The organism is Micromonospora haikouensis (assembly GCF_000876225.1).
In the GTDB taxonomy this organism is placed as follows: domain Bacteria; phylum Actinomycetota; class Actinomycetes; order Mycobacteriales; family Micromonosporaceae; genus Micromonospora; species Micromonospora haikouensis.
Genome location: NZ_JXSX01000001.1, coordinates 3,275,471 through 3,333,141, shown reverse-complemented (window position 1 = coordinate 3,333,141; position 57,671 = coordinate 3,275,471). Strand labels below are relative to the sequence as shown.

Below are 57,671 nucleotides of genomic sequence, written 5' to 3'. Positions count from 1 at the left end.
TCGGCCGCGCCGGAGGAGCCCGACCCGTCGACCGCGCCGCCGAGGTCGTTGACGACGACCGCCGCGCCCCGCTCGGCGAGGCTGAGGGCGTGGGCCCGGCCGATGCCGTTGCCGGCCCCGGTGACGACGACGACCCGGCCGTCGAGGGTGACCCGGGCGCTCATCGCTCGTTCCCGAGGACCGCCACGAACGCGACGGAGGAGCCGGGCTGCCCGCCGAGGTTCTGCGCGACCGCCAGCCGGGCGTCGGGCACCTGCCGGCTGCCGGCCTCGCCGCGCAGCTGCGTGAAGCACTCGAACATCATCCGCAGGCCGGTCGCGCCGATCGGGTGGCCGAACGACTTGAGGCCGCCGTCGGTGTTGACCGGCAGCGCCCCGTCGAGGTCGTAGCGGCCGTCGAGGATGTCGCGCCAGGCCTTGCCGCGTTCCGAGAACCCGAGGTCCTCCATGAGCACCACCTCCGTCGGTGTGAAACAGTCGTGCACCTCGGCCAGGGAGATCTGCGTGGCCGGGTCCGTGACGCCAGCCTGCTCGTAGGCCTGCCGGGCCGCCGCGACCACCTCCGGGAAGGTGGTGAAGTCGTACCCGTCGGTGGCCAGCCCGGCCCCAGACCCGGCGACGAAGCCCATCCCCCGCAGGTAGACGGGCCGGTCGGTGTAGCGGTGGGCGTCCTCGGCGCGCACGAGGATCGCGGCGGCGGCCCCGTCGGAGACGCCCGAGCAGTCCATGACGCCCAGCGGGCCGGCCACGCGCGGGGAGTTCTCCACCGTCTCGGCGGTCACCGCCTTGCGGAACTGGGCGCGCTCGTTGCGCGCGCCGTTGGCGTGGTTCTTCACGGCGACCCGGGTCAGGGCGTCGCGCATGCCGCGCGCGTCCACCCCGTACGCCCGCTGGTAGGCGGGGACGAGCAGGGAGAACCCGCCGGGCGCGGTCCAGTCGACGTCGGTGCCGTCGGCGGGCGGGTAGACGGCGGACAGCCCCGAGTAGGAGGAGTCCTTCAGCTTCTCCACCCCGGTCGCCATGACCATGTCGTACGCCCCGGACGCGACGGCGTAGGCGGCGTTGCGGAACGCCTCGGAGCCGGTGGCGCAGTAGTTCTCGACGCGGGTGACGGGCTTGCCGGTCAGCCGCAGCGGCCGGGCGAGGGTCTGCCCGGACAGGCCCGAGCCCTGCGTGCCGACCCAGAACGCGTCGACGTCGTCGAGGGTGACGGCGGGCAGCGACCCGACGCACTCCCGCACCGCGTCGACGAGCAGGTCGTCGGCCGAGGCGTGCCAGTGGTCGCGGAACGGGGTGCAGCCCATCGCGACGATCGCGACGTCGTTGACCGTGCGCCTACTGGCCATCGGTGGTGTCCTTTCCGGGCGGGGCGTCCTGGGGTGCCGGGCGGAGCTTCCAGAAGTAGTTGTGGATCGCGTCGGTGGTCCACAGCCGCCGGAAGGTCGGCGTCATCGCCATGCCCACCGTGACGTCGGCGGGCGCGACGTCGGTCGCGTACGCGCTGAGCCGGCCGCCGCCGTCGACGTCGGCGACGACGACCGCGACCTCCGGCTCCGGCATGGTGGTCAGGTGGTCGCGGGTCACCGACACGACCCGGGCGGTGCGCTCGCGCAGCGAGACCTTCCCGGTGGCGTCGGGCGCCCCGGCGATGCCGCAGGCGGCGCAGACCCGGCCGGGTGGCGTGGTGACCGCGCCGCAGGCGCCGCAGCGGCTGCCCTCCAGCCGGTACTTCCAGCCGGCGCGGCGGTGCATCGGCGGGGCCGCCGGGGCCGGGGCGGCCGGGCGGGCCGGGCCCTGCACGTCGAGCAGCCCGCGCCAGCGCAGGTAGCGGCCGTAGCCGAGGGGCTGCCGCGCGGCGAGCTGGTCGCGCACGGACGGGCCGCCGCGCGCCGCGCGTACCCCGTCGCCGACGGCGAAGACGAACGCGTCGGCGCCCTCGGTGGCCGACAGCAGCAGGATCGTCTGACCGGGACGGGCCTCGTCGAGCGCGGCGGCGAGCAGCAGCCCGGGGTGGGCGACGCCGGTGAAGCCGGTGGCCCGCTCGATCGTCGCGTCCCGGCCGTCGCCGCCCAGCGCCCGGCGCAGCGCCGCCGCCGCGCGGGGGTTCGACGACGACACGACGACGGTGTCGACGGCGTCGAGGGACGCCTCGGCCAGGGCGCGGCGGGCCGCGTCGAGGCCGGCGGCGGCGAGGACCTCGGCGGTGAACCGCTCGTCCCAGACCCGGTCGTGCCGCTCCCCGGGCAGCCGCCAGCGCTCCAGGACCTCGGCGGTGCGGCCGGCGCGGGCCAGGAGCACGGCGGCGGCGTGCCCGCCGCCGACGAGGCCGACGGCGGCGTCGCCCTGGGCCAGCTCGTCGGGCGCGCCGGGGCGGGTGGTGCGCAGGTCGGCCAGGGCGGCGGTCGCGCCGGCCCGGACGACGAGGTCGAGGGCGGTGGCGCCGCTGCGGTGCCCGCGCAGGTCGACCGCGCCGATCCCCGGGTCGAGCCCGAGGGCCTCGTGCACCACGCCGGCGGAGGTCTTCGCCTCGTACGGGGCGTTGGTGGTGGCGAACAGCAGTTGCGCGCCGGACGGGCTGGCGGCGGCGACGGGGCGCAGCGCCTCGACGGCCATCGTGACGGTGTCCTCGTCGAACGCGGCGACGCCCCGGGCCGGGCCGCCGGGCCGGGGCGGCCCGGTCGCGTCGAGTCGGTTGTCGGCGAGCACGTACGCCGGGAGGTAGGCCGCGTAGGCGTCGAGGCCGGGCTGCTCGGGCATGGGTGGCGGGTTCTCCTTCGGCTCCACGCGGTTCTGGTCGGGCTCCACGCGGTTCTCCTTCAGGTCCAGGAGGGGATGGCGGCGAGGAGCCGTCGGGTGTACTCCTGCTGCGGCCGGTCCAGCACGCTCGCGGCGTCGCCGGCCTCGACGACCCGCCCGCCGCTCATCACGGTGATCCGGTCGCAGAGGTCGCTGGCCAGCATCAGGTCGTGGGTGACGAACAGCAGGCCGATGCCGAGCTCGTCGACGAGGGTGCGGAACAGGCCGACGACCTTGGTCTGCGTCGTGACGTCCAGGGCGGTGGTGCACTCGTCGGCGATCACCAGGGCGGGCCGGGTGACGACGGCGAGCGCGATGGCGACCCGCTGGCGCAGGCCGCCGGAGAGCTGGTGGGGGTAGCTGTCGAGGACGCGGGCCGGGTCGGCGATGCGCATCTGCTCCAGCACCTCCAGCGAGCGGCGGCGCACCTCGGCCCGGGTGATGTCGCGTACGTGCCGGCGCAGCACCTCGGCGAGCTGGGTGCGGACCCGCATCAGCGGGTTCAGCGACCGCGACGCGTCCTGGAAGACCATGCCGACGGCGCTGCCGCGCACCCGGTCGGTGCGGTCGACGCCGGGGGACACCACCACGTCGCCGGCCAGCGTGACGGAGCCGCGCTCGACGCGGACGTTGCGGTCGAGCAGCCCGACGACGCAGCGGGCGAGGGTGGTCTTGCCGCTGCCGGACTCCCCGACGACGCCGACGATCTGGCCCCGGCGGATCTCCAGGTCGACGTCGTCGAGCAGGCGCAGGTCGCCGGAGGAGAGCCGGGCGGTGACGGCGAGGCCGTCGGCCTTCAGCAGTACGCTCATCGGCGCGCCTTCCGGGGGTCGTGGTGGGTGAGCAGCGCGTCGCCGAGCAGGTTCACCAGCAGCACCAGCAGCGTGATGGCGAGCCCGGGGAAGAAGGCGATCCACCACGCCTGGCTCAGCTCGTCCTGGCCGGACGCCAGCATCGAGCCCCAGCTGTTCATCGGCGGCACCACGCCCAGGCCGAGGAAGCTCAGCGCGCTCTCGACCAGGATGGCCGTGCCCACCTGGAGGGTGCCGAGCGCGACGGTCGTGCCGGCCAGGTTGGGCAGGATGTGCCGGAAGACGATCCGGGGTTCCGACGCGCCGGCCGCGCGCAGGCCGAACACGAACTGCCGCTCCCGGATCGCCATGGTCGCCGAGCGGGTGACACGGGCGCACACGGCCCAGCCGGTGAGCGCCAGCACGAGGAACAGCACCGGCAGCGAGCTTCCCCGGTTCGCGATGATCGCGAGGGCGACGAGGATGAACGGCAGGGCGAGCTGGGCGTCGATGAGCACCGAGATGACCCGGTCGACCCAGCCCCGGAAGTAGCCGGCGAGCACGCCGAGCAGCGTGCCGGGGCCGATGGCGACGAGCGCGCCGACCAGGCCGATGACGATCGTCAGGCGGCCGGCCGTGACGAACTGGGTGAGCACGTCCTGGCCGAGCTTGTCGGTGCCGAGGGGGTGCGCCCAGGTGCCGCCGGGCAGGAAGGCCGGCGGCTGCCGGGTCGCGGCCAGGTCCTGGCCGGCCGCCGGGAGCAGCCCGGTCAGCGGCAGCACGAAGACCCCGACGGAGACGACGGCCAGCGGCAGGGACAGCCAGAACACGGAGGTACGCGCGCGCCGGCCGGGCCGCCGGGGCGGCGTCCCCGCGGCGGTCGGGTCGAGTTCGAGTTGGCTCACGCCGGTCACCTCACCCTCGGGTCGACGATCGAGTGCAGGACGTCGACGACCAGGTTGAGCAGGACGAAGACCAACGCGCCGAAGACGACGATCGCCTGCACGAGCGGGAAGTCGCGGAACTGGATGGCCTGGAGCGCGAGCTGCCCGAGGCCCGGCCAGGAGTAGACGTACTCGACGGCGACCGCGCCCGAGAGCAGGATGCCGGTCTGCAGCACGACGATCGTCAGGATCGGCATCATGGCGTTGGCGAACGCGTGCCGCCACACGACCCGGCGGTTGCCGAGCCCCCGGGCGCGGGCGGAGTCGATGTAGGGCTCGGCGAGGGCCTCGCTCATCGAGGCGCGGGTGAGCCGGGCGATGTGCGCCATCGGGTAGACCGACATGGTGAGGGCGGGCAGGATCAGGTGCTTCGGGGTGCCCGACTGCCCGGCGGGCAGCCAGCCGAGCTTCACGGCGAACAGCACCACGAGCATCATGCCGAACCAGAAGACGGGCACGGACTGCCCGAGCAGGGCGAGGGTGGAGGCGGCCCGGTCCCACCAGGTGCCCTCGCGGGTCGCGGCGAGCACGCCGAGGGGCACGCCGACGAGCAGGGCGAGGCCCATGCCGGCGGCGACCAGTTGCAGCGTGTACGGCAGCCGGTCGGCGATCATCGACGTGTTGGACTGGTAGAACTGCAGCGACTGGCCGAGGTCGCCGGTGAGGACGCCCCGCAGGTAGTCGAAGTACTGCACGACCAGCGGCAGGTCGAGGCCCAGCTCGTGGCGCAGCGCCTCGCGCTGCTCCGGCGGCGCCAGCGGCCCGAGGATGGTCGCGGTGGGGTCGCCGGAGAGGCGGCCCAGCAGGAACGCGAGGCTGAGGGCGATCAGCAGCGACGCGAACAGGGACGCGAGCCGGCTGCCGACCCGGCGGACGGTGCTGGCCTTCATCGGCGGGACCTCCAGCGCGCTCCGGGCATGGCGGCGAGCAGCTCGCGGGTGTAGTCGTTCTCGGGGGTGACGAAGACCTGCTCGCAGGGCCCCGACTCGACGACCCGGCCGCGGTACATGACGTGCACGACGTCGCAGAGCGAGCGGACGACGGCGAGGTCGTGGCTGATCATCAGCAGCGCCGCGCCGGTGGTGGCGCGGATCTGCCGGAGCAGGGCCAGCACGTCGGCCTGGACGGAGACGTCGAGGCCGGAGGTCGGCTCGTCGGCGACGATGAGTCGCGGGCGCATGAGCAGCGCGCGGGCGATGCAGACCCGCTGGGCCTGGCCCCCGGAGAGCTGGTGCGGGTAGCGGTCGAGCAGCTCGGGGGCGAGCCGGACGCTGCCGAGCAGCTCGGCGTCGCCGATCCAGGAGGTGCGCTCGGGTTGCAGGGTGCGCAGCTCCCGCAGCCCGGACCGCACGGACTGCCGGGGGTCGAGGGAGCCGTGCGGGTCCTGGAAGACGACCTGCACCTCGGGCCGCAGCCGGCGCAGCCGCGTACGGCTGATCTCCGACAGGGAGTGGCCGAGCAGCCGGATGTCGCCCCCGCCGCGCGGGCCCAGCGCGGTGGCGGCCATCGCGAGCGTCGTCTTGCCGGAGCCGGACTCGCCGACGACGGCGACGCTCTCGCCGGCGTCGATGCGCAGCGACACGTGGTCGACGGCGCGGAAGACCTGGCCGGTGCCGCGGTCGCGGTGCTCGACGACGAGGTCGTCGACCACCAGCACGGGGGTGTCCGTCTCCGGGGTGCGGGGGTGCCGGGCGGCCTCGCCCGGCACCCCCTTGCGCACTGCCTCGGTCATCGTCAGCGGGTCGTCTTCGTGAAGTCCACGGTGTTCAGGGGGCCGAACACCACGCCGGAGACGCCGGGGGCGGTCGCGTAGTTGAACACCTGCCGGTACAGCGGCACGTAGCAGTGCTTGTCCACGACGCCGATGGTGTTGAGCTGGTCGTAGATCGGGGCGGCCTGCTCGGCGCCGTCCTGTTCCAGCGCCTGCTGGGCGAGTTCGTCGATCTTCGGGTCCGGGCAGTTGCCGGTGATCGACTTCGTCTTCAGGAAGCCGCTGACGAAGTAGTCCGGCACGGCGACGTTCGGCACCCCGGCGAAGATGGAGATGCCGGGCACCTGGCGGCCGATGATCCGCTTGACGAGCGTGCCGTAGTCGAGCGGCACGTACGTCACCTTGAAGCCGGCCTGTTCGAGGCTGCCGCCGACGGCCTGGGCGACCTCCTCGATGTTGGTGTACTGGGCCGCCGGGTAGCTGATCTGCACGGCCGGGGCGGCGGAGCCGACGAGTTCCTTCGCCCGGGCGGCGTCGGCGGTCACGCTGCGCGACGGCTGCTGGCCCGGCTTGACGTTGAGCAGCCCGGCGTCGGCGACGGCCTGGCCGTCGAAGATGCCCTTGACGATCGCGTCGCGGTCGATGGCCAGGGCGGCGGCCTCGCGCAGCTTCGGGTCGTCGAAGGGCGCCTTCGTCGAGTCGAGGAACGCGATGATCTTCATGGCGGTCTCGGTGCTGACCACGTCGACGCCGGCGCTCTTGGCCGCGCTCGCCTGCGCGGGCGGCAGGTCGAAGGAGATGTCGACGCTCTTGCTCTGGATCAGCGCGAGGCGCTGCGCGGCCTCGTTGGCCCAGGTGAAGGTGATGCCGTCGTTGGTGGCCTTCGTGCCCCAGTAGTCGGGGTTCTTCTTGACCGAGATGTCGCGGCCGGCGTTCGCGCCCGCCCACACGTACGGGCCGGTGCCGACGGGGGCGGCGGCGAAGCCCTCCGAGCCCTTCTCCTGGTAGTACTTCGGCGGCACCAGGTAGACCGTGGTGAGCAGGTCGGGGATGTTGTACTGCGGGGTCTTCGTCTTGACCACGACGGTGGTGGCGTCGGGCGCCTCGATCGCGGTGACGTTGGTGAAGTAGGACTTGAGCTGGGAGGCGGCGGCGTCGCGGGTGAGCGTGATGGTGTTCGCCACGGCCGCGGCGTCGGCCTTCTCGCCGTTGCTGAAGGCGATGTCGGGCCGGACCTTGAAGGTCCAGGTCGTCGCGTCGGTGCGCGTCCAGCTCGTGACCAGGCCCGTGTCGGTCGGGGCGAGGTCCTTGTCGGTGTTGATCAGGGGCTCCAGCATCGTCGCCCAGACGATCTGGGCGGAGCGCGCGCCGACGATCGGGTCGAGGGTCGCCGGCTGGGCGGCGAGCAACGCCCGGATGGTGGCCGAGCCGGACGACCGGGCGTCATCGGAGTCGGACCCGCCGCACGCGGTGAGGCTGGCACTCGCGACGGCAAGGGCGGCGGCCACGGCGAGGGGCCGCCGGGAGCGCAGGAATTTCGTGATCATCATGGGCGTCCTTCAGAGGCGATGGACCCGTCATGTCTCGGCCTGGGCCGGCGGTGACGTTCGCCACAAAGTACCGACCAGCCGGTATCAAGTCAACGGGTCGAGCGGGTATCTCGTCCGTGACGTTCGTGTGTCAAAGGGCCGCCCGCCAGGGGCGTTGTATTCATACCGACCGGTATGTATGATGCGGCGGTGACCATCACCCTCACCCATGGGCACGACGGCCGCGTGGCGCACGTCCGCTACGACAACGCCGCGCGCGGCAACTGCGTCGGCGACGCCGCGCTACGGGAACTCGTCGACACCATGACGGCCGCCGCCGCCGACGAGACCTGCGTGGTGATCCGCCTCGACATGGCCGGGCGGCACTTCTGCGGCGGCTGGGACACGTCGTCCTTCGCCGGGCTGGCCGGCGCGACCCGCGAGGCGGTCTCCGCCCGGCTGCGCGGCAGCGACGCGGCGCTGGAGGAGATCCGGCGACTCCCGGTGCCCGTCGTCGCCGCCGTCCGGGGCCACGTCATCGGGTTCGGCGCGGGCCTGCTCGACGCCGTGCACCTGCCGGTCGCCGCCGCCGACGCCCGGCTGTCGCTGCCGGAGGCCCGCTTCGGCTTCGCGCCCGCCGGGGTCGGCCACACGATCGCCCGGGCCCTGCCCCGGGCGCACGCCTACCAGCTGCTGACCGGCGCGGCGACCGCCACCGCCGCCCAGCTGCACGCGTGGGGCCTGGTCGCCCGGGTCGTCCCCGACGCCCACCTCGACCGCGAGGTCGACGACCTCGTCGACTCGCTGCTCGCGCTGCCGCGGGGCACCCTGCGGGCGGTGGTCGAGGTCGTCGAGTCGAGCCTGGCCACCGGCGCCCCCGACCACGCGTACGACGTGTCGGCGCGCACGATCGTCGCCGGCCTCGCCGCGCGGGCGGTGTCCGGGTGAGCCGGCCGTTCCGGCCCGGCGAGGCCGTCTGGGTGGAGCTGTGCACCCCGCATCCCGAGCGGGCCGAGGCCTTCTACGGCGCCCTGCTCGGCTGGACGGTCCGCGCGGAGCGGCTGGGCGCCACCACCTACCGCATGTGCGGCGTCGCCGGGCGCGACGTCGCCGGCATCTCCGACGCCGCCGCCCTGCACGGTGGCCGCCCCCGGGGCTGGCTCACCTACTTCGCCGTCGACGACGTCGCGGCATCGACGCGGCAGGCGGTCGCGCTCGGCGGGGAACTGGTCACGCCCCCGCGCTACCTGCCCGCGGCCGGCACCGGCGCGGCGGTCGTCGACCCCTTCGGCGCGGCCTTCGGCCTCTACCAGGGCGAGTCGCGCGCCGGCGTCCAGGCCCTCAACTCGGTCGGCGCGCTGTGCTGGAACGAGCTGGATACCGGCGAGCCCGCGCGGGCGGTGGCCTACTACCGGGCCCTGTTCGGCTACACCACCCGCCAGCGCGGAGACGCGCCGACGGCCCGGCCGTACACGCTGCTGATGCTCGACGACGTCCCGGTGGCCGGCGTCCTCGAACTGGACAACGAGTGGCCCAACCTCATCCCGTCGAAGTGGATCACCTACTTCGCCGTCGCCGACCTCGACGACGCGCTGGCCCGGGTCGCCGCCCTGGGCGGCACCCCGACCGTCGGGCCGGTCGACAGCCCGCACGGACGCCTGCACCTGATCAAGGACCCCGGCGGACACACGCTGTGCCTCATCCAGCTCGAAGGCGGGCTGCGCCCCGCGCCCGACTCCTGCGACCCGGCGGTGACCCGATGATGGCCGAGCCCCTGTTCGACTCCGCCGAGTTCCGCCAGGTGTGCGGGCACTTCCCCACCGGCGTGACGGCCGTGACCGCCGTGACCGGCGCCGGCGAGGTCGCCGCGCTGACCGTGAACTCGTTCACCTCGGTCTCGCTGCGGCCACCGAAGGTGTTGTTCTGCGTCACCAGCCACTCGTCGAGCTTCCCGGTCCTGATGGCGGCCGACCGCATCGCGATCCACATCCTCAGCCAGAACCAGGAGGACGTGGCCCGGCGGTTCGCCACCTCCGGTCTGTCCGGCGCGCAGCGGCTCGACGGGGTGTCCTGGGTGCCCGGCCCCGACGCCGTCCCGCTGCTGCCCGGCACGCCGGCGATCCTCGCCGGCCGCCGCGACGAGGTGATCACCAGCGGCGACCACGTGATCGTCCTGCTGGACGTCGACCACGTGCACCTGAAGCCGACGGGCGTGCCCGCGCTGTCGTTCTACCGGGGCCGGTTCGTCGCCCCGTCGGACGCCGCGCCGGAGTGAGCGCGCCGGCGCGACCGACCGGCGTGCCCGCGCCGGCGCGACCGACCGGCGTGCCCGCGCCGGCGCGACCGACCGGCGTGCCCGCGCCGGCGCGACCGACCGGCGTGCCCGCGCCGGCGCGACCGACCGGCGTGCCCGCGCCGGCGCGACCCGGCGGGTCGCGTCGGCGCGGGACTCGCCCGCAGTAGCGGACTCAGCCGTGGTAGCGGAACAGGATCTCCGCCACGCAGCAGGGCTGCGACTGGTCGGCGAACTCCACGACCACCGACGCCTTGGCCTGCACGCCGCCGGGCGAGCCGTCCTGGGCCGCCGGGATCGGCCGGGCCGAGACGAGGGTCGCCGTGCCCTGGATCTCGACGCCCGGCGGCAACGGCCGCACGAAGCGGACCCGGTCCAGGCCGTAGTTGACCCCCATCGAGTGCTCCCGCACCTCGAGGATGTCCGCGAGCAGGAGCGGGACGAGCGCCAGGGTCAGGAACCCGTGCACGACCGTCGTGCCGAACGGCCCCGAGCGCGCCCGTTCGACGTCGACGTGGATCCACTGGTGGTCGCCGGTGACGTCGGCGAACCGGTCGATCTGCTCCTGGGTCACCACCCGGGGCTCGCTCGCGCCCAGGTCCTGGCCGACGAGGTCGAGCAGGTCGCCCGGGGTGTTCACGATCGTCTTCTTCGCGGTGCGCATGGGTCGCTCCGTTCAAGCGGGTCGGTCGAGGGGTGCGGCGGGACAGGGCCGTGGGCTACGACGGGGTCCCTGGCGGGCCGGCCGGGCCCGCCGCCTGGTCCGCGACGTGCGCGACGAGGGTCTCCCACTCCCTCGCCCAGGCCGCGTCGGGAACGGCGGGCCGGGCGAGGCCCAGCATCCGGCGGACCGCCGTCTCGTCGCGGGCCGCGATGGTGGCCACCAGCGCGTCGACGTGCGGCACGAGGTCGGCGTCGGCGACGGCCTCGCTGACCAGGCCCCGGCGGGCGGCCTCGTCGGCCGTCCACGTCTCGCCGGTGACGAGCAGCCGGCGGGCCAGCGCCGGGCCGACGGCGAGCGGCAGCAGCACGCTGGATCCCCAGCCGGGGACCTGGCCGACGGCGAGGTGCCGGTCGCCGAGGCGGGCGCTGCCGGCGGCGACGGCGACGTCGCAGGCCAGCAGCAGTTCGAGCCCGCCGCCGAAGGCCGCCCCGTTGACCGCGGCGACGGTGGGCACCGGGGCCGCCCCGATCGCGCGCACGAGGCGGCGGCCCCGGTCGAGGAAGGCCCGCAGCGCGGGCTGGTCGCCGAGCAGGCCGGTGGCCTCCGCGAGGTCGGCGCCGGCGCAGAAGCTCCGGCCGGTCCCGGTGAGCACGAGCGCCCGTACGCCGGGATCGCCCGCACCGGCGAGCCACCGTTCGAGGCCGGCGAGCACCGCGCTGTCGCACGCGTTGCCCGCGCCCGGGCGGTCGATGCGGGCCCAGAGGGCGGGCCCGCGCCGGGTGACGACGACGGCGGTCATGTCAGGCTCACGCAGAGCTTGCCGAACGCGGTGCTGGCGAGCATCCGGGCGGCCTGGGCGCGGACGTCGGCGAGGTCGACGACGCTGTCGACGGCGGGCCGGATGCCGTGGGTGTCGACGTAGTCGACGAGGGCCCGGAACTCGTCGAGGGAGCCCATGGTCGACCCGTGGACGGTGATCTCCCGGGCGAACAGGCGCGGCAGGTCCAGCTGGGCGGTGAAGCCGCTCGTCCCGCCGCACACGACGATGACGCCGCCGGCCCTGGTAGAGCGCACCGAGTGCGCGAAGGTGGCGGGGCCGACGGTCTCGACGACGACGTCGGCGAGCTCCGGCACGCGGTCGCCGACGTCCAGGGCGACGGCGGCGCCGAGGGCGAGCGCCCGCTCGCGCTTGGCCGGGGAGCGGGAGGTGACGACGACGGTGGCGCCGGCCGCCACGGCGAGGCCGACGGCGGCGGTCGCGACGCCCCCGCCCGCGCCCTGCACGAGCACGACCCGCCCGGGCCCGACCGTGGCCTTGGTGAACAGCATCCGGTACGCGGTCAGCCAGGCCGTGGGCAGGCACGCGGCCTCGGCCCAGCTCAACGCGGCGGGCTTGGGCACGAGGTGGCCCGCCGGCACGACGACGCGCTCGGCGAGGAGGCCGTGGCCGGCGTCGGGGAGCAGGGTCGCGTGGGTGACGGTGCGGCCGTCGGGCGCGGTGGGCAGCACCGGGTAGACGACGACGTCCCGGCCGTCGGCCACCCCGGCGGCGTCGCTGCCGATGACGTGGGGCCCGCCGTGGGGGCGGCCGGCGACGCCGCGCAGCGTCCAGATGTCGTGCATGTTGAGCGCGCCGGCCCGGACGTCGACGCCCACCCAGCCGGGGGGCGGCTGCGGGTCGGCGAGGTCGCCGACGCGGAGGGCCTCGACGGGGCGGTCGGCGCAGGGCTCGACGACGTGGGCGGCCCTCATGCCGGCGCGGATCCCGCCGGCTCGACGGGTCCGTTCCAGAACGCCACGTCCGCCAGGTCGGCGCGGGCGGCGGGGCGGAAGTCGAGGCCCCGGGTGTAGGCGACGGGGAGCAGGGTGATCGGCCGCCACTCGGCCGGCAGGCCGAGCACCGCCTGGACGCCGCTGGCCTTGTGGGCCAGGGCGGTGGCCAGCACCGAGCCGAGGCCCCGGGAGCGCAGCGCGAGCTGGAAGGACCAGGCGAACGGGAAGATCGAGCCGTAGTATCCCGACGCGGTGCCGCCGACCGGCCGCTGCGGCAGCGGCTTGGTGCTGCACAGGACGACCAGGACGGGCACCCGGTCGAGGTGGTCGACGAGGTACTTCACCGCGCGCAGGACCCGGGCCTGCCGCGCCTGGGCCTGCGGGTCGGCGCGGACGGTCGGCGACAGGCGGGTGGTGGTCGCCGCCTCGCCGCTGGCCAGGGGGCGCTCGACCGTCTGGTGCCAGACCTCGGTGTAGAGCCCGGACAGCTTCCGTTTGAGGGTGGGGTCGTCGACGGCGACGATGCGCCAGTCCTCGAGGTTGGAGCCCATCGGCGCCTGCTGCGCGAGTCGGAGGCACTCCTCGACGACGGCGCGGGCGACCGGCCGGTCGAAGTCCATCCGGCGGCGCACCGCGCGGGTGGTCGTCAGCACCTCGTCGATGTCGGTGATCACTCTGGCGCTCATCGGGGTTCCTCTCCCGTGCGGCGGCCGACCTCCGCGTCGAAGCCCATCAGGTCGGCGATGTGCAGGGTGTCGCAGTACTCCCGGACCTCGCCGATGCCGTCGGCCCGGACGTCGACGATCCACAGGTAGCGGTTCTGGTAACGGGCCCCGTCGGCGAGGACGGCGTCGCCTACAGCCTCGACGGCGACCAGGGTGTCGTCGGCGATCCAGCGGCGCGGGGTCACCGTGACGGCGGCCGACCGGTAGCCGCCGGCAGCGAGGCGCGCCCGCATGGCCGCGAGCTTCTCGGTCAGGGTGACGGTCCCGTGGAAGGGGCCGTTGGCGTGGATGTCGCCCCGCCGGTGCGGGCGACCGAGGCGGCGGTCGCGGCCGGTGTCGGTCCACCACGTGGCATCGCCGGTGAAGAGGCCGCCGAACGTGTCGAGGTCGCCCCGGGCCAGCGCCGGCCACATCGCCACGGCCGTCGCCACGGCCGGCGGTGGGTCGCCGGGGTCGGGCGCGTCGCCGGCCACCGGGTGGTCGAGGCTGCTTCGGGGTACGGGCGCACCGCCGCCCACCACCTGCTGGGCGTGGACGGTGTCGAGGTACTCGCGGACCGAGACGACGGCACCGGTGGGGTCGACGTCGAAGACGAAACCGTACCGGTTGGCGTACTCGACGCCGCTGGCGTGCACGCCGTGCCCCTCGACCTCGATGACGCACGTGTCGTCACCGGCGACGACGCGGCGCGGGATCTGCCGGCAACCGGTCGGGAACGCGGTGGGGCCGAGCCGGCGCATCAGCGCGAGCTTGTCGTCCATCCGCATGACGCCGTGCAGCGGGAACCGGCCGCTTCCGTGGGGGGACAGTTGCGGGTCGCCGCCACGGCGGTCCGGGCCGGTGTCGACCCACCAGGTCGCGCCGGTGGCGCAGAGGCGGGCGAGGCCGCCGAGGCTTCCCCGGTCGAGCGCGGAGATGAAGTCCATCCCCGCCCGTACGGCGCGTGTCACCCGACCCCCTACATACCGACTGGAAGGTATCTACCACGACCGGCGAGGCAACTCAAGGGCAGAGTTCATACCGACCGGATGGTATTCTGCCGCGACAGGCTGTCCGACGAGGGGGTTCGTGGTGTTCGAGGCGTACCAGTTGCCCGAGGAGCACGCGGAGGTGCGGGCGGCCGTCCGCGCGGTGTGCGACGCCAAGGTCGCGCCCCACGCGGCCGAGGCCGACGAGACCGGCCAGTTCCCGCAGTCCTCCTACGACGCGCTGCGCGCCGCCGACTTCCACGCCCCGCACGTACCCGCCGAGTACGGCGGCGCCGGGGCCGACGCCCTCGCCACCGCGATCGTCATCGAGGAGGTCGCCCGCGCCTGCGCCTGCTCCTCCCTCGTCCCGGCCGGCAACAAGCTGGGCACCATGCCGCTGCTGCTGGCCGCCGACGAGCAGCTCAAGCAGCGCTACCTCCCGCCGGTGGCCCGGGGCGAGGCCATGTTCTCCTACTGCCTGTCCGAGCCGGAGGCCGGCAGCGACGCGGCGAGCATGCGCACCCGCGCGGAGCGCGACGGCGACACCTGGGTGCTCAACGGGGTCAAGCGGTGGATCACCAACGCCGGGCTGAGCGAGTTCTACACGGTGTTCGCCGTCACCGACCCGACCGCGCGCTCCCGGGGCATCTCCGCGTTCGTGGTGGAGCGCACCGACCCCGGGATCAGCTTCGGCGCGCCCGAGCGGAAGCTGGGCATCAAGGGCTCGCCGACCCGCGAGGTCTACTTCGACGACTGCCGCATCCCGGCCGACCGGATCATCGGTGCGCCGGGCACCGGCTTCGCCACCGCGATGCGGACGCTGGACCACACCCGGGTCACCATCGCCGCCCAGGCCCTCGGCATCGCGCAGGGCGCGCTCGACCACGCGCTGGCCTACGTGCGCCAGCGCCGGCAGTTCGGCAGGGCGGTCGCCGACTTCCAGGGCGTCCAGTTCATGCTCGCCGACATGGGCATGTCGCTGGAGGCGGCCCGCCAGTTGACGTACGCCGCCGCCGGCCGGTCCGAACGCGGCGAGGCGGACCTGACCTACTTCGGCGCGGCGGCGAAGTGCTTCGCCTCCGACGTGGCCATGCGGGTCACCACCGACGCGGTGCAGCTGCTCGGCGGCTACGGCTACACCCGGGACTTCCCGCTGGAGCGGATGATGCGCGACGCCAAGATCACCCAGATCTACGAGGGCACCAACCAGGTGCAGCGCATCGTGATGGCCCGCCACCTCCTCGGCGGCTGACCCGTCCGGCGGTCAGGCGTAGAGGCCCTCCAGCACCATCGCGCTGAACTGCCGCGCCACCTCGTCGACGCTGAGCGGGCCGCCGACGTTGAGCCACTGGTACGCCCAGGCGCACATGCCGACCAGCCCGAACGTGGCGATGCGCGGGTCGACGTCGGAGCGGAACGCCCCCCGGGCGACGCCGTCGGCGATCATCCCGGCGAAGGCCGACTCCACCAGGCCCCGCTTGCGGGTCACCTCGGCGAACAGGTCGGCGGTGAGGTTGCGCCGCTCCTGGTAGAAGATCGTCACGTGCGCCCGGTACTCGGCGACGCTGGTCAGGCTGAACCGGATCAGCTCGGCCACCCGCACCTTCGGGTCGTCGCTGCCGGCCTCGATCTTCGCGATCGCGGCGAGCTGCGCCTCCAGGTACTCCTCCTGGATGTGGCGCAGCAGGTCGTCCTTGCTCTCGAAGTGGTGGTAGAAGGCGCCCTTGGTGAGCTTGGCCCGGTCGGCGATCTCCTGCACCGACGTGCGGTCGAAGCCGCGCTTCTCGAACAGCTCCAGCGCGCTGGCGATCAACGACTTGCGGGTGTTCTCCGGGTCGTAGCCGTCGGGCCACCGCTGCCGGCGACGGGTCGACTCCGGCCGGTTGGACGTGGCACGCGCCATTGGTGGCCTCCTATCCCCTGCACAGCCCCACAATGCTACCGTCCGGTCGGAAGGAATGGGGTACGCGGCCCGGGGCGGTTCGCGCCGCGCCCCGTCGGTCAGGCCGCGCCCCCGTTGACGTACACCACCTGACCGTTGATCCAGCGGCCCGGGCCGGCCAGGAACGCCACCACCTCGGCGGTGTCGGCCGGGTCGCCGAGCCGCCCCATCGGCGACATCGCCGCCATCGCGGCGATCGTCTGCTCGTCCTTGCCCGCCAGGAACAGGTCCGTGCCGGTGGCGCCCGGCGCGACCGCGTTCACCGTGACGTCACGCCCGCGAAGCTCCCGGGCCAGGATCAACGTGATCGCGTCCACCGCCGCCTTGCTGGAGGCGTACGCGGCGTAGCCGGGCATGGACAGCCGGGGCGTCGTGCTGGAGATGTTGACCAGCGCGCCGCCGGGCCGGATCCGGCGGGCCGCCTGCTGGTCGACCACGAAGGTGCCCCGCACGTTGACGCGGTGCACCCGGTCCAGCTCCGCCAGATCCAGCTCGGTCACCGGGGCGTGCGACGCCACCCCGGCCGAGTGCACGACGACGTCGATCCCCCCGTACGTCCGCTCGGCGACGTCGAACAGCTCCGCCACCGCCACCTCGTCGGCGACGTCGGCCGGCACCGCGACGGCCTCCCCACCGGCGGCGACGATCGCCGCCACGACCTGCTCCGCCGCGACCTTGCCGGTGGCGAAGTTGACCACCACCGCGAAGCCGTCCGCCGCCAGCCGCTGCGCGACCTGCCGGCCGATGCCCTGGGAACCGCCGGTCACGATGGCGACACGCTGCGGGACGGTCATGACGATTCTCCTGGTCCTCGCGGGGCCGGGACGGCGACGCCGCCCCCGGAGATCGAATTAGATCAAACGGCGTACGTCAAGCGCCGCCCCCACGGTCGCCCCGCACCAGGCGCCGTGGGGGCGGCAGTCCACGCCGGCCCACCCGTGGATCAGCCGGCCGCCGGTGCCACCCAGGAGGACCGGATCAGCTCCCGCTCGGTGGCGGCGAGGTGGGCGGTCGCGGCGAGCCAGGCCCAGGCGTACCGGTCCGGGTCGGGGTCGGTGAGCCGCCCGAACGCGTCCCGGCCGCGCCGGTCCGACTCCGCCACCAGCGCCGACGCCACCGCGGCGGCGGTGGTGAAGCCGGCCCGGCGCAACGGCACCGCCAGCGAGGCGGCCTCGTCGCGGGCCGCCTCGGCCACCGCCCGGCGGCCACCCGAGACGGCCAGCTCCACCAGCCGACGCACCCGCCACAGCGGGGACTCCGCGACCGCGTCGACGGCCGGCGCCGACTGCGCCGCACCGGCCTGCGCGCGGGGCGGCAGGTGCGAGCCCTGGATCTGGTCGTAGCCCAGGTCCGCCCGCCCGTGCCACTCGGGCGGCAGCCGCAGGGTCTCGGTGGCACCCGGCACCGCGCCGACCGCGAGCGGGCGCAGCGTGCCGGCCCGGTCGGGGTCCAGCCGGCCGACCACCCGGATCCGCAGGCCCGGCCAGGACGCCAGCCGCCGCAGGTTGGCCACGTGCGCCAGCGCGGGGTGCGGGTTGGCCGGCACCAACCGGATCACCGGCCCGTCCGGCACCGGCGCCCGGTCCGCCCCCGCGTCGGGGGCCAGCTCGCGGGCCAGCACCTGGTCGCCGACCGCGCCGACCACCACCAGGTCGGCGCCGAGCAGCGCCGTGCCGGCCCGACCCGGATCGGCCGGGTCGTCGACGGCGAGCTGCCCGGACACCACCTCCGCCAGCGGCCGGGCGAACAGCTCCGCCAGCGCGCCGCTGGACCAGTCGGCCCCGGTGAGGGGGGTGGCTCGGACCCCCGCGCCGGCACCGAGCCGGCCGTCCGGGGAGACCGTGGTGCCGGTGATCCGCAGGCCACCCCGGGCCAGCGCCGCGTGGTCGACCGAGACCGCGCCCATCTCCGTGACCGCGTGGGCGCAGTCCCTGGCGCGATTCGGGCCGCCCGGCTTCACGTCGGCGAACGAGAGCCGACGGCCGTCGGCGGCGACCAGGTGGGTGACCACGCCGGCGTAGCCGGTCGCGCTGATCACCGGTTCGCGGCAGACGCCGTACACCTCCAGCGTGCCGTCCGGCTCGTAGGCCCGCCGGAGCACGCCGACCAGCGCCGGATCGGGATCGCCGGCGGCGAGCCGACCCGCCGCGTACAGCAGGTCGTGCAGCACCTCGACCAGGTCGGCGAGCCGGTGGCCGGTCTGCCGGGACCGGTGCGCGCGCAGGCCGCGCACCAGGCGCAGCGCGGCGGCCTCGGCGCGCGGCAGGCCGGCCAGGCGGGCCCCGTGCGCGGCGCGCAGCAGGTCGGCCTGGCCGACCGCGCCGGCGGCCGGGACACCGGAGGCGAGCACCGCGGCGGCGGCCCGCCACAGCGCGCCGGCGGCGGCCCGCTGCGCCTTCGTCGGCGCGCCGCCGGCGGCGGCCGGGCCGGTCGCGCCCGCCCGCCCGGCCCTGCTGGCCCGCCCGGCGCCGTCCGGGGTGGCCGGCGCGGCGGGTGCCGGATCGGGGTGGCTGGCCGGGTCGGCGACCGGGCAGGCGGCCAGGACCGCCGCGAGGTGCAGGCAGCGGGGTGCCAGCAGGCAGGAGCACCGGGCCTGCTCCGGGCCGGTGACCGCGCCGGTCGGGCCGGGCCGCAGGACGACCAGGGCCTCCGGCCCACAGTCGACCGACACGCCGCCGTCGACCTGGCCGACCGGCAGCGCGGCCAGCCGTTCGACGGTGGCGTCCAGCCGCCGGCGCAGCCGCGACGGCAGGGCCGCCACCGCCGCGGCGGCGACCGCCGGCGACACCGGCGGCAACCGGTCCGCGGCCACGGCGGTGGGGGTACGGTTCGTCAACGTGATCCTCCCCGGACACGGTCGCCCACCCAACGGGCGAGTTCGAGCGGGCTGAGCGCGGCGACCGGCATCCCGGCCGCGACGAGCTGCTCGGCGACCGGCACCGAGTAGCAGGGCATCCCCCGGTCGTTGAGCGCGGCGCAGCCCAGCAGGTGCACGCCGGCCGACGCCAGGGTGCGGACCTCGCCGAGCAGCCCGGCCAGCGGGTAGCCCTCCTCGAAGTCGCTGACCACGGCGACGATGGTGCGGCTCGGCACGGTCACCAGCGAGCGGGCGTGGGCCAGCCCGGCGGCGATGTGCGTGCCGCCGCCGACACGCACCTCCAGCAGCAGCGACAGCGGGTCGTCGACCCGGTCGGTCAGGTCGACCACCTCGGTGGAGAAGGCGAGGAAGTGGGTCGACAGGGTGGGCACCCCGGCCAGCACGGCGGCGGTCAGCGCCGACCACACCACCGACGCCTCCATCGAGCCGGACACGTCGACCACCAGCACCAGCCGCCAGTCGGCCTCCCGGCGGGTGCGGGTGTGGAACACCGGGCGCTGCGGCACGACCACCGTCCGGCCGTCGCCGAGCCGCCGGGTGTGCGCCAGGTTCGCCCGCAGCGTACGGGCGAGGTTGATCCGCCCGCCGGGGCGGCGGGTCGGGCGCGGGCTGGTCAGCCCGGTCAACGCCGGCCGCGCCTGGTTGGCCAACCGCGCGGTCAGCTCCTCGACCAGTCGCCGCACCAGGGGCCGCAACGCGGCCAGCTTCGCCTCGGGCAGGCCGCCCGCCAGCGACAGCACCGAGGCCAGCAGCTCCACCGAGGGACGCACCGAGGCCGGGTCGAGTTCGCTGAGCACGTCGGTGCGGCCGTTCTCGGCGGCCCGGGCGATGACCTCCTCGCGCACCGTCGTGCCGAACAGCGCCTCCAGTTCGTCGGCCCACTCGCGGGCCGTCGGGAAGGCGGGCTCCTGCCCGCCGCCGCCCGAGGGGCCGAGGTCGATGCCGCCCTCGCCGCGCCCCGCCCCGTACAACTCGTCGAGGGCGCGGGCGTAGCGGCGGGCGTCGGCCGGCAGCCGGTCGGGTTGCCGGCCGAGCAGCAGCCGCCACCGGTCGGTCGGGGTCAGCCCGCCGCCCGGCGCAGCCGCCGCCCGGTCCCCGCCGCCGACGGGGGCGTCGACGGCACCGGCGTCCGGGCCCGGGAGCGGCAGGGCGCGGGCGAGCAGCACGGCCCGGCCGGCCGCGTCGGCGGCGGCCCACCGGGCCAGCAGCTCGGGCGGGGCGGACAGGGACAGGTCGAGCCGGTCGCCCAACCGTTCGGCGACGGTGTCCAGCAGCCGCTCCCGGGCCGCCGGGGTGAGCGCGTCGAACCCGCCCCGCAGCGCCGGCAGCCGGTCCAGGAACTCGGGGTCGGTGAGTCGTTCGACCCGGTCCAGCAGCGGGTCCAGCGCGGCGGGCGCGGACTGCAGCAGCGGGTGCGCGGCGGTGAGCAGGCCACCGAGCAGCCGGTGCAGGTGCCGTCGCGTGTCCGGCCCGGTGGCCGCGTCGACCCAGCCGGCCACCCGGGTGCCCAGGGTCGCCAGGTCGGTCAGGTCGAGCAGCACCCGGGCGGCCAGGGCGGCGCCCTGCATCAGCGCCGAGCCCGACCGGGTCAGGTCGTCGAGGGCGGCGTCCAGTCGCAGGCCGATCCGGTCCTGCCCGGCCCGCACGGCGAGGTCGACCAGGGCGGCCGCGTCGTCCGCGGCGTCGCTGCCGGCCAGGCCGGGCAGCCCGCGCACCGCCGCGTCCAGCAGCACGACGGCCAGCTCGGCCGCCCGCTCCCGGCTCTCGGCGGTGGTGCCGGGCAGGTGCTGCCGGCGCAACGCCTCCAGCAGGTCCAGCGCGGCCAGCAGCTCCGGCAGCGTGCCGGTGGCGGGCAGCACGGCGGCGGCCAGGTCGAGCCGGTCGGCGACCAGCTCGGGCAGGTCGCACCGGGCGGCGTCGCGGAGCCCGGCGAGCAGCTGCGCGGCGGTGGGCCCGCCGTCGGCGACCTCGCGGCGGAACCGCTCCCGCAGCGTGCCGGTCGCGGCCAGCGCCGCGGTGACCCCGCGCACGCCGACCAGGTCCAGGCGGGCCGCCACGGACGGGGTCCAGGCCAGCTGCCAGCGGGTGGTCAGGGCGGCCCCGTCGCCGGTGCCGGTCACCGCGACGGGTTCGCCGTAGCCGACGCCGCAGACGTGCAGGCGGTGCAGCAGGACCTCCCGCCGCCGGTCCAGGTCGGTGCGCAGCGGGTCCAGGCGGACCTCGCGGGCCTTCGGGCTGTCGGGGTGGGGCAGGCGCAGCGCGGCCAGCGCCGCCTCGACCGCCGGGCCGAGCCCGGAGCGGGGCGTGCCGGGGGCCGTCCGGCCCCGGTCGGCGCCGACCAGCACGGTCTCCAGCGCGCGGGCCAGGGCGCGGCCCCGGCCGAGCAGCTCGCCCTGGCCGAGCACGGTGGTGACCGCCTCCAGCACCTCGCCCCGGCCGGGGGCGGGCAGGCCGCGCAGCCGGGCCAGGTCGTCGGCCAGCCGCACCGCCTCGGCGGCCTCGCCGGTGCCGGCGGTGTGCCCGGCCGCGCGCAGCTCCCGGCACACGTCGGTGACGGCGCGGGCGGCGGCGGCCCGGATCCGGTCCGGGTCACCGGCGGCGGCGAGGACGGCCTGCTGCCAGCGCGGGTCGCGGATCCCGGCCGGGTAGCCGGACCGGGAGTCGAGCAGGTCGAACGCGTAGGGCACCAGCGAGGTGGCGACGGCGTCGCCGGGTGGGGCCGTCGACCGGTCGGCCGCCCCGCCCAGCGGGCCGCCGGTCGACCGGGCCGGGCCGCCGGTGGCGAGGCCGGCGTGCCCGGCGGCGTCGGGCGCGAGCAGGGCCGGGGCGTGGAAGGCGCCGACGACGGCGGCGACCCGCCGGCCGTCCGCGCCCGCGTCGGCCAGCACCCGGCGCATGTGCTCCTCGCGGGCCAGGTCCCGCGCCGGCACGCCCTCGTCGCCGGCGCTGTCGGCGCGCATCGCCCAGCCCACCCCGAGGGCGGCCCGGCGCACGGCCTCCGGCGAACAGCCCGGGGCGCGTACCTCGACCACCCGGTCCCACATGTCGTCGCCGTCGCGGCCGGTGCCGCTGGCGCCGAGCCCGGCGGCGTAGCGCGCCGGGCGGGGGCCGGGCACGCCCTGGTCCGCGTCGGCACCGCCGACGGTCGTCGGGTCCGCGCCGGCGGCCGCCCCCGTGGCCGTCCAGCCGGGATCGGCCAGCGGCAGGTCGCAGCAGATCACCTCGACGCCGCGCTGCCGGGCCCAGCGGATCGCCGCCAGCTCCGGGGAGAAGTCGGCGAACGGGTAGAAGCCCATCGGCCCGTCCGCGCCGTGGCTGCCGACCACGGCCAGCGGCGCCCGGGCGGCCGGGTCGGACAGGTACGGCAGCCAGTGCTGGAAGTCCGCCGGCAGCTCGACGGCGACCACCTCGGCCCCGGCGGCGTCCAGCAGGGCGGGGACCACCGACGCCAGGGCGGGGCTGTGGTGCCGCACCCCGATCATGTAGGGCCGCGCCGAGGCGGCGAGGGCGTCGACCACGGCGCGCGGGTCGGCGGCCGACAGGTCGGTCGCGGCCGGGCCGTCTGCCGGCGGGTCGAGCACGGCCGGTGCGCCGGCCGGGCCGGCGGGTTCGCGGGACGGTGGCGTCACCGCAGGCTCGCCCGCAGGTCCCAGAGCCGACGCCACATCGCCGAGCCGTCCTCGGCGCGGCGGCGGACCGGGCCGTCCCAGTAGCCGAGCAGCCGGGCGTGGTCGTTCTCGTCGTCCTTGCGGACCACCCCGAGCAGGTGCCCGGGGACCAGGTCGAGCGGGTCACCGCCGGGCAGGTACGCGGCGGCCAGCCCGAGCGACGCCGCCACCTGCACCGCCTCGGCGGTGGACATCACGGTGCCGGGCCGTTCCACGTCCCAGCCCTCGCCCGACCGGCCGGTGCGCAGGTCCCGGAACACCGTGATCAGGGCGTCGAGCACCGCGTCGTCCACCGTGTACGGCGCTCCGGCGCGCTCCACGGCGGCGGTGGCCTGCCGGCGGACCAGGTCGGTCTCGGTGCCCGCGTCGGCGATCGGGTGGACCGTCTCGAAGTTGAACCGGCGCTTGAGGGCCGAGGACATCTCCGACACGCCCCGGTCGCGCAGGTTGGCGGTGGCGATCACGGTGAACCCGGGCGTGGCGCGGATCAGGCCGTCCCCGGTGCCGGACAGCTCCGGCACGTTCATCCGCCGGTCGGACAGGATGGACACCAGGGCGTCCTGCACCTCGGGCAGGCAGCGGGTGACCTCCTCGATCCGGGCCACCCGGCCGGTGCGCATCGCGGTCAGCACCGGCGAGTCGACCAGGGCCTGGGGGGTGGGGCCTTGGGCGAGCAGCAGCGCGTAGTTCCAGCCGTACCGGAAGGCGTCCTCGGTGGTGCCGGCGGTGCCCTGCACGGTCAGGGCGCTCGTGCCGCAGATGGCGGCGGCCAGCAGCTCCGAGAGCATCGACTTGGCGGTGCCGGGCTCGCCGACGAGCAGCAGGCCCCGCTCGCCGGCCAGGGTGACCACGCACCGCTCGACCAGGCTGCGCTCGCCGACGAACTTTCCGGCGATGGTCATGCTCGCCGGCAGCTCCACGCCGCCGGGGCGGTTACGCCGGTCGGCCGGCAGCGACAGCGCCTCGCCGTCGCTGCCCCGGATGAAGGTGACCACGGCGCGCGGGGTCAGCGCCCAGCCCGGCGGCCGGGCCCCGTCGTCGTACGCGGCCAGGAAGGCCAGCTCGTCGGCGTACCGCTGCTCGGCGGAGAGCACCTGGGCGGCGGCGTTGTCCGGCGCCGCGGTGGGGCGGACGTGTTCCGTCACGGTCACGGGGGTTCCTCGATCTTTCACTGGTGTCGGACGTGCGGGAGGTCGGTGGTGGGGCCGGCGGCCCCACCACCGACGCGGGGATCAGCGCGGGGCGCGGGTGGCCGGGGCGTCGAGGCGGGGCGGGTCGCCGTCGCACGACCGCCGCCAGGCCCGCCGGTACAGGTCGGCGACCGGCTCGCCGGGCACGGTGACGCCGAGCGCCGCCGTGCCGTCGGGGCCCAGGTCGAACAGGGTGGCCTTCCAGCCCTCGATGGGGGCCTGCCCGCCGCCGCGGGCCAGCCACGGGCCGGGCAGGAACAGCGACCGGCCGGCCCGGGGCCGGCTGGCGGCGACGACCAGGTCGGTGCCGGCCAGCTCGGCGCGGGCGGCCTTGAGCCGGGCCGGCTTCCAGCCGGTCCACGCCGCCGTGTTGCGGTCGGTCGGGTCCGGCATGGCCAGCAGCATCAGGTACACCGCCGCCGCGTCGGCGCCCAGGCCGTGCGCCGCGACCACCTCGGCGACCAGGTCGGGCACGGACCGGGTCGGGTCCTGCGGCCACCACGTCCCGTCGGCGGCCCGCTCGCCGCCGGCCGGGTCGCCGGGATCGGCGAGCAGCGCCTCGAACCGCGGGTCGCGGACCAGCCGCAGGGCCACCTCCATCGGGTACGGCCGGGCCGCGTCGTAGCGCAGCGTCGGCAGGTACGGGTCCGTCCCGTCGGCGTCGAGCAGGTCCGGCCGCAGCGCGGGCGAGGGCTGGTCGTCGTGGGTGGCCAGCATGATCGCGCCGTAGCGCTCCCAGCCCGGCCCGGTCTCCGACGGGGTGCCCGCCACCTGGCGGAAACTGGGCAGGGAGACGTACCGGTCGAGGTCGAGCAGCAGCTCGGGGTTGGCCAGCCGGTCCCGGATCGCGGCCAGGGCGGCCGGCAGCGCGGCCCGGCACGCGTCGCCGGCCGGCGTGTGGTGGGCGACCCAGGCGGTCAGGGCGACCGTCGAGGTCAGCACCGCGCCGGTGAAGCCGGTGGCCCGCTCGTCGACCGGCCGGGCCCGGTCGCCGCTGATCCGGAAGGCCAGGTCCGTGCTCAGCTCGACCGACCGGGCCGGGTCGAGCAGCGCCGGCAACGCCTGGGCGGGGCTCCAGGCCGCGCGGACCGCGCGCACCGCCGCGGCGAGCAGGTGCTCGGGCACCACGACCCGGCGGCCGAGGGCGGCGTTCCAGACCGCCGCCGCCGCGTCGACGTCCGGCCCGTCGGTCCACAGCCGGCCCGGGTCGGCGGGCAGCAGGGCCGCGACCACGGCCCGGCGCAGCGGCGCAGCGGCCTCGTTGAGCACGCCGAAGGCCAGCTTGACCTCGCCGACCTGCCGGATGCCGAGCGCCCGGCGGGCCTCGACCGGCACGGGGGTAGCCGAGTCCGCGTGCGGCAGGCCGGCCAGCACCAGCTTCGCGGCGGTGGGGGTGACGCCGGTCAGCTCGGCGAACCGCTCGGCCGCCTCCGGCCGCCACGGCAGCGGGCCCCGCGCGGCCCACTCGGTGCGGAAGCGGGCCAGCCAGCCGGCCGGCCGGTCGTCGCCGACCGGGGTCGCGGAGTCCACCGTGTACGGCTCGGGCACGGCGAACACGCCGGCCGGGTCGTGGTACAACGCCTCGAGGTGGTAGCCGGTGCGGGTGCCGCTGGCGGTGAGGACGGCGAGGAACGCCCCGCCGGGCAGCGGCAGGATGCCCGCCCGGGGGCGGCGGCGGTTGCCCTGCGCGTCGAGCAGGTCGTCGTCGAGCAGGTGCAGCCGCAGCCGACGCCACCGGGCGGGCGTGCCGGCCGTGGTCAGGTCGAGCCGGTCGAGTGCGGTGAGCAGGTCGGCCAGGTCCTCCCGCTGCTCGTCGGGGGTGACCGCAACGACGGCCCGGTAGGCGACGGCCGCGACGCCGTCGAGCACCGGCCACCAGTGCAGGGCGCCGGGCAGCGCCGGCCCGTCGATGTGCAACCGCACGGCGGGATCGACGCCGCCGGGCGCGGAGCGCTGGGCGTCCAGCGCCTGGAACTGGGTGAAGGCGTGGGCCAGGTCGGCCTCCCCGTAGACCGTGCCGCGCAGCCCGTCGAGCGCCGCGCTGAGCCGCCGGTCGGTGGGGCCGGCGGCGGTCGCCGCCGGGGCCTGCGCCGGGGCGGACAGCGCCCGGGTGAGCCGCTCGGTCGCCGCGTCCAGGTCGGTGCGGACGCGGGCGGCCAGCCGCAGCACCCCGGCGACCCCGGCGAGCAGCGCGTCGTGGCTGATCGCCGGCACCGCCGACCGGATCAGCGCGACCAGCGGGTCGGGGGCGGGCGCGGCCTGCCCGCCGGTCGGCGCCGGTGCGGCCGGGCCGGGCCGGCCGGCGCCCGTCCGGTTCGCCGCCGGGTCGGCCAGCAGGGCGCGTCGTTCGTCGACGGCGGCCACGAGCAGGGCGGCGACGGCGTCGCGGTCGATCCGGCGCAGGGCGGCGGAGCCAGCCGGGTCCCGGGGCAGCAGGTTGCCGAGGAAGTCCGGGCCGGGCAGCGGCACCGCGCCCGGGGTGTAGTCCCGGCCGGACTCCCCGGCCACGGCCGACGCGACGCCGTCCGGGTCGAGCAGGGCGAGGTTGCCGAGCACGGCGCGGGGCCGGTCGTCGCCGGGCAGCACCAGCGCGGCGATCGGCTCCTGTCCCGCCGGCACGGTGACGGCGCGGCCGGCCAGGTCCTCGCCGCGCACGGAGCCGTCGGGCCGGGTGACGACCCGCCAGCCGAGCAGGCCGTCCACCGGCGCGGCGGCCGGGGTGGCCTGCGGCGACAGGGCGGGCCGCAGCCAGCTCGTCCGCTCCGTGAGGCGCTCCTCGGCGGGCAGGTCGGCCAGGAACCGGGGCAGGCTGCGCCGGCCGTGGCCGCCGCTGGCCGGGTCGTACTCGCGCCAGCCGCGGTCGCCGTCGTCGTCCCTGCGGTAGACCCAGTGCGTGGTGCCGTCGGTGATGACCGGCAGCTCGTCGGGGACGGCGGTGTCCCCGGCGTGCAGCACGCCGCCGCCGGTGGTCCGCCCGCCGCCGGCCAGGGGCAGGGTGATCGTGTTGCGTCGCGGCTGGCTGCCGCGGGTGCGGCCCTGGAGGGGCTGCGGCTCGTCGGGGGCGGAGTGCCAGTAGCCGCGCAGGTTGTAGTCGAGCTCCTGGGAGCGCCAGAAGACCAGCAGACGGCCGTCGACGTAGTGGTAGCCGGGCTCGCCCCACCGGTCGCCGGCGGGGATGCGCAGGTCGTGGCGGAGCACGATGCCCTCGGGGCCGATGACGCGGACGGTGGTCGGGCCGCCGAGGATCGCGTAGGGCCACGCCTCCTGCCAGGTCGTCTCGACCCGGTGGTCGCCGCCGGTCACCTCCTGCCAGGCCGTCTCCCACTCCGGCCAGCCCAGCTCGTCGAAGATGCCGCCGCGCAGGCTGGCGGCTACCTGCTCGGCGAGGTCTACGCCGAGGGCCCACCCGAGGTCGCCACCAGGGCCGGCGTCGATCCCGTCGGCGTCGTCGGTGACCAGCCGCAGCGCCTCGGCCGGGAGCCCGCCCAGCCAGCCCACCGACTCCCGCAGGTAGGGCAGCCCGGCGGTGAACCGGTCACGGACGCGGCCCCGCAGCCAGTCGGCCAGCAGCGGCCGCAGGCCCGGCGTGTCGGCCAGCCGGCGCAGCGTCTCCGACTCGTTGTCGAGCCGGGCCAGCCCCCGGCGCAGGGGCTCGGTGAACCGGTCGTCGCCGGCCAGCGCGCGCAGGTCCCGTTCTCCCCCGGAGCTGGCCCACTGCGCCAGGTCCAGGGTCTCGCGCTGCCGCGGCGCGGCGACCGGCAGGTCGAGGGCGAGCAGCAGGTCCAGCAGGTCCAGGTCGTCGCCGATGGCGAGGGGCTCGCCGCTGTCGGCCAGCTCGGCGCGCAACCGGTCGGCCATCCGTTCGACCAGCGGATACAGCGCCGGAAGCCGAGGGGGACGGTAGCCGGAGGTGGCCCGGTCGAGGAAGCGGCGCAACCACCCGGCGGCGCCGTCGCGGGGGCGGGCCGCGTCCGGCACGTCGGGGTCGGAGAGCCCGGCGAGGGCGCCGGTCTCGGTCAGCAGGGCCAGCCAGGAGACCAGGTCGTCCCGGTCGGTGGGCATCAGGTCGAGCAGGTTGCCGCGCACCGCCGGCTCCCGGCCGGCCAGCGCCGCCACCGCCGGCAGGTGCGCCCGCCACCAGCCGGCCGGCGCCCCGGCGACGGCGGGCAGCCGGAGCAGCTCGGTCAGGTAGGCGGCCACCCGGTCGGCGGCCCCGGCGTCGGCCTTGCCGGCGGCCCGGGCCAGCCGGTTGACCGCGGTGGCCGACTGGGTGGACGGCACCACGCCGGCGGTGGCGGCCCGCAGCGCCAGCCGGCAGAACCGGTCCAGGGCCTCGCCGGGCGGCAACTGGGCGGACAGCTCCCGCGCGTAGCCGGCCAGCGCGGCACCGGACACCACCTTGGCGGACGCGAACTCCAGGTAGACCTCGTCGAGCCGGTTCAGGTCGATGGGCAGGCCGTGCTGCGCCTCCGCCCGGCGGGCCTTGTTGAACAGCTGCGTCGCGTAGGTGTCCTGCCCGGCGGCCAGGAACACCCGCGCCGCCTGCTCGAAGAACGTCGGCAGCACGTGCGGCAGCGTGCGGGCGAACCGCTCGGCGACGGCCAGGTGCCCGTCCAGGGCGGCCTTGGGCCGGGACCGGGCCTGCCGGGCGAGCTTGCGCAGCTCCGGCACCACCGGCAGGACGTGCCGGCCGTCGGCCGGGTGGTGTACCAGCACCCACTCGGGGAACGCCAACGGACGGCGGGGCCCGAGCCCGACGACGGCCGGCTCGGCGGCCGGGGCGAGGCCGAGGAAGCCCACGGCGGCGTCCTCGCCCTCGCCGAGGGCGGCGTCGACCAGCCGTACGACCGGCCGGTCGCCGAGGACCGGGTGCCCGTAGCTGCGGGCGGTCAGCGGCACCGCGAGATCGCCGGCCCCGGCGGCGCCGGTCGGCAGCACCGCCCCGGCGGCCAGCAGGCTCTCCGCCGACGGCGGGGCCGCGGTGGTGGTCGCGGTGGTGGTGGTCGCGGTCATGCCGTCCTCCCCGTGGTGGTCGCGGCGCCGGACAGGGCCGTGGCCATGCGCATCCCCTCCGACCAGGCGACCGGCCCGACCTCGGCCAGCCGCAGGGTCGGCCCGTCCACGACCGTCCAGGAGAGGCCGCCCAGCGTCGCCTCGGAGTCCCAGTAGTCCTCGTCGAAGCCCAGGGCGGCCTCGACCGTGTGGCCGTCCTCCCAGACGCGGCACCTGACCTGCGAGCCGGAGACCCGGAAGCCGAACGTGGCGGCCCGGACGGCCAACCGGTTGGGGACCTTCGTGCCCCGGAAGTCGGTGACGGTGGTGTCCCGGTCGGTCAGGGTCGCGGGCCGGGACCAGGTGCCCCGGTGCAGCTGCTCGACGCGCTGGGTGATGTCGAGTTCGTCGGCGAACTCGCGCAGGTCGGCCAGGGCGGGCAGGTGCGCCGGGTGGGGCAGCCGGGCAGTGCTCGGCGACAGCCGGACGGTCTCCCCGTCGAGGTCGACCATCCGCAGGTCGCCGCCGTCGGTGACGTCGCGCAGGAAGCCCGGCGCGGCCGGGTCGTCGCCGAGCACCACGAGGTCGCGCAGCGCGTCCCGCCAGGCCGGGTCCGGCCAGACCCGGGCCAGCAGCGCGGTCGGCACCGGCAGCGAGGACACCACCCAGGCGTCGACCCGGGCCAGGCACTCGGCGGCGTGCCGGTCAAGCCACTGGGCGAGCTGCCGCAGCCGGTCCACCTCCGGGTCGTCCCGCAACGCCTTGGGGAGGGTCTTCAGTGGACGCCCGGTGGCCCGTGGGCCGGCCGACCGGGCCGCCACCTTTCCGTCCACGAGGGAGATCTCGTACGAGTCTCCCACCGCTAGCCAGCCCATCAGGAACACCCTCCGCAATGGCGAAATCACCAGATTCCCCAAGGAATCCGTCATGATCGACGACGCACGGAGGCTAACAGTAGCGACCGACAAGATCGCTGAGGTCGGTCAGGGAGCGGTGCCGGACCAGGCCCGGGCGACGCCGCGAGCGGTTGTTGCGCCAGCCAGCCGGGCGAACGGGCCGCCGGCGGCCAGCAGCACCCCGGGCGGCCCGCACTCCACCAGCCGGCCCCCGTCGAGCACCAGCACCAGGTCGGCGTCGGCGACCGTGGAGAGCCGGTGCGCGATCACCACCCGGGTCATGGGCAGCGCGCGCAGGCCGGCCTCGACCGCCGCCTCGGTCACCGTGTCCAGCGCGCTCGTCGCCTCGTCCAGGATCAGCAGGGCGGGTTCGGCCAGCAGGGCCCGGGCGAGCGCGACCCGCTGCCGTTGCCCGCCGGACAGGCCGGCCCCGCCGTCGCCGAGGCGGGTATGCAACCCCATCGGCAGGGCCGCCACGTCGTCGTGCAGCGCGGCCAGCCGGATCGCGCGGGCGATCGCCGCGTCGGAGGCGTCGGGCCGGGACAGGGTCAGCGCCTCGCGCAGGGTGCCCGCGCCGACGTACGTCTCCTGCAACACCACGCCGATCTGCCGGCGCACCGAGGCCAGCTCCAGCGTGGTCAGGTCGACGCCGTCGAACCGGAGCTGGCCCTCCGTCGGCGCGTACAGCCCGGTCAGCAGGCCGACCAGGGTGCTCTTGCCGCTGCCCGAGCCGCCGACCACGGCGACCTTCTCCCCCGGCCGGAACACGGCGGTCACCCCCCGCAGCGCCCAGGGGGAGCGCCGGTCGTACCGGAAGCCCACCCCGGTGAGGGTGACCAGGCCGGTCAGCGCGGGCGCGGGCCGCCCCGGGGCGGGCTGTTCGACGGGTGCCTGGGCGATGTCGGCCAGCCGGTCCACCGTGGGCGTCAGCAGCGTGAACGACGGCAGCCGCTGCGCCAGCGCCACCGCCGGGGTGACCGCGGCGACCGCGAGCGCGGCCAGCCCGGCCGCCCGCCCGGGTGAGTCGGCCAGCCGGGCCGCCACCAGGAGCATGAGCACCGGGCTGGCCACCGACCACGCGGCGAGCAGCGCCTCCCCGACCGCCGACAGCCGGGCCAGCCGGTACGCCGCGTCGACGCCCCGGTCGAACGACTCCTGCCACCGCCGCAGCACCCGCCGCTGCGCCCCGGCGACCCGGATCGCCGCCATGCCCTGCAGCGCGTCGGTCAGCCGGGCCGCCTCCTCGCCCGAGGCCAGCAGCTCCTCCCGTTGCAGGGCGCTGGCGCGGCTGCCGATCCACGCCGCCGTGCCGACCTGCACGGCGATGACGCCGGCGGCCACCAGGCCCAGCAGCGGGGCCAGCACGGCCACCACGGTCAGGTAGCCGACGACCAGCAGCGCGTCGAGCGCCGTGGCCACCAGCGACGACGCCAGCAGGTCCCGCACGGAGCCGACCGCGCGCACCCGGTCGATCAGGTCGCCGGCCGAGCGGCGCTGGAAGTACCGGTAGACCACCTCGAACAGCCGGGTCACCGTGTCGACGCCGAGCCGGGTGCCGATGCGGCGTTGCAGGGCGGTCACGGCCAGTCCCCGCGCCAGCGACAGCGTGCCGGTGACCGCCGCGAGCGCGGCGACGGCGGCGAGCCACGACGCCTGCGGGGGCGTCGCGGCGTCGATGATGGCCGCCGTCGCCCACGGCACGGCCAGCCCCGCCACGGTGATCAGCAGCGACGCCGCCGCCAGCACGGCGAGCAGCCCGGTGTGCCGGCGGAGCACCGGCGCGAGCAGCTGGCGCACCGGCCCTGGGGTGGGGGTGACCGGCGGCGCGGGGCCGGCGGGCTCGGCCAGCAGCACCACCCCGGTCGAGCCGGCGCAGAACTGGGCGGGCGTCAGCCGCCGCCGCCCGACGGCCGGGTCGACGACGTCGACGCCGCGCCGGCCGACGCCTTCCACCACCACGTAGTGGTCGCCGTTCCAGTGCGCCACCAGGGGCAGCGGCAGCTCCCGCAGACGGGTCGCGTCCTGCCGCAGGGCCGGCAGCGCGATCGCCCGGCAGCGTAGCCCGAACTCGTGCGCCGCGTCCCGCAGGTCGCGCAGGCTCAGTCCGTCGCGGCCGACGTCGAGGTGGGCCCGCAGCCTCGCCACGGGCACCGTCCGGCCCGACGCGGCCAGCAGCATGGCCAGCGCGCTGGGGCCGCAGTCGGTGGCGGCGACCTGGAGCACCACGGGCACCCGCCGCCGGCCGGTCACCGGGGTCGCGCCGTCCGGTCCCGGGGCAGCCAGAACCACTCGACGTCCGTGGCCGCCCGCCGGTCGGCCAGCCACTCGTCGAACACGGCCCGCTCGACCAGCGGCCGGACGGCGTCGTCCAGTTCGGCGGGCTCCCGGGCCACCACGACGGCCGTCACCGGCGTGCCGGCGACGACGGTCGGCACCGGCCCGCAGGCGGCGCGCACCTCCGGGGCCGCCGCGGTGGCGACCGTCCGCAGCACCCCGGCGGCCCGGCCGGCGCGCACCGCCCCGGCCACCGCCGCGAGGGCCGCCTCCGGTTCGGCGGGCAGCGCCGCGTCGGCGGCCCAGGCGACGACGAGGGTGTCGAAGTCCGACCGGTGCCGGGCGAACCAGGCCGGCAGCCGGTCGGCCACCACCCGCTCGCGCAGCCGGGCGACCGCCACCGTGTGGGCGACCAGGTCGGCGAAGTCCGCGGCGGACAACCCCCGCTCCGCCAGCCACCGCGCGGTCGACGCCGGGTCGAGCAGGCCCTTCGCCCGGCGGTACGCGTCGGCCGCCGCCTGCAGCTCGCCGTCGGTGACCTCCACGGGGTGCAGTTCCAGCTCGGCGGCGAGCACGCCGGTGTCGACCAGCCGGGCGAGCACGTCGTGGTCGTACCAGAGGAAGTCGAGCGCGGCCAGGGCCTCCCCCACCAGCAGCGTCCGGGTGCCGACCCGGACGAGGTGGTGTTCGGAGTGCCGGATCGCCCCGCGCAGCGGCCACGGCAGCGCCGGGGCCGGGCTGTACGCGACGGAGACCGTGCCGGCGGGCTCGCGCAGCAGCACGTCGAAGGAGACCGAGCCGTCGCTGCTCTCCTCGTCCCGCACGAGCGCGGGATCGGCCTGCGGCCAGCGGTGTCGCAGGGACGCGAGCCGGTGCTGCCCGTCGCGCAGGCTGGCCCGGGTGCGGGTCAGCTCCCGCGCCAGGGTGAGGGCCTCGTCGAGCAGGGCGGGGTCCAGGGTGCTCATGCGGCGGCTCCGGTGGTGGACGCGACCCCGGTGAGCAGGTCGACCACGGCTGCCGTGATGGGCAGCCCGGTCTCCTCCTCGACCCACAGGTACTGGCCGCTGGGATTGATCTCGATGTACACGTACCGGCCGTCGGGGGTGACGATCAGGTCCAGGGCGCCGTAGCACAGGCCGAGCGCGCGGGTCAGCGCCACGCAGCGCGCCGCCACGTCGGCGGGCAGGTCGTACGGGCTCAGCGGGGTGTTGCGGCCGTCCTGCCGCCGCCAGTCGTGGCGGGCGTGGTTGGAGCGCTGCGAGTCGATGGCCGCGGTGAACACCCGGTCGCCGACGACGGTGACCCGCAGCTCCACCTGTTTGGGCACGCGGGCCTGGGCGATGAACGGGCAGTGCCGTACCCCGTCGACGTGCCCGATGTCGCGGTGGGTGACCGGCTCGGTGAAGCGCATCAGCTCGTTGCCGATGTCGGTCAGGCCGACCTGCTTGGCGATCAGCCGGCCGCCGGTGTGGCCGAACAGGTCGAGCACGGCGGCCGGGTCGTTGCCGACCACGGTGGCCGGCACGTCGAAGCCGAGGCGCACCGCGAGCTGGAGCTGGCGGACCTTCTGCTGGGCCCGCAGGACCACCGGGCGGGGCGCGGGCAGGGTCGGCACCTCGGCGAGGGTCTCCCAGACGTCGCCGACGAACTGCCGGCTCTCCTCGGCCACGTACCGCGCGTACGGGTCGCCGAGGTGGGCGGGGGCGACCGGGTTGCCGGGGCGGCGGAACCAGACGGCCGTCACCGCGTCGAGGTCGACGACCTGCCGGGCGGCGGGGTCCGCGCCGGGGTCGGACGGGTCGGGGTGGCGCACGAGGGTACGGGTCAGCCGCCCGTCGCGGACGGCGACCGACAGCGACGCGCGGGCCGGCACGTCGGCCGGGTCGAAGCGGACCCAGGTCTCGCCGCGGCGGCGCAGCTCCACCTCGGCCGCGTCGGCGTGCACGTCGTCGGGGGCGGTCAGGATGAGGATCATGGAGGCTCCGGACGAGGTCGCCGCCGGTGGCCTGGCCGCGCCGTGCGGTCGGGCCACCGGCGGCCGCGGATCAGAAGTCGGTGTCGGTGTCCGGCCGTCCCCCGTTGGGGATGTCGTCGATGGTCTTCGACGAGCCCGCCCCGGGTCGCGGCAGGCCGCCGAGCATCCGGGCGAGCTGGTCGTCGGCCAGCTCCACCCCGTCGGCGGGGATGGTGTCGATCTGCACGGTCCTGCGCTTCACGGTCCTGCCTCTCGCTGCGCCGGCCGGCGGGCCGGCGGGTGGCAAGCAGTGTCTGCCGGCGGGGGTCGGGGGGACACCGGGGAAATCCCGGGCTTGGACCCCGGTTCTACGCTCACCGTCGTGTCTACCGAGATCGTGGCCGAGCGTCTCCTGTCGGCGGCCGACAGCGCCGACCCGGATCGGGCCGCCCGGCTGGCCTTCCGGGCGTTCGTCGCGCTGTCCCGCACCGCCGACAGCCACCAGATGCTGCCGTTCCTGGCCCGCGCGCGGAAGGCACACGACGCGGTCCGCTCGCCACGGACGGAGCTGATCTACTGCACGCTCGCGGGCACCGCGGCGACCCGGGCCGGCCTCGCCGACGGGCCGGACTACCTCGACAAGGCCCTGCGGATCTTCGACCAGAACGCCTTCGGCGACGATGCGGTGCTGGTCGAGTGCGCGCTGACGGCCGCGCTGACCCTGATGCGCCCGCAGGAGGCGCGGCGCTTCGCCCCGCTCGTCGACGCCCTCGACCTGGCACCGGTGGACCGGGCCCGGCTGCTCGCGCTGATCGGCGCCGGTGACTCATGGGCCGGCAACCTGGTCCGGGGGCAGGCCGAGCTGCGGGAGGCGGTGCGCCTCGCCGCGCTCTGCGACAGCCTGGACGTGCAGGCCGAGGCGACCTCGTGGCTGGCCAAGTGCGACGCGCTACGGGGCGACCTGGACGAGGCGGCGGACCACCTCGACCAGGCCCGGGAGCTGGCCGCGCGGGTCGGTTCGGCCTGGGTCGCCCGGCATCTGCCCGAGTGCACGGTCGCGCTGGCGTTCGCGCGCGGCGACCACGACGCGTGGGTGGGGCTGCTCGAACTCGTGGTGGCCACGGACGCCGGCGTGACCGCCGGCCTGCAACACGAGCACCGCTGGGAGCTGGCGACCCACCACGCCCTGGCCGGCCGGCCCGGGCTGGCCGCCACCCTGCTCGCCGACGTCGCCGACCCGCCCGCCTCCTGGCCGGGCGGCCCGGTGCTGCCGGCGTGGCGGGCCTGGATCCTCGATCCGGACTCGCCGGCGACCGCGGCGGCGCTCACGGCCGCGCTCGGGAAGCTGACCCGCCCCATCGAGCGGCTGCTGGCGGCCCGCGTCGCCTGGCTGCTCGGCGCGCACCACGGCCGCTCCGGGCGGCGCGGCGAGGCGGCCCGGCTGCTGGAGCAGGCGTCCGCCGGCTACGCCCGCGCCGGTGCCGCCGGCCTGCTCGCCCTGGTCCTCAAGGACCTGCGGCTGCTCGGCGGCCGGCCGCCCACCGGGCCCGGCGGCGCGGGCCCTGCCGGCACGGACCCGCCGCCGGCGCCGGCGTTCCCGGTCGCGGCGGGTCGGCCGGCGCTGACCGGCGCCGAGGCCCGGGTCGCCGCCGCGATCGCCGACGGGCTCAGCAACCGGGAGGCGGCGCAGCGCCTGTTCGTCTCGGTCAAGACGATCGAGTTCCACCTGGGCAACATCTTCCGCAAGCTCGGGGTGCGCAACCGCACCGAGCTGGCCGCCCGCCGGGCGCGGACCGGCTGAGCCCGGGCCGGCACGACGGGGCCCGGTCGAATCTCCCGGGCCCCGTCGGCGGGTCAGCGGTAGCCGGCGGCCACCACGTTGGCCTGCACCGCGTTCTCCGTCGCGTCGGACGGGTAGCCGGCGACCATCGCCCCCTCGTAGAAGGTGCCGGCGCTCAGGTTCGCGCCGCCGTCGGGCTTGCAGCAGTCCCCGCCGCTGCCCAGGATGATGGCCCCCTGCTTCTTCATCGGGCTGTAGCCCGGCGGGAGCGCGCCGTCCCAGAGCGTGTAGAGGCCGCCCGACTGGGCGTTGCTGCCCTTGATCGCGAAGCGGCTCGTGCCGTTGTTCTTCAGCGTCGCGGTGACGAACTTGCTGGTGAACGCCCGCTGGTTGGGGTTCCAGGAGCTGCTCCCGCCGGGGAACAGCCCCCATTCGAGGTCCGCCTGCACCCACGGGCCGGTGCCGGAGCAGCCGCCGAACCAGCACTGGGTGCCGAAGTTGATGGCGTCCATCGCCCCGGCGGCGTCGGCCTTCCTCGTCGTCTCGCTGTTGCCGTAGTCGAAGCAGCAGCCGTTGTTGACGTGGGTGCCGCTGGTCACCATGTACATGCCCTCGGGCGCGGCACCGGTCGGCACGCCGGTCAGGTGGCCGTCGCGCCAGTAGCTGTTGCCGGGGTTGATGTAGAGCGAGTACGCCTTGGCGCCGCCCACCGTGAGCGACTCCGAGGTCGCGACCGCCGGCTTGCTCTGCGGCGAGCCGGGCACCACGCTCGACCCCTGGTACCACAGGTCGTTGCCGCGCCCGGACTGGTCGTAGACGACCGTGATCACGCAGGTCGTGCCGGCGCAGAACGAGTCCTGCGTCGCCGCGTTGGCGGTGCCGCCCGCGCCCGACAGGCCGATGTTGCGGGTCGTGTTGTCCGACGAGCGCCGCACCTGGTAGAGGTTGCCGTTGTACGCCGCGTAGAGCGCCCGGGTCGTGCTGTGCGCCGCCACGCACGGGGTGCCGCCGGAGGCGTAGATGTCGCAGGGCCGCCCACCGGTCGGCGGCGGGGCGGTCGTCGGCGGGGTCGTCGGGGTCGTCGGCGACGTCCACTGCTGGTTGGCGCCGCCGTTGCACGCCCAGAGGATGAGCTTCGTGCCGTTGGCCGTGCCGGCGCCGTTGGCGTCCAGGCAGAGCCCGGACTGCACCCCGGTGACGGTGCCGTTGGCGTTGACGTTCCACTGCTGGTTGGCCTGGCCGTTGCAGTCCCAGATGATGGCCGCCGTGCCGTTGGCGGTGCCCTGGCCGGAGGCGTCGAGGCACTTGTTGCCGTACACCGTGAGTTGCCGGCCCGACGTCCAGGTCCAGGTCTGGTTGGCGCCGCCCTGGCAGTCCCACAGTTGGGTCTGGGTGCCGTTGGCGGTGCTGGAGTTGGGGACCTCGAGGCAGCGGCCGGACTGGACGCCGACGATCGGGGCGCTCTGCCCCGGCTCGATGGCGGCCACCGCCGACGCCGCCTCGGCGGCCGGGAACACGGCGGCGGGCGCGGCGGCGCCGACGACGAGGAGGCCGAGCAACGCGCCGGCCAGGACGCCGAGGCGGCGCGGGCGACGCCGCCTCGGTACGGGTTCGCGGGCGGGTCCTGGCCCGCTGGGGGACGGGTTTCGCACGGGGTGACTCCTTCTGTCGGTGGGGGGGGAAACGGGACGACTACCGGCCCCAGATCCGCCACGTCTGGTTCAACGGGCTGCCCTGGCCGACCGGGTTGCAGGTCCACTGGTGGACCCGCGCCTGCGCGGCGGTGGAGACCCCGCTGACGTCGACGCACTTGCCGCTGTGCCGGGCGACGAGCTGGTAGTCGTGGGAGTCGTTGCCGGCGTAGGTCACCTTGCGGAGGGTGAACTGCTGGTTGAGCCCGTTCTGGCAGGTCCACTGGTGCACGGCCGCGCCGTCGGCGGTGGACACCCCGCTGACGTCGAGGCACTTGCCGCTGCTCTGGTTGACCACGGTGTAGGTGTTGGCCACGCCGTCGACCGGGCGGAAGTTCCACAGCTGCTGGTCCCCGCCCTCGCAGTAGTACTGCTGCTGGAGGTTGCCGTCGGCGGTGCCCAGCCCGGTGTTGTCCAGGCACTGCTGGGAGTGCTGGGCCACCGCCACCGACTGGAAGCCGGTGTCCGAGGGCGGCAGCAGGGTGACGGTGTAGGTGTCGGTCTGGTTGCCGTACGGCAGGGTCACGGCGACGTTGTTGTTGGACACGTTGACCACGCTGTTCGAGACCGTGACCGGCCCCTGCACCGCGCCGCCGCCGTTGTAGGGGATGCGCTGCGTGAGGACCCGCACCTGGTTGTTCTGCACGACGCCGCTGGTGGTGTCCAGCCGTTGCAGGTTGACGGTGAGGTTGCCGGTGGTGCGTCCGCCACCGACGAGGACCTTCGCCGCGCCGGTGGCCTTGGTGGCGTACGCGTCGTAGGACTGGCTGGCGGTCACCGAGACGGCCTGCCCGGTCTGCGAGGCGTAGTAGCGGTAGGCCCACCACTCGCCCTTGGGCTGGTGCTGGCCGGCCGAGTTGCGGACCAGCAGGTTGCCGAGGTCGTTGTGCAGGTTGCCGCCGCCGGCCCAGTTGGCCCGCAGGCCGTCCGCGCGGGCCCGTTCCAGGCGCGCGATGTACCAGGCGCCGTCGGCCGGGTTCTGCTCGTCGGTCGCGCCGTACTCGTTGATCTGGTACGGCCGGGGGTGGGCGATGCCGCGCGGGTCGAGGGTGGCGTTGGCGGCGGCGACGTTGGCGACCGGGTCGCCCGGCAGCGAGTGCCAGCTGACGATGTCCGGCACCGTGTTGGTCGAGCGGACGAAGTCCAGGTACTGGTTCCAGAAGGCGTGGTTGGTCGACGGCACGCAGGCGCAGCTCGGCCCGACGATGAGCTGGTCGGGGAACTCCGACCGCAGGCGCTGGTAGGTGCGCCGCCACAGCTCGAGGTACTGGGAGATCGGGCGGTTCCAGAAGATGGTGATGTTGGGTTCGTTCCAGATGTCCCACTGCACGGTGAGCCCGGCTGCCCGGACGTCGCGAATGAGCCGGGTGAGGAAGTTGTCGTAGTCGGTCCAGTTGCCGTTGTCGCCGGGGAAGCGGGAGATGCCGGCGCCGTCGGCGCCCCACAGGTCGTGCGGCAGGATGATGAACTGACCGCCGAGGGCGGCGGTCCGGCGGGCCTGGGCGAGGGTGGAGTTCCAGCGACGGTCGTAGTTGCCGCCGACCCAGCCGCTGCCGGGCAGTTGCGCGCCGCCAGCGCGCATGTACTGGAACTTGACGTCGCGGTAGAAGTGGTCGGCCGGTCCGCTGGCGTTCTCGGTCATGCCGTAGATCCAGCCGGACGCCCGGTAGGTCGGCGTGCCGGTGGTCGTGGCGAAGTTGACGGTGATCGACTCGTCGGCGGCCCGGGCGGGGGACCCGGCGACGGTCACGGCGGCGGTGGCGGCGAGCAGGCCGACCACGAGGCGGGCGACGAGCGCACGGGCTCCTCCTGGCCTGCGGCGGGACGGGGTTTTCACGGGCGGCTCCTTGGTGGGGCGTGGGGGACGCACTCCGGAGGGCAGCGCTTGCGAACCGATTCGCAGGGATCGTAGGACCGGACGTCGATTGATGTCAATGAAGTGACAGGGCGGTGACGACGCGGTTTCCCACCTGGCAGATCCGTCGCGCCCGGCAACCCTTGACCGCCAACCATAGACGGACATATGTTCGTCCGAACCGGTTCGTCGAATCGATTCGCCGACTGCGAAGCGTTCAGAGAAAGGGCACTCGCCGCCCATGACCGTCGCCCCGTCCGGCCCGGAGTTCCCCATCCAGGACATCCCGTTCAGCTACCGCGGATCCTGGTTCGACGTCTCCCCGGTGATCGCCGAGAAGACGTACGCCGACGACCTGCACCTGGTCTCGCACCAGACCGGGCTGCACGCCGTGCTGCGCCTGACCCCCGCCGGGTCCGACACCACGGTCGTCGCCACGCCCACGCTGCTGACCTGGCGCGACGGGACCGGCCGGATCGAGGCCGCCTACGCCGGGCCGGACACCCTGCGGCTGCGGGGCCGGCGGCTCGGGCTGCGGATCGCCGCGGCGGCGCCCACCCTCACCCCGTTCAGCGGCACCTACCTCTACCTCGACCCGCTCGACGGCTCGCACGTGTTCACCTCGTACGAGACCGGTCGCCGCTACCGGGTCACCGTGCTCTCCGGCGCGCTGCGGCAGACCGCGGGTGCCGAGGCGCTCGGCACCGCCGACCGGTTCCTCGACCTCCCCGGCGACCAGCCGTGGGAGGTCGCGATCGAGGAGTACGAGACCGCGCGCCCGCCGTACGCCGCGCCCGTCGACTTCGACCGGCTGCACCGCGACCGCAGCGCGGAGTTCGCCGCCTTCCTCGACGCGGTCGCGCCGTGGCGCGGCGCGGACACCCCGGCCGCCGACCTGGCCGCGTACGTGCTGTGGTCGGCCACCGTCGCCCCGGCGGGCTTCGTCACCCGGCCCGCCGTCCTGATGTCCAAGCACTGGATGGACAAGGTGTGGAGCTGGGACCACTGCTTCAACGCCATCGCCCTGGCCTCCGGCGAGCCGGAGCTGGCCTGGCACCAGTTCCAGCTGCCCTTCGACCACCAGGACGCGGCCGGAGCCCTGCCCGACTCGGTCACCCACTCCGAGGTCCTGCACAACTACGTCAAGCCGCCCATCCACGGCTGGGCCCTGCGGCACCTGCGCCGCCGCCTGTCCGCGCCGCCGGACCGGGCGGCGCTGGCCCAGACGTACGACCGGCTGGCCCGCTGGACCGGGTTCTGGCTGGACGCGCGCCGGGCCCCCGGCCAGGACCTGCCCCACTACCAGCACGGCAACGACAGCGGCTGGGACAACGCCACCACCTTCGACGGCGGCCGGGTCCTGCAGACCGCCGACCTCGCCGCGTTCCTCGTGTCGCAGCTGCGCTGCCTGGCCGACCTCGCCACCGAGCTGGGCGAGCCCGCCGGCCGCTGGTCCGCCGAGGCCGACCGGATCCGCGCGGCCATGCTGCGGGACCTGTGGGACGGCGCGCGCTTCACCGCCCGCGACCCGCGTACGGGGCGACGGCGGGCGAGCCGCAGCCTGCTCGACCTGATGCCCGTCACGCTCGGCGCGGACCTGCCCGCCCCGGTCGCCGCCGCGCTGGCCCGGGGCGTCGAGGCCCACCTGACCACGCACGGGCTGGCCACCGAGCCGCCGGACTCGGCCGACTACCTGGCCGACGGCTACTGGCGCGGCCCCATCTGGGCCCCCTCCACGGTGCTGGTCGAGGACGGGCTGCGCCGGGCCGGGCACACCGCGCTCGCCGACGAGGTCAGCCGGCGCTTCCTCGCCCTGTGCGAGAAGTCCGGCTTCGCGGAGAACTTCGACGCCGAGACCGGCGCCGGGCTGCGGGACCGCGCGTACACCTGGACCGCCAGCGGCTATCTCCTCCTCGCCGCCGCCCAGGAGCAGCGGCGGGCCACCGGCGGGTAGCCGGCCCGGTCAGCGCAGCCGGGCCGGGCCGGTGCTGGACCGCAGCGAGACGGGCGGGCTGTAGAGGCGGTGGCGCGGCACGGCGTCGGGCGCGGCGATGATCTCCAGCAGCAGCGCCACCGCCTCGGTGCCCATATCGACCATCGGCACGTCGGCGGCGGTCAGCGGCGGGGAGAAGTCCTCGGCCCAGTGCTGGGCGGCGACCCCGGTGACGGAGAAGTCCCCCGGCACGGCCAGCCCGGCGCCGGCCAGGGCGCGCTGCACGCCGGGCAGGGCGGCCTCGTTGATGGTGGCCATCGCGGTGAGCTGCGGGTACGCCGCGAGCAACTGCTCCACGCACGCCTCGCCGGAGGCGGCGTCGTCGCCGCAGCAGACGTCGACGCCGACCAGGCCCCGCTCCGCCACCGCCGCCCGGAAGCCGGCCAGCGCCCGGTGGCTGGGCCCGTAGCCGGAGGCGACCAGTTCGGCGGAACGGTTCACCAGGGCCACGTGCCGGTGCCCCAGGTCGGCCAGGTGGTGCACGCACCGGGCGATCAGCCCGGCGTAGTCGACGTCGATCCAGCTCATGCCGTGCGGCTCGGCCGTGCGGCCGATCGTGACGAACGGCAGGCCCACCTTGGCCAGCCGGGTCACCCGGTCGTCGGCCAGCCGGATCTCCATCAGGACCACCCCGTCGACCCGACGCCCGGCGACGATCCGCTCGAACGAGCGGTCGTGGTCGCCGCCGGACGGGGACAGCAGCACGTCCAGGTCGTGCCGGGCCGCCGCCTCGACGACGCTGGCGACGAAGCCCAGCTGCATGTCGGTCAGCCGCTGGCTGGCCGGGGGGATCACCAGCCCGAGGGTGCGGGTGCGCCCCTCCTTCAGCGCGCGGGCGCTGGCGTTGGGGCGGTAGTCCAGCTCGTCGATGACCGCCTGGATCCGCTGTCGGGTCGCCTCCGACACGGTCCGCTTCCCGCTCAGCACGTACGACACGGTGCTGCGGGACACCCCCGCCCGCCGGGCGATCTCCCCGATGTTCATCACACCGCCCTCGACTCGACGCCCGCCCCGGCGCGGGGGACGGGCCATGCTTCGCGCCGAAGCATAGCCCTCCCCGTTCCCCGGCCGGGCCGCCACAGTGTCCGGGCCGTCACGCCGGGTGGCCCGGCCGAGGCGTGCCGGCCGGGAGCCGCCTACCGGGCGCGCTGGGCGGGCAGCGGGAAGGTGACGCCGGTCAGCTCCTCGGAGACCGTCCACAGGCGACGGGCGGCCCCGTCGTCCCGGGCGGCCTTCGACCGGCCGACGAGCTTCGGCGCACCGCGCCCTTCGAGGAAGCCGCCCGGACCGGCGTAGCTGCCGCCCGGCACGTCGGCCACCGCCGCGTAGAGCGTGGGCAGCGCGCCGTCCTCGTCGCTCTGCGCCAGACGGTTGGTCACCGCCGTCTGGAGCCGGTGCAGCAGGGAGCGATCGTGGTCGAGGTGGCCGAGCAGGTTCGTGGCCGCGAGGCCGGGGTGGGCCGCGGTCGCGCGCACCGGCGAGCCGGCCTCGGTGAGGCGGCGGTGCAGCTCCGCGGTGAACAGCAGGTTCGCGAGCTTCGACTGCGCGTACGCGGGGAACGCCCGGTAGGGCCGGCGTTCCCAGTTGAGGTCGTCGAAGTCGATCGTCCCCGCCCGGTGCCCGGTGGAGGAGACGGTGACCACCCGTCCGCGGATCCGCGGCAGCAGCAGGTTGGTGAGCGCGAAGTGCCCGAGGTGGTTGGTGCCGAACTGGAGCTCGAAGCCGTCGGCGGTGCGGCCGAGTGGCGGCATCATCAGGCCGGCATTGTTGATCAGCACGTCGATCGGCTCGGTGAGGCCCTCGGCGAACGCGCGGACCGAGGCGAGGTCGGCGAGGTCGAGCCGGCGTACGACCACGTCGCCGGTCATGGTCGCGGCGGCGGCACCGCCCTTGGCGGGGTCGCGGACGGCGAGCACGACGCGGGCGCCCCGGGCGGCGAGCGCGCGGGCGGCGGTGCGGCCGATGCCGCTGTTCGCGCCGGTGACGACGACGGTACGGCCGGTCATGGCGGGGATCTGGGCGGTCGTGAATGTTGTCATGGGAAACAATGTATGCGGTGGCAACAATGTTGGCAACGACGACATCGTTGGCTACCATGATCCGGTGCCCGCGTATCACCATGGGAATCTCCGCCCGACGCTGCTCGCCGCCGCCGAGCGCAGCCTGCGCCAGCACGGCGCGGAGCAGCTCTCGCTCCGCGAGCTGGCCCGTGAGGCCGGCGTCAGTCACGCCGCGCCGCGCCGGCACTTCCCCGACCGTCAGGCGCTGCTCGACGCGCTGGCCGAAACCGGGTTCGCCCGGCTGCACACGCAGCTACGCGCGGCGCTCGCCGCCGCCGGGGGCGACTTCGGGCCGCGTCTGCACGCCATCGCGGCGGCCTACCTGCGGTTCGCCACCGAGGACGCCGCGCTGCTGGAGCTGATGTTCACCCGGAAGCACCGCGCGGGAGCCGATCATCTCGTCGAGGCCGCCGCCGCGCCGTTCGGGCTGATGCACGATCTGATCGCTCAGGGGCAGGCACAGGGCGCGCTGGAGCCCGGCGACCCGCAGCGCGTGGGTGTCGTGCTCTTCGCGACGTTGCAGGGCATCGCCACGCTGGTCAACGGCAACCTGGTGGCGCCGGAGCTGCTCGACGGGATCGTGCAGACCGCTGTCGACCAGTTCATCCGGGGATCACGACGCCATTAGCCCCTCGGCCGGCTCGGACGTGCGGCGCGCAGGGCCGGCGACGGGCCGGCCCTGCGCGCCCTCGGCTCAGCTCCGCAGACTCCACTGCTGGTTGGCGCCCCCGTTGCACGCCCACAGGATGAGCTTCGTGCCGTTGGCCGTCCCGGCGCCGTTGGCGTCCAGGCAGAGCCCGGACTGCGCGCCGGTGATCGTGCCGTTGGCGTTGACGTTCCACTGCTGGTTGGCCTGCCCGTTGCAGTCCCAGATCACGACCTGGGTGCCGTTGCTGGTGCCCTGGCCGGAGGCGTCCAGGCACTTGGTGCCGTAGACCATGAGCTGCTTGCCGGCGGTCTGCGTCCACCGCTGGTTGGCAGCGCCGACGCAGTCCCAGAGCTGGGCCTGGGTGCCGTTGGTCGTGCTGGAGCCGCCGATCTCGGCACACCGGCCGGACTGGACGCCGACGATCTGCACGCCCTGCGCTGGCGGGTTGGTGCCGCCCTGCACGCCGGCGTTGGCCATCACGGTCTGGGCGCCCGAGGGCCAGTTGTTGTTGCTGACGACCGTGTTGTTGTTGACGACGTTGCCCCGGTCGCCGTTGGTCACGTTGGTGCTGTTGTTGGTCGACCAGTTGTTGGTGACGGTGAAGTTGCCCATGTTCTCGGCGTACCAGTAGTTGGCGGTGGCCCAGGTGCCGGTGCTGGAGAACACGTTGTTGCGGGCGGTGTAGTACCGGGACCCCTCGTCGAAGTAGAGCCCGAACCAGCCGTTGGTGCGCAGGCAGTAGTTCTCGTTGATGGTCGCGCCCGGGTTAGCCGACAGGGTGTAGATGCACCCGCCGTCGGTCATCTGCTGCATGACGTCGTGCACGTAGTTGCCGATGACCTGGTTGTTGGACGCGGTGGTGGCCGTCGTGTAGCGCGGCTGGTAGTTGTACAGGCCACGGTTGGCGTAGTGGTTGCTGCCGCCGGCGTCGTTGGCGCCCCAGCCGTAGCCGACCGACAGGCCGGTGTAGGGCATGTTGTAGACCTCGTTGTGGGAGACGAGGGCGGTACTGACGTAGGTGGTCAGGATCGACACGACGCCCCGGTACTCCAGGCCCAGGTCGTGCACCCGGTTGTTGCTGACGGTGATGTTCCGGTTGACCATCCGCTGGTCGGCGGGGTGGTGGGCGTCGGCGCGCACGCCGCCGACGACGATGCCGCCGGCCGAGTTGCGGGCGATCTCGGAGCGGGTGACGGTGATGTTGCTGGCGCCCAGGCCGACACCGCTGGCGTGGGCGTTGGCGTCGTTGCCGATGCCGATGGCGGTCTGCCCCAGGTTGACGAACTGGGAGTCGCTGAAGCTGATGGTGTTGGCGGCGGACACCTGCACGGCGGCGGGCATCTGGGCCCAGTTCGGCCGGGTCGCCTCGAACTGCGGGCAGCCGGCCTGGCAGGAGGTCAGGGCGTCGGCCGGGCGGGCCCAGGTGCCGACGATGTGCGCGCCGGTCTGCTGGTCGGCGAAGCCGTTGCTGCTGCTGGGACCGAGCCAGCTGGTGCCGGTGAAGGTGATCCCGCTGAACGAGATGTGGTGCGCGGGGGCGTCGTAGGTGCCGCCGACGTTCACCAGGGACTGCAACTGCGGCAGTTCCACGCTGACGGTGCTCATGTTCTGCCCGGCCAGCGGAATGTAGTTGAGCTGGCCGCTGCCCGGATTCAGGTACCACTCGCCCGGCGCGTCGAGGAACTCGTAGGCGTTGGTCAGGTAGAACGGGCCCGCGCGGTGTGGGCTGGACAGGGTGTCGAAGCCGAACGTGTTGTTGTTCCAGGCCGGCTGCTGCATGGTGAGGAAGTTGCCGCTGATGCTCTGCACCGGGGAGTACCGGTCGGTGAACGAGCCGACGCTCTCCACCTCGACCCGGTTCTGGTTGCCGAGGTTGTTCAGATAGTTCAGGGAGCTGTTGCTGAACCGCAGGCCGGTGGTGGTGAAGGTGAAGTCGGCCCGGTTCACGGCGGTGCGCGCACGGGTGGCGACGGCGCCGTTGACGTAGAGCTGCCGGCTGTCGAGCCCGGCAGGGACGCTGGCCCGCCAGATGTTCTTGCCCGAGTCGACCAGCGACCAGCCGGTGACCGCCCGGGCGCCGCTGATGACGGGGCGGGCGGACGCGGCGGCCCGCCACGTCACGGTGTAGCCGTTGGTGCCGGAGTCGGCGGCGGTCATGCGCAGCGGCGCGGCGAGCCGGTACACGCCGTCGGCCAGCTCGACGACGATGTCGCCGGACATCGACGTGGTGCGGGAGCGGACGGCGTTCTGCGCCTCGGTCAGCGAACACGGCTGGCTGGCCGAGCACGCGGTGCCGCTGCCGGCGGGGGACGCGTAGAGGGTGGTGGTGGCCGCGAGGGCGGGTGTCGCCGCGGCGAACACGGCGGCCGCGGCGGCGAGCGTCGCCGCGGCGACGCCGGCCAGCACGGGCCGACGCCTGCTGGGGGATGACGGGACGGGCACTGGCGGGACTCCTATCGGTGGGGTGGCGGCCGGGGTCAGGGCCGGACGGCGGGCGAGGCGCCGTCGTGGGTGTGTGCGGGCGCGCCGGGCCGGACGGTGGCGTGCGGTCGCGCCGTGGCGTGGGCGTGGTCGGCCACCGCCAGCAGGCGTCGCCCGGCCCGTTCCGGCCGGACGTTGGGGCCGTCGGCGGCCGGGGCCTGCGGGCGGCGGTGGGGCGGGCGGATCTTCTCCTCGGCGACCGTGACGCCCAGGCCGGGCGAGTCGCCGAGGACGAACGCGCCGTCGGAGACGTGCAGGTCGAGGCTGACCCCGACCGGGGCGTGCAGGTCCTGCAGCTCGCTGACCAGGTGGTTCGGCACCGAGGTGGCGGCGTGCAGCAGCCCGACGGGGCTGTTGCCGATCGGGCTGACCGGCAGGTCGAAGGCGTGCGCCAGCGCGGACACCCGCAGGAAGTGGGTGACGCCCCACACCGCGGCCGCCTGGACGACGTCGACCGCCCCGGCGGCGAGCAGCGGACGGTACTGTTCGAGGCCGGTGAGGTTCTCGCCGGTCGCTACGGAGGCGCGGATGCCCTGGCCGACGGCGGCGAGGCCCTCGGCGTCCCACCGGCGCACGGGCTCCTCGATCCAGACGAGGTCCAGGGTGCGTTCGAGCTCGCAGACGTGCCGGACGGCCTGCTTGCGGGTCCACGCCTCGTTCACGTCGAGCATCAGGCCGGGCCGCTGCCCGTGCGCGGCGTCGGTCAGCACGTTCCGTACCAGGTGCAGGCGGTCGCGGTCCCGCTCGATGTCGAGGCCGCCCTTGAGCTTGGCGGCCCGCAGGCCGTGCCGGGCGTAGCCCTCGTACGCGGCGACCAGTTCGTCGTCGCCGAGCCCGATGTCCAGACCGGACGCGTAGGCGGGGACCCGCCGGTCGCGCCCGCCCAGCAGCCGCCAGAGCGGTTGCCCGGCCGCCTGTGCCTTGATGTCCCACAGGGCGGTGTCGAGCGCGCCGATGGTCCCGAACACCGAGCCCGCGTGGCCCGCCTTGAACGTCTGCCGCAGCATCCGGTCGTACAGGCTGGTCACGGCGCGGGGGTCCTCGCCGTGCAGGGCCGCGAAGATGTTCTCGATGTCGCCGTGCGGGCCGAGGCCGACGCCGGTGATGCCCTCGTCGGTCTCGACCAGGACGATCGGCACGGCGGTGACGCCGTCGGCGAAGACGCCGTTGGCGTCCCCGACGGGGCGTCCCCATTCCTGGCTGGTCGTGAGGGTCCGGTATCCGGTGATCCGCATGTCAGCCCTTCGTGGAGCCGGCGGCGACGCCGTCGGCGATCTGACGCTGGAGGAGGAGGTAGACCACCAGGACGGGGATCGCGGCGATCAGCACCCCGGAGGCGAAGGTGGGAATGTCGGCGGAGTACTGCCCGCGCAGCGAGGTCACCCCGACCATGAGGGTGCGGTGCTCGGCCGAGGGCATCAGCAGCAGCGCGATCAGCACGTCGTTCCAGCAGAACAGGGCGTCGAGGATGCCGACCGACAGCAGCGCCGGGGTGCCCAGGGGCAGCATGATCCGTCGGTAGACGCCGTACACGCTGTTGCCGTCGATGCGGGCCGCGTCGACGATCTCCGTCGGGATGGTCCGGTAGTAGCTGGTCATCAGGTAGATCGTGAACGGGAGGAACTGCGCGACGTAGGCGAGGACGAGGCCGGGATAGGTGTCGACGAGCCCGGCGTCGGCCATGATCCGGTTCAGCGGCACCATGATCACCTGGAACGGGACGAAGACCGCCGCGAGGCAGCCCAGGAACAGCACCGACGAGCCCCGGAAGCGCAGCTGACTCAGCGCGAAGCCGGCCATGGAGCCGAACAGCAGCAGCAGGACCACCGAGGCCGTCACCGTGCCGACCGAGTTGGCCAGGTAGCGGGCCATGTCGACGGTGTTCCAGGCGGTGGCGACGTTCTCCCAGCGCAGGGCGTCGGCCAGCGAGAAACGGTCGAGGACGTACTCGCGGCGGGTCTTCATCGCCACGTTGGCGGTGAAGACCAGTGGGTAGATCGTCGCCAGTGCCAGGAGGGCCATCGGGAGGGCGAGCAGCCACCTGCCCGGCCGGACGCGGGACATCACGCCTCCCTCACCCCCCGCCGGAGCAGGCTGATCTGCAGCAGCCCCACCACGAGCATGACGCCGAACAGCACCGTCGAGGCGGCCGACGCGAGCGCCGGCCGGTTCATCTGTCCCTGCTGGATCCAGATGTAGTACTCGGGCAGGTAGGTCGAGCCCTCCGGGCCACCGCTGGTCATCACGTAGAGCAGGCCGAACATGGAGGTCAGCATCCCGATCATGGTGGTCACGAAGACGAACTGGATGGTGCGGGAGAGGCTGGGGACGATCACGTGCCGGATGGTCTGGGGCAGCGACGCGCCGTCCACCCGGGCGGCGTCCAGCAGCGTGGCGTCCAGGGTGGCGAACCCGGCGAGGAACACCACCAGCGCCATGCCGAAGGTCGCCCAGACGTGCACCCCGACCACCACGAACATCGCCAGGTCGGGGTCGCCGAGCCAGTCCGTGGGCCCGATGCCGACGCCGCCGAGCACGGTGTTGAGCGGACCGTCGAAGGCGAGCAGGAGGTTGAAGATGGCGCCGACGATGACCGGGGAGAGCACCGCCGGGAAGAAGTAGACGCTGCGGTAGAGGCGGTGCCCCGGCACGCGCAGGTAGATGAAGGTCGCGAGCAGGCCGGGTATCGCCACCGCCACCGGCAGCAGCAGCACGAGCAGCCCGACGTTGCGCAGCGCGCCCCGGAACAGCGGGTCGGCGAACAGCTCCCGGTAGTTGTCGAGACCGACCATCGTCCCGTCGCGGTCGCCGTCCCCGGTGAAGGAGAAGTTGACCCCGAGCACCAGCGGCCACAGCCGCAGCAGCACGATGATCAGCACGGCCGGGGCCAACAGGACGTAGGGGGCGAGGCGTTCGCTCCGCCGGGCGCCACGGCCACGCCTAGCCGTGGCGCCCGGCGAAGCCGGCCGCTGGTGTCGCGCCCGGTCGGTCCGCCCGGCCACCACCGGACGGACCGACGTCAACGGTTTCCCACCCGGCACGGGTCAGCCGGCCTGGTCCGAGGCCGCCAACTGCCGCACGGCCTCGTCGACGGTGAGCGAGCCGCTCAGCAGTTGCTGGGAGACCCGGCCCATCAGGTCGAGGGTGCGCGAGGAGAGCGCCACGTGCAGGGCGGGCTTGCCGCTCTTGAGGTCGGCGACGATCGTGGTGACGGCCGGGCCGCCCTTCGACACGTCGATCGTCGTGTCGGCGGCGATCGCGCCGGCCTGCTCGTGGAAGGCCGTCAGGGCGTCGGTCGAGGTCAACGACCGCACCAGGTCGGCGGCCAGCTTCGGGTCCCTGGTCCACCTGGCGACCCCGTACCCGATGCCGCCGTCGAACGGCAGGCTCGGGGTGGCCCCGGGGACGACCACCGGCGCGCGCATCACGCCGATCTTGTCGGCCGGGAGGAACTCGCCGAAGTCCTTCCAGTGCCCGATGTCCGACATCAGGCCGATGACGTGGGAGGCCTTGGCGGACTGGAAGATCGCGAAGGCGTCGTTGAACATCGCCGTCGAGTTGGGCCCGTCGCTGTTGAGCTTCGCGTCCTGGGTCTCCTTCCACAGGGCGAAGATCCGCTTGACGTGGGGGGAGGTCCAGTCCCGCTTGCCGGCGATCCAGGCGTCGTACTCCTGCGGGGTGAGCACGCCCGATCCGAAGGCCGAGAGGAAGAACTGGATGCCGATGCCCTCCTTGTTGCCGAGGGCGAAGCACTTCGTGCCGGTCTGCTTCGTGATGGCGGCGCAGTTGGCGACGAACTCGGGCCACGTGGCGGCCGGCTTCGCCGGGTCGAGGCCGGCCTTCTCGTAGAGCGCGCGGTTGTAGTAGATCGGGTGGCCCTGGAGGGTCACCGGGCCGGCGTAGGTCCTGCCGTCCTTGGTGAACGCGTCCCAGCCGGCCAGCCGCTGCCGGTCCTCGGCCACGTACTCGTCCAGCGGCAGGAGCGCGTCCGCCCGGTCCCGGATCTGTCCGCCGCCGTTGAACAGGATCACGTCGGGCCCCTTGCCCGACTGGATCGCCGTGCCGAGCAGCGTGTAGTACTGGTCGTGGGGCTGGGCCACGAACTCGACGGTCACGCCGGGGTGCTTCCTGGCGAAGTCCGCCTTCGCCTTCTCGATGTACTGCGCGGCGCTGGCCTCACCGGACTTCCAGTCCCAGACCACCAGCTTGGTGTCGGCGCCGCCGGGCGAGGAGCGCGTCCCCGAGGCGCTACCGCAGCCACCCAGCACCAGTGCCGCGACGAGGATCGCGGGCCACACTGTTCGCTGCTTCATCGCTGCCCACCTTCGACTATGCGAGTGCCGGAGAGCCGGCCGTCGATGCAAGAATTGACGAGAAGGTAACTCGTATGACGTATGACGTCAACACTGGGGCGTAGAATTTCCCGACGGCGCACGACCGCCGCCCGCGGGGGCACTGGAGGGGACATGACGGCAGCACAGGAGACCACCCCGAGCACCTCGGCGTGGGCGCGGCGACCCGCCAACCTCGCCACGGCGGTCACCGCGGAACTGGTGGAGCGCATCGTCCGCGGGGTGCACCCCCCGGGGACTCCCCTGCCTCCCGAGCCGGCGCTGTGCGGGGCGTTCTCCGTGAGCCGCACGGTCGTCCGGGAGGCGGTGAAGATCCTCCAGGAGAAGGGGCTGGTGCAGGTCCGCCAGGGCAGCGGCACCATCGTCACCCCGCCGTCGACGTGGGACATGCTCGACGAACTCGTCCTCGCGGCGACCATCGCCGAGGACGACAGCCTGGCGATCCTCGACGACCTGGTCGTCACCCGCCGGGTGCTGGAGTCCGACATGGCCAACGTCGCCGCCCGCCTGGCCGACCAGGAGACCGTCGACCGGCTGCGCGCCCTGGTCGACCGGATGGACGAGCTGGTCGACGACCACGTCACGTACCACGAGCACGACCGCGCCTTCCACGACGTGATCATGCAGGCGTCGGGGAACCGCATCGCCCGTGGCGTGGTGCGGGCCCTGGAGAGCCAGGTCGTGAACACCGCCCGGTACATGGGTCGCACCGAGCGCGCGCTCTGCGTGGCGTCCAACCGGGGGCACCGGCGCATCTACGAACGCATCGCGGCCCACGACCCCGACGGCGCCGCCCAGGCCATGTTCACCCACATCACCGAGGCGTGGCTCGTCCGCCGCAGCGGGCCGGACACCGCCCGGCTGGTGCGCTGACGGGCGCACCGCTTGCGGGAGGGACCGCCCTGGGGCAGCCCCTCCCGGGCAGGCTCGGGCAGCGGTCAGCTCCGCGTCCACTTCTGGCTGTTGCCGCCGGTGCAGGTCGAGATGACCACCTGCGTGCCGTTGGCGGTGCCGCCGCCGGTCGGGGACAGGCACAGCCCGGACTGCACCCCGGTGATCGTGCCGTCGGTGTTGAGGTTCCACTGCTGGTTGGTGCCGCCGGTGCAGTCCCAGATGATCACCCTGGTGCCCGACGAGGTTCCCGCGCCCTCGGCATCGAGGCACTTCGTGCCGTACACCTGGAGCTGCTTGCCGGCGGTCTGCGTCCACTGCTGGTTGGGGCCGCTGTTGCAGTCCCACAGCGTCAGCTGGGTGCCGTTCGTCTGCGACTGCGACGGGACGTCCAGGCACCGGCCGGCGTTGGTGTTGCGCAGCGAGACCTGCGTGCCGCCGCCCACGCCCGGGACGACGCTGAGGTTGTCGAACTGGGCGGTCTGGCCCTGGCTGGTGCCGAAGCCGACCAGGCCCGCGCCGAAGGACGAGTCGGTGGCCGTGCCCACGGTGACCCCGTCGACGGTGGCGGTGATGGTGCTGCCGGAGAAGCCCAGGGCGAGGCTGTGCCAGCGGTTGGTGCCGAGCGCGGCGACGGTGCCGCTGCGCAGGGTGGTGAGCTGGTTGCTGGTGTTGTTGCGCAGGATCGACCACGCGCCGCCGTCGGTGACCCGCAGGAAGTACGCGTTCTGGGCGCTGACCGGGTCCAGGTTCTGGCTGCCGACCCGGCCCTCCAGCTGGACGTAGCCGGCCTTCTCCAGCAGCACGTCGGCCGAGACCGTGTAGTTGTTCCAGTTCAGGTTGCCGCCGTACGTGCTGGGGTCGGCCAGGGTCTTCCAGGTGATCGGCGCCATCGGCGACGACTGGCGCAGGCACATGCCGGCACGGCCGCCGCCGCAGGTGGCGGTCTCGAACGCGCCCTGGTTGTCCTGGAGGTACCGGGCCAGCTTGCCGGCGGGGTAGCTGTCGAAGTTGTCGCTGTAGGGCAGGCTCAGCTGGCCCTGCGGGGGGCTGGTCGCCGTGCCCTTCCCGCCGCCGGTCGTGGTGGTGATCGTGTAGAGGTAGCCGGGCTGCACGGTCAGCGAGTAGTTCCCCCCGGACGGGGTGATGTCGGCGCCGCGGACGAAGTGGTCGGCGGTGTTGTTGGAGTTCAGGTTGGTCGACCAGACGCGCACGGAGCCGGTGGAGAGCCCGCCGGTGACGCTGAGGTTCAGCGTCTGCGCGGCGGTCGCGTCCATGGTCTCGACGACCGTGGTGTAGTCGGAGTTGTTCGGCGACTTCAGCGACACGTAGCTGCCGTTGTTGCGCGCGCCGCCGATGAAGCCGCTGGACGAGTCGAGGTACTTCCAGCCCGGCGCGGTGAACTGGGTGGTGTGGGCGAGCGTCCAGGAGTTCTTGCCGACGGCGTACCAGCCGGACCAGGGCTGGTTGGCCAGCATCAGCCCGACGGTGGCCCAGGGGATGTTCGTGGTGGTCGCGCCGATCAGGTTCCAGTTGATGTACGCGGTCATCTTCCCGTCGATGTACCCCCGGTTGATGCCGCGCGCCAGCGGCTTGGCGCCGTCGTTGTAGTCCTGCGAGCCGCCCTCGCTGTTCCACAGGGTCTCACCGGTGGCGGTGGCGTTGGCCGACACGGTGCAGGTGGTCTGCGCGGCCAGGTAGCCGCACGGGTAGTGACCGCCGATGACGTCGATCGCGTTGCGCAGCGCCGCGTTGTTGACGGCCACGTTGGCCGGGTTCCAGCTGCCCGGGTAGTCGTCGCCGAAGATGAGCTTCACGCCGGCGTAGCCGTTGTTGTTGAGCGCGGTACGCAGGTTGATGGTCCAGTTGGCGTCGTACAACCGCTCGTTCTGGGCGGCGGTGAGGTAGTCGATGGTCAGGTTGTGCTGCTTGGCGCAACCCAGCCAGGACAGGTGGTAGTCGATCGAGTCCTGCGACATGAAGGTGCCGTTGCCGATCCAACCCGGCGCACCCCAGGCCAGCCCGACGAGCTTGATGTTCGGGTTGCGGAGCTTGGCCTGCTCCATGATCCACCACTCGTAGCCGCGGTTGCAGTCGAGGTCGCCGCGGAAGTGGGAGTGGCTCGGCTCGGACCCGCTGGTGGAGTTGGTGTCGCCGCCGATCTCCACCTTGAGGATCTGCAACGAGGCGCCGTAGTTGGGCTTGAAGAGGTAGTCGAGGATCTGGCCGCGCTGGGGCTCCGGGTAGTCGATCAGCAGCCGGCTGTTGCCGCCGCCGCCGCTGACCGCGCCGAGGCCGTCGAACGTCTTGCCACCCGACGCCCCGTTGATCGTGATCGAGGTGGCGGCCTGGGCCGGCGCGGCGAGCCCGCCCACCGCGCCGCCGACAGCCAGCAGAGCGCCGACGACCAGGAGCGCGAGGGTCGATGGGCGGCGGAGTAGCCGCCTGGTTCCTGACATGGGTCGAGCCTCCCCGGGAACACGGCCCGGCCTTGCCACCCCGCTGGGACCGGCCCACGTGTGGTGGTGGTGCGGTGCGGCATCAGGGAGGATCCGGTCGCGCCTATCCATTGATGAACTTCGAACTATTAGTCGTCATACGTTATAGCTGTCGGGGCGGCGCGGGTCAACCCACCCCGGCTAGGCGTCCGCCGGCTCGACGGCGAGCACCCGACGCAGCCACGCCTCGGAGGTGTTGACGTGCATCAGCGCGCTGGCCTGGGCGAGCAACTGGTCGCGCGCCCGCAGCGCGAGGTAGATCGCGTGATGCTCGTCGATCGTCTGGTGCGCCGAGTTGCCCTCGATCAACCCGCGCCACACCCGCGCCCGCACCGTACGGCTGGACAGCCCGTCCAGCAGCGAGGTGAGGGTCTCGTTGCCGGTCGCGGCGACGACGGTGTGATGGAAGGCGGTGTCGAACCGGATCAGCTTCTCGGCGTCGTCGGCCGCCGCCCGCATCTCCTCCAGGATCCGGCTCAGCTCGTCGAGATCGGCGTCGGTCATCCGCAGCGCCGCCAGGCCGGTCGCCACCGGCTCCAGCATCCGGCGCACCTCCATCACCTCCAGCAAGGTGTCGTCGCGCAGCAACTCCACCGCGACACCCAGGCCCTCCAGCAGCAGCCGGGGGGCGAGGCTGGTGACGTACGTCCCGTCGCCCCGTCGCACGTCGAGCACCCGGGCGGACTCGAGCACCTTCACCGCCTCCCGCACCCCGCTGCGCGACAGCCCCATCTGCGCGGCCAGCTGCGGCTCCGGTGGCAGCCGCGCACCCGGCGGCAGTTCGCCGCTCTGGATCATGCTCCGGATCTTCGCGATCGCGTCGTCGGTCAGTGCCACCCCGGCCCCCTCAGCACCCGCCGCCATGCGCCGACGGCACGGGACCCGGCACCCACGCCCAGTGGGTGCCGGCAGCACCCCACTATAGAGACGTCACATGTTTGCCACCCGGCGCGAGCACGGCCGGCGACGCGCCGCGCCGGTGCCGCGCCGGGAGCACGACGAGAACCCGGGGCGGCGGACCATGCGTCCGCCGCCCCAGAGCCGGGGTACGCCTGCCGACCCTCCAGTGGTCAGCTGGCGGTGCAGGTGGGGGTCTGGGTCGGCGCGGTGCCGTTGCCCTGGAACCCGAACTCCGTCACCTGACCGGCCGCGAGCTGACCGTTGTAGTCGACGTTGGCGAACCGCACCGTCCCCGAACTACCACTGGCCGTCGCCGACCACGTACCCGTCACACTCGTGCCACCCGGCAACGTCACACTCACGTTCCAACCCCGGGTACCACCAGAACCCGCAGTCACCTTCACCGTCGCCACGAAACCACCCGTCCACGAATTCGCCGACACCGTCGCCGAACAACCCGCCCCACCCGGCGGCGGAGTCGTCGGGCTCGGCGGAGGCGTGGTCGGGCTCGGCGGCGGAGTCGTCGGGTTCGGGGTGCCCTGGAACTGGGCGAAGAACCGCCAGATCTCGCCCTTGGTCCAGGTGGTGATACCGCTCTCGGCGTAGGTGCCGTCGACGGGGCCCGGCATGTGGCCGTTGTCGAACGCGGCCCACTGCACCGGGTACCCGGCCCGGCAGCCCGAGTACGCGGTGGTGATGTGCGTCTTGCTGCCCGCGGCCGGCTCGCGCGGGCTCTGGGCGGTGCAGCCGTTGTTGCGCACGAACGTGTCACGCAGCGCCCGGCCCTGGGAGATGTTGAGCACGCTGTCGCTGATGCCGTGCAGCCCGAAGTACGCGATCGGCTGGGTGCCGCCGCTGCATCCGCTGATCTGCGCGCCGCTGATGACCGCGACCGCCCGGAAGACGGTGGCACGGGCGCAGGCGAGGGCGTAGCTCATGCCGCCGCCCCAGCTGAAGCCGAGGGCGAAGCGCTGGGTGGTGTCGACGCAGAGGTCGCCCTCGATGCGGCGGAGCATGTCGTCGACGAAGGTGACGTCCTCGCCACCGGCGTTGCCCCACCCGTTGCCGAGGCCCTGGGGCGCGACCAGGATCGCCGTGTTGTTCGACTGTTCCAGCTGGCCGTAGTAGGACCAGGCGGCCCCGCTGGTGCCGCCGTTGTCGATCTCGGTGGCGGTGCCGCCCCGCCAGTGGAACGCGAAGATCAACCGGTACTGGTTGTTGTTGTTGTAGTTGTTGGGCATCCGCAGGATGAAGCTCCGGCTCTTGCCGTTGCTCTGGATCGTGTGGGTGCCGCTGCGCAGCGTCGGGGCCTTACCGCAGCCGGCGGTCGCCGCGGCGGCACCCACATCGGCAACCGGCTCCGCGGCGCCGAGGCCACCGTTCAGCGTCACGCCACCCGCCGTCACGACGAGTAGGGCCGCCAGCGCGATAGGGCCGGAGAAGAACCTGTGTCTGAACATCGATCGCTCTTTCTGCTGTTCGGGCAGGGACAGCTGGCGCGTCAGCTGGCGGTGCAGGTGGGGGTCTGGGTCGGCGCGGTGCCGTTGCCCTGGAACCCGAACTCCGTCACCTGACCGGCCGCGAGCTGACCGTTGTAGTCGACGTTGGCGAACCGCACCGTCCCCGAACTACCACTGGCCGTCGCCGACCACGTACCCGTCACACTCGTGCCACCCGGCAACGTCACACTCACGTTCCAACCCCGGGTACCACCAGAACCCGCAGTCACCTTCACCGTCGCCACGAAACCACCCGTCCACGAATTCGCCGACACCGTCGCCGAACAACCCGCCCCACCCGGCGGCGGAGTCGTCGGCGGCGGCGTGGTCGGGGGCGGCGTGGTGGGGGGCGGCGTGGTGGGGGGCGGAGTCGTCGGGGGCGGCGTGGTGGGGCTGGCCGCGTCGAAGCCGAGGAAGCGGATGGCCTGCGCGGCGTCGAAGGGGATGGAGTGGCCGTACCCCTGGAAGCTGATCGCCTCGACCGGCGCGGTGCCGCCGGTGCCGCCGTAGCGGGTACGGGTGGCGCTGGTCTGCGGGTAGTCGGTGTAGGCCGGCGTCTGGGACACGCCGAGTACGTTGGTCCACTGCTTGATCTGCTCGCCGAAGTTGACGTAGCTCAGCGTGGTGTCCGTGGTGCCGTGCCAGATCTGCATGCGGGGACGCTTGCCGGTGTAGCCGGGATACGCGTTGCGCACCAGGTCGCCCCACTGCTGCGGGGTCTTGACGATCCGTCCGCCGGAGCACTCGCTGTTCCACTCCGAGCCGTTCGTGGTGGCGAAACAGCCGAACGGCACGCCCGAGGAGCTCACCCCGGCGTGGAACACGTCCGGGTAGAGGCCGGCCATCACGTTGGTCATCATGGCTCCGGACGAGAAGCCGATGACCCCGATGCGGTTCGCGTCGACCGGGTAGCGGCCGCGGACGTAGTCGATCATGGACTTGAGGCCGACCGGGTCGCTGCCGCCGTCGCGCCGCAGGGCCTGCGGGGAGGAGACGTCCCAGCACTTGCTGCTGCGGGTCACCGACGGGTAGATC

The 57,671-nt window shown here is 74.6% G+C and carries 45 protein-coding genes (2 of these 45 running past the window's edge); 8 read left to right on the top strand and 37 right to left on the bottom strand.

Annotated features, from left to right (window positions below; translation table 11 throughout):
- The 8 genes in view from TK50_RS13670 to TK50_RS13635 are tightly spaced (at most 11 nt apart) and all read right to left on the bottom strand, a layout consistent with a single transcriptional unit that may run on beyond the window.
- Positions 1-164 carry the 5' end (the start) of an SDR family NAD(P)-dependent oxidoreductase gene (locus tag TK50_RS13670; protein ID WP_043963090.1) on the bottom strand. The gene continues 754 nt to the left of window position 1, outside the view, so 164 of the gene's 918 nt are visible here — the first part of the coding sequence; it begins with the start codon at positions 162-164; its stop codon lies off the left edge, out of view.
- Positions 161-1,345 (bottom strand): acetyl-CoA acetyltransferase, encoded by a 1,185-nt coding sequence (locus tag TK50_RS13665; RefSeq protein WP_043963089.1) that lies wholly within the window; start codon positions 1,343-1,345, stop codon positions 161-163. Before TK50_RS13665 ends, TK50_RS13670 begins: the two co-directional genes overlap by 4 nt.
- Positions 1,335-2,804 carry a zinc ribbon domain-containing protein gene (locus TK50_RS13660; protein WP_052503744.1) on the bottom strand — a complete coding sequence of 490 codons (1,470 nt, stop codon included), beginning with the start codon at positions 2,802-2,804 and terminating at the stop codon, positions 1,335-1,337. Before TK50_RS13660 ends, TK50_RS13665 begins: the two co-directional genes overlap by 11 nt.
- Positions 2,805-2,815: 11 nt before the next feature.
- Complete coding sequence (locus TK50_RS13655) at positions 2,816-3,607, bottom strand: ABC transporter ATP-binding protein (protein WP_043963088.1); 792 nt, start codon at positions 3,605-3,607, stop codon at positions 2,816-2,818.
- Positions 3,604-4,491, bottom strand: a complete 888-nt coding sequence (locus TK50_RS13650) for an ABC transporter permease (RefSeq protein ID WP_043964476.1) — start codon at positions 4,489-4,491, stop codon at positions 3,604-3,606. Before TK50_RS13650 ends, TK50_RS13655 begins: the two co-directional genes overlap by 4 nt.
- A gap of 5 nt (positions 4,492-4,496) precedes the next feature.
- Complete coding sequence (locus tag TK50_RS13645; protein WP_043963087.1) at positions 4,497-5,420, bottom strand: ABC transporter permease; 924 nt, start codon at positions 5,418-5,420, stop codon at positions 4,497-4,499.
- Positions 5,417-6,262: an ABC transporter ATP-binding protein gene (locus TK50_RS13640; RefSeq protein ID WP_052503742.1), complete on the bottom strand. Its 846-nt coding sequence runs from the start codon at positions 6,260-6,262 to the stop codon at positions 5,417-5,419. The genes TK50_RS13645 and TK50_RS13640 overlap by 4 nt, the downstream gene beginning before the upstream one ends.
- Positions 6,263-6,264: 2 nt before the next feature.
- Entirely contained in the window at positions 6,265-7,791 is a 1,527-nt protein-coding gene (locus TK50_RS13635) for an ABC transporter substrate-binding protein (RefSeq protein ID WP_043963086.1), read from the bottom strand.
- A gap of 189 nt (positions 7,792-7,980) precedes the next feature.
- Here TK50_RS13635 and TK50_RS32200 point away from each other — a divergent pair, with 189 nt between their 5' ends.
- From TK50_RS32200 to TK50_RS13620, 3 genes are read left to right on the top strand one after another with little or no spacing between them, the layout of a single operon-like run.
- On the top strand, positions 7,981-8,718 hold the full coding sequence (locus TK50_RS32200) for an enoyl-CoA hydratase/isomerase family protein (RefSeq protein WP_052503741.1): 738 nt from the start codon (positions 7,981-7,983) through the stop codon (positions 8,716-8,718).
- Complete coding sequence (locus TK50_RS13625) at positions 8,715-9,533, top strand: VOC family protein (protein ID WP_052503740.1); 819 nt, start codon at positions 8,715-8,717, stop codon at positions 9,531-9,533. The genes TK50_RS32200 and TK50_RS13625 overlap by 4 nt, the downstream gene beginning before the upstream one ends.
- Positions 9,530-10,045, top strand: a complete 516-nt coding sequence (locus tag TK50_RS13620; protein ID WP_043963085.1) for a flavin reductase family protein — start codon at positions 9,530-9,532, stop codon at positions 10,043-10,045. Before TK50_RS13625 ends, TK50_RS13620 begins: the two co-directional genes overlap by 4 nt.
- A 193-nt stretch (positions 10,046-10,238) precedes the next feature.
- Here TK50_RS13620 and TK50_RS13615 read toward each other — a convergent pair whose 3' ends face one another.
- The 5 genes from TK50_RS13615 to TK50_RS13595 are packed head-to-tail and all read right to left on the bottom strand — an operon-like array spanning position 10,239 to position 14,175.
- Positions 10,239-10,727: a MaoC family dehydratase gene (locus TK50_RS13615; protein ID WP_043963084.1), complete on the bottom strand. Its 489-nt coding sequence runs from the start codon at positions 10,725-10,727 to the stop codon at positions 10,239-10,241.
- Positions 10,728-10,782: 55 nt separating this feature from the next.
- A complete protein-coding gene (locus tag TK50_RS13610; protein ID WP_052503738.1) occupies positions 10,783-11,526 on the bottom strand; it encodes an enoyl-CoA hydratase/isomerase family protein in 744 nt (247 codons plus the stop codon).
- Positions 11,523-12,479, bottom strand: coding sequence for a zinc-binding dehydrogenase (locus TK50_RS13605; RefSeq protein ID WP_043963083.1), 957 nt, complete (start codon positions 12,477-12,479; stop codon positions 11,523-11,525). The genes TK50_RS13610 and TK50_RS13605 overlap by 4 nt, the downstream gene beginning before the upstream one ends.
- Positions 12,476-13,186 carry a nitroreductase family protein gene (locus TK50_RS13600; protein ID WP_043963082.1) on the bottom strand — a complete coding sequence of 237 codons (711 nt, stop codon included), beginning with the start codon at positions 13,184-13,186 and terminating at the stop codon, positions 12,476-12,478. The genes TK50_RS13605 and TK50_RS13600 overlap by 4 nt, the downstream gene beginning before the upstream one ends.
- Positions 13,183-14,175, bottom strand: a complete 993-nt coding sequence (locus TK50_RS13595) for a nuclear transport factor 2 family protein (RefSeq protein WP_144420232.1) — start codon at positions 14,173-14,175, stop codon at positions 13,183-13,185. The genes TK50_RS13600 and TK50_RS13595 overlap by 4 nt, the downstream gene beginning before the upstream one ends.
- Positions 14,176-14,296: 121 nt before the next feature.
- Between TK50_RS13595 and TK50_RS13590 the strand changes: the two genes are divergently transcribed.
- Positions 14,297-15,445, top strand: coding sequence for an acyl-CoA dehydrogenase family protein (locus TK50_RS13590; RefSeq protein ID WP_229406254.1), 1,149 nt, complete (start codon positions 14,297-14,299; stop codon positions 15,443-15,445).
- A gap of 12 nt (positions 15,446-15,457) precedes the next feature.
- Here the strand turns inward: TK50_RS13590 and TK50_RS13585 are convergent, their stop codons facing one another.
- From TK50_RS13585 to TK50_RS34145, 11 genes are all read right to left on the bottom strand, one after another.
- Entirely contained in the window at positions 15,458-16,096 is a 639-nt protein-coding gene (locus tag TK50_RS13585) for a TetR/AcrR family transcriptional regulator (protein ID WP_043963079.1), read from the bottom strand.
- 98 nt (positions 16,097-16,194) lie between these two features.
- Positions 16,195-16,929 (bottom strand): SDR family oxidoreductase, encoded by a 735-nt coding sequence (locus TK50_RS13580; RefSeq protein ID WP_043963078.1) that lies wholly within the window; start codon positions 16,927-16,929, stop codon positions 16,195-16,197.
- A 149-nt stretch (positions 16,930-17,078) separates the two neighbouring features.
- Complete coding sequence (locus TK50_RS13575) at positions 17,079-18,971, bottom strand: SWIM zinc finger family protein (protein WP_199486023.1); 1,893 nt, start codon at positions 18,969-18,971, stop codon at positions 17,079-17,081.
- Positions 18,968-22,642 carry a DUF5682 family protein gene (locus TK50_RS34865; RefSeq protein WP_241773986.1) on the bottom strand — a complete coding sequence of 1,225 codons (3,675 nt, stop codon included), beginning with the start codon at positions 22,640-22,642 and terminating at the stop codon, positions 18,968-18,970. The genes TK50_RS13575 and TK50_RS34865 overlap by 4 nt, the downstream gene beginning before the upstream one ends.
- Entirely contained in the window at positions 22,639-23,832 is a 1,194-nt protein-coding gene (locus TK50_RS13565; protein ID WP_144420231.1) for an ATP-binding protein, read from the bottom strand. The genes TK50_RS34865 and TK50_RS13565 overlap by 4 nt, the downstream gene beginning before the upstream one ends.
- An 81-nt stretch (positions 23,833-23,913) precedes the next feature.
- On the bottom strand, positions 23,914-28,884 hold the full coding sequence (locus tag TK50_RS13560) for a hypothetical protein (RefSeq protein WP_043963076.1): 4,971 nt from the start codon (positions 28,882-28,884) through the stop codon (positions 23,914-23,916).
- Complete coding sequence (locus tag TK50_RS13555; protein WP_043963075.1) at positions 28,881-29,738, bottom strand: DUF4132 domain-containing protein; 858 nt, start codon at positions 29,736-29,738, stop codon at positions 28,881-28,883. The genes TK50_RS13560 and TK50_RS13555 overlap by 4 nt, the downstream gene beginning before the upstream one ends.
- 108 nt (positions 29,739-29,846) lie before the next feature.
- Positions 29,847-32,048 (bottom strand): peptidase domain-containing ABC transporter, encoded by a 2,202-nt coding sequence (locus TK50_RS13550; protein WP_043963074.1) that lies wholly within the window; start codon positions 32,046-32,048, stop codon positions 29,847-29,849.
- Entirely contained in the window at positions 32,006-32,998 is a 993-nt protein-coding gene (locus tag TK50_RS13545; RefSeq protein WP_043963073.1) for a TIGR04500 family putative peptide maturation system protein, read from the bottom strand. Before TK50_RS13545 ends, TK50_RS13550 begins: the two co-directional genes overlap by 43 nt.
- Positions 32,995-34,008: an ATP-grasp domain-containing protein gene (locus TK50_RS13540; protein ID WP_043963072.1), complete on the bottom strand. Its 1,014-nt coding sequence runs from the start codon at positions 34,006-34,008 to the stop codon at positions 32,995-32,997. The genes TK50_RS13545 and TK50_RS13540 overlap by 4 nt, the downstream gene beginning before the upstream one ends.
- Before the next feature lie 70 nt (positions 34,009-34,078).
- Entirely contained in the window at positions 34,079-34,249 is a 171-nt protein-coding gene (locus tag TK50_RS34145; RefSeq protein ID WP_158499170.1) for a putative ATP-grasp target RiPP, read from the bottom strand.
- 120 nt (positions 34,250-34,369) lie between these two features.
- Here TK50_RS34145 and TK50_RS13535 point away from each other — a divergent pair, with 120 nt between their 5' ends.
- Complete coding sequence (locus tag TK50_RS13535) at positions 34,370-35,788, top strand: helix-turn-helix transcriptional regulator (RefSeq protein ID WP_158499169.1); 1,419 nt, start codon at positions 34,370-34,372, stop codon at positions 35,786-35,788.
- Positions 35,789-35,841: 53 nt separating this feature from the next.
- On the opposite strand, the gene TK50_RS13530 is transcribed toward TK50_RS13535, so the two are convergent.
- Together TK50_RS13530 and TK50_RS13525 are read right to left on the bottom strand one after the other, a co-directional pair.
- Entirely contained in the window at positions 35,842-37,419 is a 1,578-nt protein-coding gene (locus tag TK50_RS13530) for an arabinofuranosidase catalytic domain-containing protein (protein ID WP_199486022.1), read from the bottom strand.
- Positions 37,420-37,459: 40 nt separating this feature from the next.
- Positions 37,460-39,295 carry an RICIN domain-containing protein gene (locus tag TK50_RS13525; protein ID WP_043963070.1) on the bottom strand — a complete coding sequence of 612 codons (1,836 nt, stop codon included), beginning with the start codon at positions 39,293-39,295 and terminating at the stop codon, positions 37,460-37,462.
- 259 nt (positions 39,296-39,554) lie between these two features.
- On the opposite strand from TK50_RS13525, the gene TK50_RS13520 reads away from it, so the two are divergent.
- Complete coding sequence (locus TK50_RS13520; RefSeq protein WP_043963069.1) at positions 39,555-41,267, top strand: amylo-alpha-1,6-glucosidase; 1,713 nt, start codon at positions 39,555-39,557, stop codon at positions 41,265-41,267.
- Between the two features lie 9 nt (positions 41,268-41,276).
- On the opposite strand, the gene TK50_RS13515 is transcribed toward TK50_RS13520, so the two are convergent.
- Positions 41,277-42,290 carry a LacI family DNA-binding transcriptional regulator gene (locus tag TK50_RS13515; protein WP_043963068.1) on the bottom strand — a complete coding sequence of 338 codons (1,014 nt, stop codon included), beginning with the start codon at positions 42,288-42,290 and terminating at the stop codon, positions 41,277-41,279.
- Between the two features lie 152 nt (positions 42,291-42,442).
- Entirely contained in the window at positions 42,443-43,345 is a 903-nt protein-coding gene (locus TK50_RS13510) for an oxidoreductase (RefSeq protein ID WP_043963067.1), read from the bottom strand.
- 64 nt (positions 43,346-43,409) lie between these two features.
- On the opposite strand from TK50_RS13510, the gene TK50_RS13505 reads away from it, so the two are divergent.
- The gene (locus TK50_RS13505) at positions 43,410-43,994 is read left to right on the top strand and encodes a TetR/AcrR family transcriptional regulator (protein WP_043963066.1); all 585 of its coding nucleotides are present in this window, start codon (positions 43,410-43,412) and stop codon (positions 43,992-43,994) included.
- Positions 43,995-44,060: 66 nt separating this feature from the next.
- On the opposite strand, the gene TK50_RS13500 is transcribed toward TK50_RS13505, so the two are convergent.
- The 5 genes from TK50_RS13500 to TK50_RS13480 form a co-directional block, all read right to left on the bottom strand.
- On the bottom strand, positions 44,061-46,457 hold the full coding sequence (locus TK50_RS13500; protein ID WP_082106289.1) for an RICIN domain-containing protein: 2,397 nt from the start codon (positions 46,455-46,457) through the stop codon (positions 44,061-44,063).
- Positions 46,458-46,492: 35 nt separating this feature from the next.
- Positions 46,493-47,731, bottom strand: a complete 1,239-nt coding sequence (locus TK50_RS13495) for a mandelate racemase/muconate lactonizing enzyme family protein (RefSeq protein WP_043963064.1) — start codon at positions 47,729-47,731, stop codon at positions 46,493-46,495.
- 1 nt (position 47,732) lies between these two features.
- Positions 47,733-48,560, bottom strand: coding sequence for a carbohydrate ABC transporter permease (locus tag TK50_RS13490; RefSeq protein ID WP_043963063.1), 828 nt, complete (start codon positions 48,558-48,560; stop codon positions 47,733-47,735).
- Positions 48,560-49,375, bottom strand: a complete 816-nt coding sequence (locus tag TK50_RS13485) for a carbohydrate ABC transporter permease (protein ID WP_229406243.1) — start codon at positions 49,373-49,375, stop codon at positions 48,560-48,562. Before TK50_RS13485 ends, TK50_RS13490 begins: the two co-directional genes overlap by 1 nt.
- 165 nt (positions 49,376-49,540) lie before the next feature.
- Positions 49,541-50,809 (bottom strand): ABC transporter substrate-binding protein, encoded by a 1,269-nt coding sequence (locus tag TK50_RS13480; RefSeq protein ID WP_043963061.1) that lies wholly within the window; start codon positions 50,807-50,809, stop codon positions 49,541-49,543.
- Between the two features lie 153 nt (positions 50,810-50,962).
- Between TK50_RS13480 and TK50_RS13475 the strand changes: the two genes are divergently transcribed.
- Positions 50,963-51,721 (top strand): FadR/GntR family transcriptional regulator, encoded by a 759-nt coding sequence (locus TK50_RS13475; RefSeq protein ID WP_082106288.1) that lies wholly within the window; start codon positions 50,963-50,965, stop codon positions 51,719-51,721.
- 65 nt (positions 51,722-51,786) lie between these two features.
- Here TK50_RS13475 and TK50_RS13470 read toward each other — a convergent pair whose 3' ends face one another.
- The 4 genes from TK50_RS13470 to TK50_RS13455 form a co-directional block, all read right to left on the bottom strand.
- Positions 51,787-54,198, bottom strand: a complete 2,412-nt coding sequence (locus tag TK50_RS13470; RefSeq protein WP_043963060.1) for a ricin-type beta-trefoil lectin domain protein — start codon at positions 54,196-54,198, stop codon at positions 51,787-51,789.
- Positions 54,199-54,378: 180 nt separating this feature from the next.
- The gene (locus TK50_RS13465) at positions 54,379-55,074 is read right to left on the bottom strand and encodes a FadR/GntR family transcriptional regulator (RefSeq protein ID WP_043963059.1); all 696 of its coding nucleotides are present in this window, start codon (positions 55,072-55,074) and stop codon (positions 54,379-54,381) included.
- A gap of 233 nt (positions 55,075-55,307) precedes the next feature.
- The gene (locus tag TK50_RS13460; RefSeq protein WP_043963058.1) at positions 55,308-56,597 is read right to left on the bottom strand and encodes a CE1 family esterase; all 1,290 of its coding nucleotides are present in this window, start codon (positions 56,595-56,597) and stop codon (positions 55,308-55,310) included.
- A 41-nt stretch (positions 56,598-56,638) separates the two neighbouring features.
- On the bottom strand, positions 56,639-57,671 hold the 3' portion of the coding sequence (locus TK50_RS13455; protein ID WP_043963057.1) for an extracellular catalytic domain type 1 short-chain-length polyhydroxyalkanoate depolymerase. Its footprint extends 281 nt past the window's final position; the window shows 1,033 of its 1,314 coding nt (coding positions 282-1,314); its start codon lies off the right edge, out of view; its stop codon occupies positions 56,639-56,641.

What these genes read in the sequence shown, in the direction of transcription:
- TK50_RS13470 (WP_043963060.1), bottom strand. Translation starts at nt 54,198, where the DNA reads ATGTCAGGAACCAGGCGGCTACTCCGCCGCCCATCGACCCTCGCGCTC.
- TK50_RS13480 (WP_043963061.1), bottom strand. Translation starts at nt 50,809, where the DNA reads ATGAAGCAGCGAACAGTGTGGCCCGCGATCCTCGTCGCGGCACTGGTG.
- TK50_RS13560 (WP_043963076.1), bottom strand. Translation starts at nt 28,884, where the DNA reads ATGACCGCGACCACCACCACCGCGACCACCACCGCGGCCCCGCCGTCG.
- TK50_RS13600 (WP_043963082.1), bottom strand. Translation starts at nt 13,186, where the DNA reads ATGAGCGCCAGAGTGATCACCGACATCGACGAGGTGCTGACGACCACC.
- TK50_RS13640 (WP_052503742.1), bottom strand. Translation starts at nt 6,262, where the DNA reads ATGACCGAGGCAGTGCGCAAGGGGGTGCCGGGCGAGGCCGCCCGGCAC.
- TK50_RS13605 (WP_043963083.1), bottom strand. Translation starts at nt 12,479, where the DNA reads ATGAGGGCCGCCCACGTCGTCGAGCCCTGCGCCGACCGCCCCGTCGAG.
- TK50_RS13610 (WP_052503738.1), bottom strand. Translation starts at nt 11,526, where the DNA reads ATGACCGCCGTCGTCGTCACCCGGCGCGGGCCCGCCCTCTGGGCCCGC.
- TK50_RS13520 (WP_043963069.1), top strand. Translation starts at nt 39,555, where the DNA reads ATGACCGTCGCCCCGTCCGGCCCGGAGTTCCCCATCCAGGACATCCCG.
- TK50_RS13490 (WP_043963063.1), bottom strand. Translation starts at nt 48,560, where the DNA reads ATGTCCCGCGTCCGGCCGGGCAGGTGGCTGCTCGCCCTCCCGATGGCC.
- TK50_RS13620 (WP_043963085.1), top strand. Translation starts at nt 9,530, where the DNA reads ATGATGGCCGAGCCCCTGTTCGACTCCGCCGAGTTCCGCCAGGTGTGC.
- TK50_RS13665 (WP_043963089.1), bottom strand. Translation starts at nt 1,345, where the DNA reads ATGGCCAGTAGGCGCACGGTCAACGACGTCGCGATCGTCGCGATGGGC.
- TK50_RS13545 (WP_043963073.1), bottom strand. Translation starts at nt 32,998, where the DNA reads ATGAGCACCCTGGACCCCGCCCTGCTCGACGAGGCCCTCACCCTGGCG.
- TK50_RS13495 (WP_043963064.1), bottom strand. Translation starts at nt 47,731, where the DNA reads ATGCGGATCACCGGATACCGGACCCTCACGACCAGCCAGGAATGGGGA.
- TK50_RS13555 (WP_043963075.1), bottom strand. Translation starts at nt 29,738, where the DNA reads ATGGGCTGGCTAGCGGTGGGAGACTCGTACGAGATCTCCCTCGTGGAC.
- TK50_RS13615 (WP_043963084.1), bottom strand. Translation starts at nt 10,727, where the DNA reads ATGCGCACCGCGAAGAAGACGATCGTGAACACCCCGGGCGACCTGCTC.
- TK50_RS13515 (WP_043963068.1), bottom strand. Translation starts at nt 42,290, where the DNA reads ATGAACATCGGGGAGATCGCCCGGCGGGCGGGGGTGTCCCGCAGCACC.
- TK50_RS13510 (WP_043963067.1), bottom strand. Translation starts at nt 43,345, where the DNA reads ATGACAACATTCACGACCGCCCAGATCCCCGCCATGACCGGCCGTACC.
- TK50_RS13585 (WP_043963079.1), bottom strand. Translation starts at nt 16,096, where the DNA reads ATGGCGCGTGCCACGTCCAACCGGCCGGAGTCGACCCGTCGCCGGCAG.
- TK50_RS13475 (WP_082106288.1), top strand. Translation starts at nt 50,963, where the DNA reads ATGACGGCAGCACAGGAGACCACCCCGAGCACCTCGGCGTGGGCGCGG.
- TK50_RS13580 (WP_043963078.1), bottom strand. Translation starts at nt 16,929, where the DNA reads ATGACCGTCCCGCAGCGTGTCGCCATCGTGACCGGCGGTTCCCAGGGC.
- TK50_RS13460 (WP_043963058.1), bottom strand. Translation starts at nt 56,597, where the DNA reads ATGTTCAGACACAGGTTCTTCTCCGGCCCTATCGCGCTGGCGGCCCTA.
- TK50_RS13645 (WP_043963087.1), bottom strand. Translation starts at nt 5,420, where the DNA reads ATGAAGGCCAGCACCGTCCGCCGGGTCGGCAGCCGGCTCGCGTCCCTG.
- TK50_RS13635 (WP_043963086.1), bottom strand. Translation starts at nt 7,791, where the DNA reads ATGATGATCACGAAATTCCTGCGCTCCCGGCGGCCCCTCGCCGTGGCC.
- TK50_RS13655 (WP_043963088.1), bottom strand. Translation starts at nt 3,607, where the DNA reads ATGAGCGTACTGCTGAAGGCCGACGGCCTCGCCGTCACCGCCCGGCTC.
- TK50_RS13540 (WP_043963072.1), bottom strand. Translation starts at nt 34,008, where the DNA reads ATGATCCTCATCCTGACCGCCCCCGACGACGTGCACGCCGACGCGGCC.